This is a genomic window from Vibrio sp. Y58_MX_L22 (assembly GCF_024181865.1).
GTDB lineage: Bacteria > Pseudomonadota > Gammaproteobacteria > Enterobacterales > Vibrionaceae > Vibrio > Vibrio alginolyticus.
This window is the reverse complement of the sequence record NZ_JAMZAN010000002.1, coordinates 286634-344304: the sequence shown is the minus strand read 5'-3', so window position 1 is coordinate 344304 and position 57671 is coordinate 286634. Positions and strand designations below refer to the sequence as shown.

At 46.1% G+C, this 57671-nt stretch carries 52 protein-coding genes and 1 pseudogene (2 of these 53 running past the window's edge); 36 read left to right on the top strand and 17 right to left on the bottom strand.

Going from position 1 to position 57671, the window contains the following annotated elements; genetic code table 11:
• On the bottom strand, positions 1-483 hold the start of the coding sequence (locus NL626_RS06710) for a LacI family DNA-binding transcriptional regulator (protein ID WP_130545542.1). It extends 540 nt beyond the left edge of the window; 483 of the gene's 1023 nt are visible here — the first part of the coding sequence; it begins with the start codon at positions 481-483; its stop codon lies off the left edge, out of view.
• Positions 484-615: 132 nt separating this feature from the next.
• Positions 616-1908 (bottom strand): histidinol dehydrogenase, encoded by a 1293-nt coding sequence (gene hisD, locus NL626_RS06705; RefSeq protein WP_130545543.1) that lies wholly within the window; start codon positions 1906-1908, stop codon positions 616-618.
• A gap of 329 nt (positions 1909-2237) precedes the next feature.
• On the opposite strand from hisD, the gene dctP reads away from it, so the two are divergent.
• From dctP to NL626_RS06685, 5 genes are all read left to right on the top strand, one after another.
• Positions 2238-3215, top strand: a complete 978-nt coding sequence (gene dctP / locus NL626_RS06700; protein ID WP_253657143.1) for a TRAP transporter substrate-binding protein DctP — start codon at positions 2238-2240, stop codon at positions 3213-3215.
• 17 nt (positions 3216-3232) lie between these two features.
• Complete coding sequence (locus NL626_RS22980) at positions 3233-3700, top strand: TRAP transporter small permease (RefSeq protein WP_367618279.1); 468 nt, start codon at positions 3233-3235, stop codon at positions 3698-3700.
• Positions 3694-4968 carry a TRAP transporter large permease gene (locus NL626_RS06695; protein WP_130545546.1) on the top strand — a complete coding sequence of 425 codons (1275 nt, stop codon included), beginning with the start codon at positions 3694-3696 and terminating at the stop codon, positions 4966-4968. The genes NL626_RS22980 and NL626_RS06695 overlap by 7 nt, the downstream gene beginning before the upstream one ends.
• Positions 4969-5671: 703 nt before the next feature.
• Positions 5672-6985, top strand: coding sequence for a methyl-accepting chemotaxis protein (locus NL626_RS06690; RefSeq protein ID WP_161441105.1), 1314 nt, complete (start codon positions 5672-5674; stop codon positions 6983-6985).
• A gap of 391 nt (positions 6986-7376) precedes the next feature.
• Positions 7377-8255, top strand: a complete 879-nt coding sequence (locus NL626_RS06685) for a DMT family transporter (RefSeq protein ID WP_005375761.1) — start codon at positions 7377-7379, stop codon at positions 8253-8255.
• Between the two features lie 46 nt (positions 8256-8301).
• Here the strand turns inward: NL626_RS06685 and NL626_RS06680 are convergent.
• From NL626_RS06680 to NL626_RS06660, 5 genes and pseudogenes are all read right to left on the bottom strand, one after another.
• Positions 8302-9210 (bottom strand): annotated as a pseudogene (locus tag NL626_RS06680) (hydroxymethylglutaryl-CoA lyase).
• Positions 9210-10049: an enoyl-CoA hydratase-related protein gene (locus NL626_RS06675; protein WP_253657142.1), complete on the bottom strand. Its 840-nt coding sequence runs from the start codon at positions 10047-10049 to the stop codon at positions 9210-9212. Before NL626_RS06675 ends, NL626_RS06680 begins: the two are co-directional and overlap by 1 nt.
• Positions 10050-10078: 29 nt before the next feature.
• Complete coding sequence (locus tag NL626_RS06670; RefSeq protein WP_253657141.1) at positions 10079-11683, bottom strand: carboxyl transferase domain-containing protein; 1605 nt, start codon at positions 11681-11683, stop codon at positions 10079-10081.
• A 25-nt stretch (positions 11684-11708) separates the two neighbouring features.
• Complete coding sequence (locus tag NL626_RS06665) at positions 11709-12878, bottom strand: isovaleryl-CoA dehydrogenase (RefSeq protein ID WP_253657140.1); 1170 nt, start codon at positions 12876-12878, stop codon at positions 11709-11711.
• Positions 12879-12944: 66 nt separating this feature from the next.
• Positions 12945-13319 carry a MerR family DNA-binding transcriptional regulator gene (locus NL626_RS06660; protein ID WP_017821195.1) on the bottom strand — a complete coding sequence of 125 codons (375 nt, stop codon included), beginning with the start codon at positions 13317-13319 and terminating at the stop codon, positions 12945-12947.
• 275 nt (positions 13320-13594) lie between these two features.
• On the opposite strand from NL626_RS06660, the gene NL626_RS06655 reads away from it, so the two are divergent.
• From NL626_RS06655 to NL626_RS06595, 13 genes are all read left to right on the top strand, one after another.
• The gene (locus NL626_RS06655) at positions 13595-14806 is read left to right on the top strand and encodes an acetyl-CoA C-acyltransferase (protein ID WP_005375769.1); all 1212 of its coding nucleotides are present in this window, start codon (positions 13595-13597) and stop codon (positions 14804-14806) included.
• A 23-nt stretch (positions 14807-14829) separates the two neighbouring features.
• Positions 14830-16323 (top strand): CoA-acylating methylmalonate-semialdehyde dehydrogenase, encoded by a 1494-nt coding sequence (locus NL626_RS06650; protein WP_017634263.1) that lies wholly within the window; start codon positions 14830-14832, stop codon positions 16321-16323.
• 19 nt (positions 16324-16342) lie between these two features.
• On the top strand, positions 16343-17497 hold the full coding sequence (locus tag NL626_RS06645) for an acyl-CoA dehydrogenase family protein (RefSeq protein ID WP_253657139.1): 1155 nt from the start codon (positions 16343-16345) through the stop codon (positions 17495-17497).
• A 38-nt stretch (positions 17498-17535) separates the two neighbouring features.
• Positions 17536-18321, top strand: a complete 786-nt coding sequence (locus tag NL626_RS06640) for an enoyl-CoA hydratase (RefSeq protein ID WP_206952830.1) — start codon at positions 17536-17538, stop codon at positions 18319-18321.
• A gap of 8 nt (positions 18322-18329) precedes the next feature.
• Positions 18330-19469: an enoyl-CoA hydratase/isomerase family protein gene (locus tag NL626_RS06635; protein ID WP_213867786.1), complete on the top strand. Its 1140-nt coding sequence runs from the start codon at positions 18330-18332 to the stop codon at positions 19467-19469.
• An 11-nt stretch (positions 19470-19480) separates the two neighbouring features.
• On the top strand, positions 19481-20386 hold the full coding sequence (gene mmsB, locus NL626_RS06630; RefSeq protein WP_005375775.1) for a 3-hydroxyisobutyrate dehydrogenase: 906 nt from the start codon (positions 19481-19483) through the stop codon (positions 20384-20386).
• 110 nt (positions 20387-20496) lie between these two features.
• Positions 20497-21255: an SDR family oxidoreductase gene (locus tag NL626_RS06625; RefSeq protein WP_213962396.1), complete on the top strand. Its 759-nt coding sequence runs from the start codon at positions 20497-20499 to the stop codon at positions 21253-21255.
• 798 nt (positions 21256-22053) lie between these two features.
• Positions 22054-22935, top strand: a complete 882-nt coding sequence (gene cyoA, locus NL626_RS06620) for a ubiquinol oxidase subunit II (RefSeq protein WP_005388604.1) — start codon at positions 22054-22056, stop codon at positions 22933-22935.
• Positions 22936-22940: 5 nt separating this feature from the next.
• Positions 22941-24977 carry a cytochrome o ubiquinol oxidase subunit I gene (gene cyoB, locus NL626_RS06615; protein ID WP_005375781.1) on the top strand — a complete coding sequence of 679 codons (2037 nt, stop codon included), beginning with the start codon at positions 22941-22943 and terminating at the stop codon, positions 24975-24977.
• The gene (cyoC, locus tag NL626_RS06610) at positions 24967-25569 is read left to right on the top strand and encodes a cytochrome o ubiquinol oxidase subunit III (protein WP_005375782.1); all 603 of its coding nucleotides are present in this window, start codon (positions 24967-24969) and stop codon (positions 25567-25569) included. Before cyoB ends, cyoC begins: the two co-directional genes overlap by 11 nt.
• Positions 25569-25880 (top strand): cytochrome o ubiquinol oxidase subunit IV, encoded by a 312-nt coding sequence (cyoD, locus tag NL626_RS06605; RefSeq protein WP_005375783.1) that lies wholly within the window; start codon positions 25569-25571, stop codon positions 25878-25880. The genes cyoC and cyoD overlap by 1 nt, the downstream gene beginning before the upstream one ends.
• Positions 25841-26755 (top strand): heme o synthase, encoded by a 915-nt coding sequence (cyoE, locus tag NL626_RS06600; protein ID WP_033906955.1) that lies wholly within the window; start codon positions 25841-25843, stop codon positions 26753-26755. Before cyoD ends, cyoE begins: the two co-directional genes overlap by 40 nt.
• 661 nt (positions 26756-27416) lie before the next feature.
• On the top strand, positions 27417-28523 hold the full coding sequence (locus NL626_RS06595) for an NADH:flavin oxidoreductase (RefSeq protein WP_053303714.1): 1107 nt from the start codon (positions 27417-27419) through the stop codon (positions 28521-28523).
• 80 nt (positions 28524-28603) lie between these two features.
• Here the strand turns inward: NL626_RS06595 and NL626_RS06590 are convergent, their stop codons facing one another.
• Entirely contained in the window at positions 28604-29494 is an 891-nt protein-coding gene (locus NL626_RS06590; RefSeq protein ID WP_104970091.1) for a LysR family transcriptional regulator, read from the bottom strand.
• Between the two features lie 155 nt (positions 29495-29649).
• Here NL626_RS06590 and NL626_RS06585 point away from each other — a divergent pair, with 155 nt between their 5' ends.
• The 7 genes from NL626_RS06585 (at position 29650) to NL626_RS06555 (ending at position 37438) form a co-directional block, all read left to right on the top strand.
• Entirely contained in the window at positions 29650-30048 is a 399-nt protein-coding gene (locus NL626_RS06585; RefSeq protein ID WP_005375789.1) for a RidA family protein, read from the top strand.
• Positions 30049-30121: 73 nt separating this feature from the next.
• The gene (locus tag NL626_RS06580; RefSeq protein WP_137282552.1) at positions 30122-31582 is read left to right on the top strand and encodes an aldehyde dehydrogenase family protein; all 1461 of its coding nucleotides are present in this window, start codon (positions 30122-30124) and stop codon (positions 31580-31582) included.
• A 69-nt stretch (positions 31583-31651) separates the two neighbouring features.
• A complete protein-coding gene (locus NL626_RS06575) occupies positions 31652-32641 on the top strand; it encodes a membrane dipeptidase (protein ID WP_005388594.1) in 990 nt (329 codons plus the stop codon).
• A 109-nt stretch (positions 32642-32750) separates the two neighbouring features.
• Positions 32751-34352 carry a BCCT family transporter gene (locus NL626_RS06570; RefSeq protein WP_005388593.1) on the top strand — a complete coding sequence of 534 codons (1602 nt, stop codon included), beginning with the start codon at positions 32751-32753 and terminating at the stop codon, positions 34350-34352.
• A gap of 101 nt (positions 34353-34453) precedes the next feature.
• Positions 34454-36190: a hypothetical protein gene (locus NL626_RS06565; RefSeq protein WP_253657138.1), complete on the top strand. Its 1737-nt coding sequence runs from the start codon at positions 34454-34456 to the stop codon at positions 36188-36190.
• A complete protein-coding gene (locus tag NL626_RS06560; protein WP_213866273.1) occupies positions 36187-36918 on the top strand; it encodes a DUF3726 domain-containing protein in 732 nt (243 codons plus the stop codon). Before NL626_RS06565 ends, NL626_RS06560 begins: the two co-directional genes overlap by 4 nt.
• A 142-nt stretch (positions 36919-37060) precedes the next feature.
• A complete protein-coding gene (locus tag NL626_RS06555) occupies positions 37061-37438 on the top strand; it encodes a nuclear transport factor 2 family protein (protein ID WP_005390944.1) in 378 nt (125 codons plus the stop codon).
• An 82-nt stretch (positions 37439-37520) separates the two neighbouring features.
• Here the strand turns inward: NL626_RS06555 and NL626_RS06550 are convergent, their stop codons facing one another.
• Entirely contained in the window at positions 37521-38516 is a 996-nt protein-coding gene (locus NL626_RS06550; protein WP_005375798.1) for an ABC transporter substrate-binding protein, read from the bottom strand.
• 141 nt (positions 38517-38657) lie between these two features.
• Positions 38658-40892, bottom strand: a complete 2235-nt coding sequence (locus tag NL626_RS06545) for a hypothetical protein (RefSeq protein ID WP_253657137.1) — start codon at positions 40890-40892, stop codon at positions 38658-38660.
• 424 nt (positions 40893-41316) lie between these two features.
• On the opposite strand from NL626_RS06545, the gene artP reads away from it, so the two are divergent.
• From artP to NL626_RS06520, 5 genes are all read left to right on the top strand, one after another.
• Positions 41317-42045, top strand: coding sequence for an arginine ABC transporter ATP-binding protein ArtP (gene artP / locus NL626_RS06540; protein ID WP_017634245.1), 729 nt, complete (start codon positions 41317-41319; stop codon positions 42043-42045).
• Positions 42046-42133: 88 nt separating this feature from the next.
• On the top strand, positions 42134-42865 hold the full coding sequence (locus NL626_RS06535) for an arginine ABC transporter substrate-binding protein (protein WP_085568965.1): 732 nt from the start codon (positions 42134-42136) through the stop codon (positions 42863-42865).
• Between the two features lies 1 nt (position 42866).
• Positions 42867-43556 (top strand): arginine ABC transporter permease ArtQ, encoded by a 690-nt coding sequence (gene artQ / locus NL626_RS06530; protein ID WP_005388570.1) that lies wholly within the window; start codon positions 42867-42869, stop codon positions 43554-43556.
• On the top strand, positions 43553-44221 hold the full coding sequence (artM, locus tag NL626_RS06525) for an arginine ABC transporter permease ArtM (protein WP_005388569.1): 669 nt from the start codon (positions 43553-43555) through the stop codon (positions 44219-44221). Before artQ ends, artM begins: the two co-directional genes overlap by 4 nt.
• A gap of 138 nt (positions 44222-44359) precedes the next feature.
• Entirely contained in the window at positions 44360-44932 is a 573-nt protein-coding gene (locus tag NL626_RS06520; protein ID WP_253657136.1) for a protocatechuate 3,4-dioxygenase, read from the top strand.
• A 9-nt stretch (positions 44933-44941) separates the two neighbouring features.
• Here the strand turns inward: NL626_RS06520 and NL626_RS06515 are convergent, their stop codons facing one another.
• Positions 44942-45772 carry a LysR family transcriptional regulator gene (locus NL626_RS06515; protein ID WP_253657135.1) on the bottom strand — a complete coding sequence of 277 codons (831 nt, stop codon included), beginning with the start codon at positions 45770-45772 and terminating at the stop codon, positions 44942-44944.
• A gap of 118 nt (positions 45773-45890) precedes the next feature.
• On the opposite strand from NL626_RS06515, the gene NL626_RS06510 reads away from it, so the two are divergent.
• Positions 45891-46538: a glutathione S-transferase family protein gene (locus NL626_RS06510; protein ID WP_253657134.1), complete on the top strand. Its 648-nt coding sequence runs from the start codon at positions 45891-45893 to the stop codon at positions 46536-46538.
• Positions 46539-46622: 84 nt separating this feature from the next.
• On the opposite strand, the gene NL626_RS06505 is transcribed toward NL626_RS06510, so the two are convergent.
• Positions 46623-47294, bottom strand: a complete 672-nt coding sequence (locus NL626_RS06505; RefSeq protein WP_253657133.1) for a type 1 glutamine amidotransferase domain-containing protein — start codon at positions 47292-47294, stop codon at positions 46623-46625.
• Positions 47295-47411: 117 nt separating this feature from the next.
• Between NL626_RS06505 and NL626_RS06500 the strand changes: the two genes are divergently transcribed.
• The gene (locus tag NL626_RS06500) at positions 47412-48296 is read left to right on the top strand and encodes a LysR family transcriptional regulator (RefSeq protein ID WP_005388553.1); all 885 of its coding nucleotides are present in this window, start codon (positions 47412-47414) and stop codon (positions 48294-48296) included.
• Positions 48297-48355: 59 nt separating this feature from the next.
• Here the strand turns inward: NL626_RS06500 and NL626_RS06495 are convergent, their stop codons facing one another.
• Entirely contained in the window at positions 48356-50017 is a 1662-nt protein-coding gene (locus NL626_RS06495; RefSeq protein ID WP_253657132.1) for an electron transfer flavoprotein-ubiquinone oxidoreductase, read from the bottom strand.
• A 138-nt stretch (positions 50018-50155) separates the two neighbouring features.
• Here NL626_RS06495 and NL626_RS06490 point away from each other — a divergent pair, with 138 nt between their 5' ends.
• Complete coding sequence (locus NL626_RS06490; RefSeq protein ID WP_253657131.1) at positions 50156-51121, top strand: electron transfer flavoprotein subunit alpha/FixB family protein; 966 nt, start codon at positions 50156-50158, stop codon at positions 51119-51121.
• Positions 51122-51188: 67 nt separating this feature from the next.
• Here NL626_RS06490 and NL626_RS06485 read toward each other — a convergent pair whose 3' ends face one another.
• The 3 genes from NL626_RS06485 to pdhA are packed head-to-tail and all read right to left on the bottom strand — an operon-like array spanning position 51189 to position 54404.
• A complete protein-coding gene (locus tag NL626_RS06485) occupies positions 51189-52337 on the bottom strand; it encodes a dihydrolipoamide acetyltransferase family protein (protein ID WP_253657130.1) in 1149 nt (382 codons plus the stop codon).
• Positions 52334-53317 (bottom strand): alpha-ketoacid dehydrogenase subunit beta, encoded by a 984-nt coding sequence (locus NL626_RS06480; protein ID WP_017634235.1) that lies wholly within the window; start codon positions 53315-53317, stop codon positions 52334-52336. Before NL626_RS06480 ends, NL626_RS06485 begins: the two co-directional genes overlap by 4 nt.
• Positions 53310-54404: a pyruvate dehydrogenase (acetyl-transferring) E1 component subunit alpha gene (gene pdhA / locus NL626_RS06475; RefSeq protein WP_025998586.1), complete on the bottom strand. Its 1095-nt coding sequence runs from the start codon at positions 54402-54404 to the stop codon at positions 53310-53312. Before pdhA ends, NL626_RS06480 begins: the two co-directional genes overlap by 8 nt.
• A gap of 65 nt (positions 54405-54469) precedes the next feature.
• Between pdhA and NL626_RS06470 the strand changes: the two genes are divergently transcribed.
• From NL626_RS06470 to NL626_RS06460, 3 genes are all read left to right on the top strand, one after another.
• Positions 54470-54664 (top strand): hypothetical protein, encoded by a 195-nt coding sequence (locus NL626_RS06470; protein ID WP_127891143.1) that lies wholly within the window; start codon positions 54470-54472, stop codon positions 54662-54664.
• Positions 54665-55060: 396 nt separating this feature from the next.
• A complete protein-coding gene (locus tag NL626_RS06465) occupies positions 55061-55381 on the top strand; it encodes a DOPA 4,5-dioxygenase family protein (RefSeq protein WP_005375836.1) in 321 nt (106 codons plus the stop codon).
• A 326-nt stretch (positions 55382-55707) separates the two neighbouring features.
• On the top strand, positions 55708-56334 hold the full coding sequence (locus tag NL626_RS06460) for a hypothetical protein (RefSeq protein ID WP_017634234.1): 627 nt from the start codon (positions 55708-55710) through the stop codon (positions 56332-56334).
• A gap of 342 nt (positions 56335-56676) precedes the next feature.
• Here NL626_RS06460 and NL626_RS06455 read toward each other — a convergent pair whose 3' ends face one another.
• Positions 56677-57671, bottom strand: partial view of a transporter gene (locus NL626_RS06455; protein ID WP_031781211.1) — the 3' portion only. It continues 787 nt past the right edge of the window; the window shows 995 of its 1782 coding nt (coding positions 788-1782); its start codon lies beyond the right edge, outside the window — the gene reads right to left on this strand; it ends in the stop codon at positions 56677-56679.

Below are 57671 nucleotides of genomic sequence, written 5' to 3'. Positions count from 1 at the left end.
ATTAGGTACTGAACGATTAATGAAACTAAACTCGATGCCGCGATTAGCATATTGATTAATGAGTTTTGCATCTACCGTAGCACTGGCCATAATGACACCGTCTACTTGGTATTGATCTATCAGAGGTAGAATGTCGTCAACATTTTTATCGTCTTGGCTAAAAAGAACAACACGTTGGTTTTCTGCTTGCAAGAGTTCAAGCAACTTCTGTAGTACTTTGGCGTAAAAGTAAGGGTTCTTGGATACTGGCTGAACTATAGCAATGCAGTTTGAATGACTTGAAATTAACGCTCTGGCCATCGCATTTGGTACATAGTTAAGTTGTTTGGCAGCCTCGAGTATTTTTTCTTTATTAGCCTTTGATATTTGGCTCCCTGGTGTAAAAGCTCGGGATACCGATGCCTGAGAGACTCCTGCTAGCTTTGCGACATCCTTGGAGTTAGCTTTTCTGTTTCTTTCCATCATCGATTTTCTATTTTTCAATTAGCTCCACGATAGTATAAGCGTTGCGCATAGACGACAACAATGCGCAACGTTCTTATTTGGTAACTCAGTATTGAACTAAGTCTTCACTGTTTATACATGTCACTTAATGAAGGTGAACCTATGTGGAGCTTACACCTGCTCTTCAGTCGCTTTGTATCGGCGAACTCGAATGTCCGCTTGCTCTTTATGCCCCGCAAAACCTTCTAGAGCACAAAGGCGCGAGCAATACTCGCCAACTTTGAGTGAGGCTGCTTCACTTACACGTTGGTATGTGCACGTTTTGATGAACTTACCGACCCACAACCCGCCTGTATATCGAGCTGCCTTGTTTGTAGGCAGTGTGTGGTTAGTACCAATGACCTTATCACCGTATGACACGTTGGTTTCTTTGCCTAGGAATAGGGCACCAAAGTTCGTCATGTTATCGAGGAAATACTTTGGATCTTTCGTCATTACCTGAACATGCTCGAAAGCCAGTTCATCCGCAACTTGTACCATCTCTTCATATGTATCGCAGACTATAACCTGCCCATAATCAGCCCATGCCTTTGACGCAATTTCAGCTGTAGGAAGGACTTTGAGTTGCCTTTCGATTTCTTGGATGGTTTCTTCTGCAAACTCCTGCGAGTTTGTTAATAAAATTGACGGGGAATTGTAGCCGTGTTCTGCTTGGCCAAGTAAATCTGCAGCAGCGAGTTCAGGATCGCATCCAATCTCATCAGCAATGACTACTGTCTCTGTTGGACCGGCAAACAGATCAATTCCAACACGACCAAAGAGTTGTCTCTTGGCTTCTGCGACAAAAGCGTTGCCCGGACCTACAATAATATCAACTGGAGCAATGGTTTCCGTACCAATGGCCATTGCACCCACAGCTTGTACTCCGCCCATGCAATATATTTCATCTGCTCCCGCCATTGCCATTGCCGCTACGACGTACGTGTTCGGCTTCCCGTTAAAAGGAGGAGCACATGCGATTACACGTTGTACGCCAGCTACTTTAGCCGTCAGTACACTCATGTGTGCTGAAGCGACAAGTGGATATTTTCCACCTGGAATATAGCAACCGGCGCTGTTTACAGGAATGTGTTTGTGCCCAAGAAACACGCCAGGCAAGGTTTCTTCTTCTACGTCTTTAAGAGAGTTTCTTTGGATTTCGGCAAAACGACGAACTTGTGCCTGAGCAAACTCGATATCTTCTTTTTCTTGTTCTGTCAGGGCATCGACACACGCTTTGATTTGCTCATCAGTCAATCGAAATTGCTCTGGGCTCCAGTTATCAAACTTCTCTGAGAGCTCTTTTATGACAGTGTCACCCTCACTTTCTATTCGTGAAAGAATATTTTCCACCGTTGTGCGTACACTTTCGTCATTGTTTTTCGCTACTTCAACGTCAATACCGTTCTTTAAGTAATTGATCATACTGTTCTACCTATTCACCTTGTTATGTACCTAACCTGAGCGCAATATTTAAGATTAATGCGCTGTATACGTATTCAATAGATAACCGATTAAGGAGTAGAAAGGATACCGTTCACCCTCAGAAATGTGATCCATTCGTGCAAAATTGGTTGCTATAATGTTAATTAATTGTTGTTTGAAGGCGATCACAGTTGTTTTTCTTTTTATTTACTAACTTATCGACTCTTCTGAATAGGTATTCAGTAGAGTGATCTTTAGTTTCGTTGTCATGAGTGAAAAAGTTGTGATGCGAAGTTGGGGAGTAAAAGAAATATTACAAGGAGAAGGGTATGCGTCATTTCAAACGACTGAAATCAATAGGGTTAACGCTCTTGTTAGCTGTTCCATTCACAAGTACTGCTCAGACAGTTCTTAAGTTAGGTCATATCTATGATTCATCGCATCCATGGCATGACAGCGCGGTAGAGATAGCCGATAGAATTGCCAGTAAAACTGATGACCGTGTGAAAATTGAGATCTTCTCGAATGGTACGTTGGGTTCAGAGCAGGAATTGCTCGAGCAAGTAATTACTGGTGGTGTTGACATCGCTGAAATCAGCTCAGGTCAGTTGGGAAATGTATTTAAGCCCATGGTGATAACTGAAATGCCATATATCTTCAAAGATACCGATCACCTAATGCGCTTCTTCGCAAGTGATATTGCCCAACAGATGTTCGATGACTTTAAGGATCAGTTCAATGTTCACTTGCTAGGTTCGAGTTCATGGGGCGTACGACACGTAATTGGCAGCAAACCAGTGACGTATCCTGAAGACATGAACTCTTTTAAACTTCGAGTGCCAGAGCAATCTATCACTGTTGCTTATGCGAAAGCGATGGGGAGCAAACCAACACCGGTACCATACACAGAGGCGTATCTTGCTATGCGTCAAAACATGGTCGATGGCCTAGAAAACCCTCTAGGATCAATTCAGACAATGAAGTTCTATGAAGTGGGTAACGAGTTGAGTCTTACTGGACATGTTATTACTGCCGTGCACTTTGCAGTTAACGACGCGTCGCTAGCAGCGTTAAGCGCGGATGACCGTCAAGTTGTACTAGATGAATTCGAGCGCTCAGCACAAGACACAGCAAACAAAGTCGTTAAAGCAGATAACGAGGCTTTAACATTCATGAAGAGTAAGGGTGTCAAAGTTACGCAAACAGACCGTGAAGCGTTTCAGGCAAAGACAAAATCAATGTCTGATGACTACGCAGGATATTGGAAGAAGTACGGTGATTTGTACACGATAATCCAGCAACTTTAATTGGCCTGCGAGGGTAAATGATGCATTTGCTAAATAGATTTGATGAGTACTTTTGTGCGTTCTTGTTCCTGATCTTGTTTTTGGTTATGTCAGTGAATATTGTGGCAAGAGAGGTCTTTCAAGTTTCATTCGAGTGGGCAATTGAACTCTGTCGATACCTCCTTGTTTGGGTGACCTTCATAACAGGAGTATCACTCTTCCTTCGTGGGCAGCACATCGCCATCGATAACGTGTGGAGGAGGGTTCTAAGGGGAGGGAATCGCAGAGTCTATCTAGCGCTAAATGCAATCCGATACCTGTCGACTATCTGTGTCGGAGTCTTTCTCTCCTACTATGGTTATGAATTTGCTTACAAAATGAGATTTTTTTCAAGTCCATCACTGGAAGTAAGCCAATCATATCTCTATTCCGTAATTCCGATCACCGGTGCGCTCATTGTTGTTACTTCATTGATTAACTTATATAAGGAAAAAGACGCATGTTGATTGGGTTCATTACCTTATTGGTCTTAGTTGTTTTGGGGGTGCCGGTTGCGTTCAGTGTTACTTTCGCAAGTTTGGCCATTGTACTTACTGATCCAATGTTATCGGAAACCACCGCGCTGCAACGCATGGTTTCAGGGGTAAATTCATTTACATTTATCGCCATACCTTTTTTTATCTTAGCTGGAAATCTAATGAATACTGGCGGTATTACCGCACGGATCTTTGAGTTTGCCTCTGTTTGTGTGCGCCATATTAAAGGTGGTCTGGCTCATGTGAATGTATTCTCTAGCGTTATATTCTCTGGTATGTCTGGAGCCGCCGTTGCAGATGCGGGAGGTCTTGGCGCAACTACGATTAAGGCAATGCGGTCAAGCGGCTACGGTGAAAAGGTGAGTATTGGGGTCACTGCTGCTTCATCAATCATTGGTCCTATAATTCCTCCTAGCATGTCCATAATCATCTATGCGATCGTTGCGTCACAATCAATTGAGAAGTTATTTGCCGCAGGTGTTGTGCCTGGGCTTATGATGGCTTTGTCGTTGATGGTTATGATCTATGTATTTTCTGATAGCTTGAAGTGTCCGAATGAAAGGAAGGCAAGTAGGAGTGAAATTTGGCAAGCCTTAAGAAGGGCGTTCCCATCATTGATGACACCATTCATTATTCTCGGCGGGATATTTACCGGAGCCTTCAGTCCAACAGAGTCCGCTGCGATCGCTTGTCTGTATGCCTTGTGTTTAACAATTTTCTACGGCGAGTTTTCGTTTAAGTCCTTTGTTGAGTGCATTGTAGTTTCTACGAAAACATCAGGCCAGGTACTAATGATCATTGCGTCAGCTACCCTGTTTGCTTGGATACTGACCACTAAGCAGATACCTCAAACCATGTCAGAATTTGTATTGGGCGGTGTAGACTCTTTTTGGATGGTACTTCTCTTTTTAAACTTATTGTTATTGACGGTTGGCTTGTTCTTGGAAACCGTAGCAGCAATCAACCTGTTAGTACCAATTATCTATCCAATCATGGTGTTAGGCTTTGGTATGGATCCAGTGCAGTTAGGAATTATCATCGTTCTTAACCTGATTATAGGCACACTTACGCCACCATTTGGAACGGTGTTGTACGTACTCAGTGGTGTATCTAACACCAGCGTCACGGATGTGGCCAAGTACACGGCATTCTTCATTCCACCATTGCTGATTGTGTTGGTGCTGGTGAATGTTTTTCCATCTTTGACGTTAGCTCTGCCAAAATACCTATTTGGGTAGTTTGACTGACACCTAGCAACGGGTTGGAGGTTCAGAAGTAAAAGTAAGCAAACAAGGATTAAGCGCTGCGAAGCCAGCGCTTAATCCTATTGTTGAACAAACCCGGTGCCTCCATATAAGTAGATTGTGCGATCTTTTCTGGTGATGACCTTACCTCGATGGTTCTCCTTGGGTGATTCAAGATACTTTTTCTAATCTGACATAAGCGTTTTAGAGGGACTATGCTAACGCGTTTATGTCCAAAAGCTTGTTGGTCGGTGTGCTGTTATTGGTTGCTCCGTGCGCTATTAATAGAAATGCAAGCGAATAAGGAGTTGGTAATCGCTCAAAAGTCGGGTGGAAAAGCGATAAAACGGCAAAAACTATTGGAATTAAGTCAAGGTCCTTTTTTTAATGAAAAGGCTTATTGATCTGAACACAACACTTCTCCATATAAGTATATCCACAAATACAAACCTCAAACTGGCGATAAAGAGCTTTAATATTGATAAATATATAAACAGCTTGGGCGCTGAAGAAATTTCAGTATACTGCGCTAGGTTACACTGGAGAAAAAATCGCCGTATTCCCAGCGGGGTCCTTTGATGAGAAATAGAAATCGCGTTTGAATATGCAACCAAATGATTTTGCCGCTTGCAGTTTATTCGGTATACAAATAATAAACCTTTGACTAGTCCGAAGGTCGGTCAAATGAGAGAAAGTCATGTTTTTTAATAAGTCGCTTCAACAAGAAAATCAACGATTAAAGCAGGAGTTGCAAATCCTGCAGCAAATCCAAACCAGTTTAGATGAAGAGATGATCCGCTTAACATTGGATAGTAAAGGCCTCATTACTTCTGCAAATACCAAACTACAGCAAGAACTTTTCTTACATGATGATGAGATCTTAACGAAATCAATTACTGAATTGGTACCGTCAAATTCGCGCAATACAGACCACTTTCATCGAATGAAGAAAGCCGTCCAAGATAAAGTGTTCTGGAATGGGGCATTGCAAGTACAGAAAGGTAATGGTGAGGAAGCCTGGTTAAGAACGATTATCCAGCCTGTTTTAAATGAGCGCAGAGAAGTAGAAAGCTTTTTTGTTTTTGCTTCTGAACTTACGCGAACGATCAAATCATCCCGTGAGCAAGAGGACATGCTAAATGCATTAAGTCGTTCTATGGCGGTGATTGAGTTCACATTAGATGGCCATGTTTTAAAAGCCAACGATAATTTCCTAAACACAATGGGTTATACGCTTGATCAGATTCTAGGGAAGCATCATCGCATGTTTTGTGATCAGGAAGAGTCGAGCTCTCAAGCTTACCGTGAGTTTTGGCAACGTTTAGCAAAAGGGCAATTTTCATCAGAGCGATTCAAACGAGTTAACCGTTATGGTGAAGAGGTGTGGCTAGAGGCTTCATATAACCCTATCCATAACGACAGAGGAGAGCTCTACAAGGTCGTTAAGTTCGCGACAGATATTACCCAACAGGTGATGCAGGAACAGAAAATGGCCCAGGCTGCGCAATTGGCGAACGAAATCTCCCAAGAAACTGGAACACAAACCCTGCAAGGGCAAGAGGTTATAGGCTCAACGTTAGAAAAGATGCAGATACTTTCCGAGCAAATGCAGCAAGCGAACACCGCGATTGACGAGCTTAAAGCGCACTCATCGCGTATTAGCGAGTTGGTAAATAGCATCAGTGGTATCGCTGACCAAACTAACTTATTGGCGTTAAATGCGGCGATAGAAGCGGCTCGTGCGGGTGAGCATGGTAGAGGTTTTGCCGTTGTTGCTGATGAAGTCAGACAGCTTGCTACAAGAACCAATGCAACCACCGATGAAATTGTCACAATGGTAAGTGAAAACCTACAGCGAACAGATAACGCAGTTAAGCTGATCGCTAAATGCCAAAAAGAAGCACTAGATACGCTAGAGCTCTCTGAAAAAGCAGGCAATGTGATGAATGAAATACAAGATGGCGCTAGCCGTGTTGTAGAGGCCGTGGAGCAATTTAACCGCTCGTTGTAGTTAATCAATAAGTTTTCATTGTAGGGGCGATGGGTAAAAAGCAATTCGCCTTATTCAACCTGTATTGAGGAGCGCTGAAGTCGCAATACTACTCCTGCCTCAGTCAAGTTAAGCGTTTTGAAAGAGGGGTAGTTCGACACCCCGTACAGGTTTTAGCCAGTTTGCTTGCTGTATAGAATGCCAAAGTAATTTAGTATGCGAAAAGGCTTGCCTTAAGACTTTGCCTGCATTTAATGTATCTAGAAGCAGAACTTCAATCTGCGTGACAACAATACAGGAGAGGATCGGGCTTTCACTTTTTCGCTCGACACAAACCCCTTTCAAATTTACACAGTAGCACAGTAAAACTCTCTTGCTGCGCTATTGTGTGTTCCATATTTTGTGAGTACTTATGTTTAACTCAGAACGCAAAGCGACGGTTATTCTGGTTGCGACGACGATGATCGCTGCACTTGGCTGGATATTCTCTAAGGAAACAATACAGGGTTTACCACCTTTTGGCTTTATTGGGGCGCGATTTACTATCGCTTCGCTCTGCTTACTGCCTCTATGTTACCGACCTTTGCTGAAAGCAAACTTAAAAGATGTGCTTTCTGCTGGTGGTGTCGGGCTCCTGTTAGGCAGTGCCGTTATGACATGGATTTACGCTATTTCTATCAGTGATACTCTTGGGGAAGGCGCATTTATCATGAGCCTTTCCATGCTGTTTGTGCCGATTGTTGCATGGGTTATGTTTCGTCAACGACCACAACGAATTTTCTGGCTTTCTTTGCCTATCGCTGTATTAGGTCTTGCTTGTCTTTCTTTAGTTGGTGGCTGGAAACAATCGGCCAGTCAATTGTGGTTTCTTGGTGCAGCACTGGTTTTGGCGCTTCATTTTAATGTGAACAGCAAATACTCTCAAAAACTACCTGTGCTGCTGCTTACTTGCGTGCAACTTTTTTCAGCAGGTTGTTTAGGTTTGTTGGTTTCATTTTTTATGGAATCTTTCCCGGCAGAGGTGGACTCCTCTATTTGGTGGTGGTTTGCGTTGAGTACCTTATTAGCGACGAGCTTGCGTTACGTAATGCAAACCATGGGGCAAAAATTTGTTCAGGCAGGTAACGCTGCTCTAATTATGATATTAGAACCAGTTTGGACGGTTATTCTGAGCGTGCTGTGGTATGGCGAAGTGCTAACGGCAAATAAACTAGTAGGTTGTGTGCTTATCTTATTTTCTCTAATTATTTATCGTACTGGCGGGCGGTTTCGCTTCCCTACTCGAAAGTAGAGCAAATTAACTTGGGTTGGGAGAATTTGAGGTGCCAGATGGCCTTCTACGAAAGTGATAATACGCGGTTACGCAATGCTAATGACACTTTTGATGTAGGCTGCCGACCCAGCTCTTCGCTGATCATCCAGCCAGCTTTAGCCAGTAGCTCTAAGTCGATCCCCGTTTCTATTCCTAACCCTTGGCATAAATATAGTACATCCTCCGTTGCGACATTTCCTGATGCGCCATGAGCGTATGGGCATCCACCCAGCCCAGCTACACTACTGTCGATGGTATTGATGCCAATGCTCAGTGCCTGATAAATGTTGGTGAGAGCTTGTCCCCATGTGTCGTGGAAATGGACAGCAAGCCGGGGAAGAGGTGCAACCAACATGACGGCTTCTAGCATAGCAGCGATACGGTTTGGCGTGCCTGTACCGATTGTGTCGCCTAGAGACACCTCATAACACCCTAAATCGATGAGTGATTTGACCACGCTCGCCACTTGTTTAGGGGCTGTCGGGCCATCGTAAGGGCAGTCGGCAACGCAGGATAGATAGCCACGAACAGGGATGCCGTATTTGGTGGCTAATCGCATTACAGGTTCGAAGCGAGTTAAACTTTCGGCAATCGAGCAATTGATATTGTGTTGGCAGAATCCTTCTGAGGATGAAGTGAAAATCGCGACCTGATTGACACCAGCCTCCAACGCTTGTTCTAAGCCTTTTAGGTTTGGTGTCAGGGCAGAGTAGGTAACATGATTTCGCCGTGTTATTGCTTTCATGACCTCTGTTGAGTCCGCCATTTGTGGCACCTATTTGGGTGAGACAAAAGAGCCCGCCTCAATATGCGTTAGCCCAGTATCAGAGAGTAAGTTGATCAGCCGGATTTTAGTCTGGGTCGCAACAGGAGATTCATTTTGCAACCCATCTCGTGGACCTACTTCGACAATCTTTACTTTGGAAGGTAGCATTACTTGTCCTGTGACTTGGTGACCCAACTTGGGCTACGTTTTTCAAGAAACGCTTGCAGCCCATCTTGACCTTGGGGTGATACTCTAATGTCCGCAATGAGCTTGCTAGTATAGTGAATCAGTTGTTGATCGATGGGGTTTTGATGACATTGATGGCAGAGCGTTTTCGCTTTACGCATCGCATCTGGGCTATTAAGTAGCAACGTCTGGATTACGCTACCGACCGCACTTTCAAGCTGTTTGGCTTCTTTCACTTCGTGCACAATACCAAACCGTTCGGCATCTTCGGCTGAAATGACTTCACCACTTAAGATATAGCGTCTAGCTTGTCTATTCCCCATCGCGCGCATGACGTAAGGCGCAATGGTCGCTGGAACTAAACCAAGCTTAACTTCACTTAAGCAAAAGTTGGCACTTTGGCTTGCGATAGCGATATCACTACAACAAATCAACCCTAAAGCACCACCATAAGCGGAACCTTGAACAACTGCGATGGTGGGTTGAGGGAACGAATCTAATGTTTCCATGAGTCTTGCCAAGTTTTGGGCATCAACGAAGTTATCTTGCCTCGTGCTGTCGGCCATCGACTGCATCCAATTCAAATCGGCCCCGGATGAAAAGTGCTTGCCGTTACTTCTTAATACCAAGCACCGCACATCCGTTCGTAAAGCGAGATAATCTAGGCGGTGGATCAGCAAGTCGATCGTACAAGCGTCAAAAGCATTGTGTTTAGCTGTTCTGTTTAGGGTAATGGTCGCTACGCCATTATCATCGACATGCCAAAGAACATCATCTTGCCTTTGGGCGTTGGGAATAATGCTTGGTTGCATTTCCTGCATACTAACTTCCTTAATTCATCTTTGGATGTTTACATTCTGAAGACGCCAAACTCGCTATCAGGAATGGGGGCATTTAATGCTGCCATTAACGCTTGACTCAACACCTGACGCGTTTTTTTAGGGTCAATAATTCCGTCATCCCATAGCCGAGCACTCGCAAAATAGGGATGTCCTTGTGTTTCATACAAGTCTATGATCGATTCTCTAAAAATGTGCTCTTCTTGCTCTGACCACGCTTCCCCCTGACGTTCCTTCGCGTCTTTTCGAACTTGTGTTAAAACGCATGCTGCTTGTTCTCCGCCCATCACAGAAATACGCGCGTTCGGCCACATCCACATCATGGTTGGATCATACGCTCGGCCGCACATGCCGTAATTACCAGCGCCGTACGATCCACCGATGATCACGGTAAACTTCGGCACGTCAGCACAAGCGACGGCCATCACTAGCTTGGCGCCATGTTTTGCGATGCCTTCTTCTTCAACCTTTTTTCCGACCATAAAGCCGGTAATGTTTTGGAGAAAAAGAAGCGGTGTTTTCCGTTTGGCGCACAGCTCAATAAAGTGCGCGCCTTTTTGTGCCGATTCAGAAAACAAGATACCGTTGTTTGCCACAATACCAATCAAGTGTCCTTGAATACGAGCGAAGCCACACACTAGCGTTCTGCCGTACAAGGATTTGAATTCGTCGAAATCAGAATCATCGACGATGCGGGCAATAATTTCTCGAACGTCGAATGACAGTCGTAAGTTGGCATTCACGACTCCGTAGATTTCTTCTGCGTCGTAGCGGGGAGGAAGTACGGTGTTTTCTGGCTTAACAGGTCTTGTTCTATTGGCATTGGCAATGGCTTCTCTCGCAAGCATTAGGGCATGTTCATCATTTTCAGCGTAATAATCTGCGACACCAGATTTTCGACAATGCACGTCTGCACCGCCGAGCTCTTCACCCGTCACGACTTCGCCAGTGGCCGCTTTCACCAAAGGTGGCCCCGCCAAAAAAATGGTGCCTTGCTCTTTAACCATAATGGACACATCCGCCATGGCAGGAACGTACGCGCCCCCAGCAGTGCAAAGCCCCATCACAACAGCAACTTGGGGGATGCCTTTCGCCGACATTCTCGCTTGGTTAAAGAAAATGCGACCAAAGTGTTCTTTGTCGGGGAAGACGTCGGACTGATGAGGGAGATTTGCGCCACCGGAGTCCACCAAGTACACGCAGGGGAGTTGGCAACGTTGGGCAATCTCTTGCGCTCTAAGGTGTTTTTTTACCGTGAGTGGGTAGTAGGTTCCGCCTTTTACCGAAGCATCGTTGGCGATGACCATGCATTGAATCCCCTCTATGATACCAATGCCGGCGATAACACCAGCGCAGGGGATCGCTTCGTCATACACTTGCCAGGCGGCAAACTGGCTGATTTCAAGAAAGTCAGTGTTGTCATCAAGCAAGCGCGCGATGCGTTCTCGTGCGGGGAGTTTTCCTTTTTGCCTCTGGTGCTCAATGGCTTTTTCACCGCCGCCCTGTTTGATGGTCTCGATGTGTTGATTAAGTTGAGTGACCAACGTTTCCATCACGGCTTTATTGGAAAGAAATAACTCGTCAGTTGGCTTAGTTTTACTTTTGATAATGGCCATAATGACTTCCTTGTCGTATGTTCCGTTAGCGAGATTCTTCGAACAGCTCTCGGCCTATTAACATGCGGCGAATCTCAGAGGTACCCGCGCCGATTTCATAAAGCTTTGCATCACGTAGCAAACGACCAGCAGGGTATTCATTGATGTAGCCATTCCCACCGAGCAGTTGTATTGCATCGAGTGCCATTTGTGTGGCGAGTTCTGCACTGTACAAAATCGCGCCAGCGGCGTCTTTGCGTGTTGCGTTACCTCGATCACAAGCCGCTGCGACGGTATATACATACGCTTTTGCTGCACTCATTCGAGAGTACATATCGGCGAGCTTGCCCTGAACTAACTGAAACTCGCCAATGGATTTTCCAAACTGCTCTCGTTCATGTACGTACGGGACCACAATGTCCATGCAAGCTTGCATTATCCCGAGTGGTCCGGCAGCGAGGACGACGCGCTCGTAATCCAGCCCACTCATTAACACCTCGACGCCTTGATTCAACTCGCCAAGAATATTCTCTTTTGGCACTACGCAATGGTTAAATACAAGTTCGCAAGTATTCGAGCCTCTCATGCCTAGCTTGTCCAGCTTTTGAGCATGAGTGAAACCTGTGAAGTTACGTTCAATAATGAATGCGGTAATACCACGTGAACCTGCGCTGACATCCGTTTTAGCGTAAAGCACCACTACGTCAGCATCGGGCCCGTTTGTTATCCACATTTTGTTGCCATTCAGTACAAAATGGTCGCCCTTGTTCTCCGCTTTCAGTTGCATGCTTATCACGTCTGAACCAGCATTGGGCTCACTCATCGCTAGGGCGCCAACGTGCGTACCATCAATGAGTTTGGGAAGGTATTTTTCGCGTTGAGAAGGCGTGCCGTTACGAAAGATTTGGTTGACGCACAGGTTAGAATGAGCGCCGTAGCTTAAAGCGACAGACGCAGAGGCACGGCTGATTTCTTCCATGGCAACAACATGAGCGAGGTATCCCATGCCTGCACCACCAAGCTCTTCATCGACGGTCACACCAAGCAACCCCATTTCTCCCAACAAAGGCCATAAATGATTCGGGAACTGGTTATCGCGGTCTATCTCAGCGGCGATGGGCGCAATATGTTCCGTAGCAAAGGCATTAACGTGTTCTCGGAGCATATCGATGGTATCACCAAGTCCGAAATTGAGTGGGGTATAGGTGCTTTTCATAACGTCTCCCGGTATCAGAGGTAGGGTGGAAAAGCCTGTAGCGGTCTTGCTAATTGAGTATAGCGTTTATGTCTGCTTGCTTTTGAGTGTTTGAATACAACGCTCCTTAGCGGCATTCAACTCAGCCATAACGACGCTGATGTCGTTGAGTTGTTGTTGTAGGACAGCTTGTTTCTCTTCAATGATATTGAGCATTTTCAATAACTGTCCTTCGGTTTGTTGCATGTCGTAGAGCTCGAAAAGTTCACGAATTTCTGCTAACGAAAAACCGAGTCGTTTCCCTCTTAAAATCAGTTTGAGGCGAATTCTATCCCTGCGTTGATAAACGCGCATATTGCCTTTTCGCTCTGGTTCAATCAGACCCACGTCTTCATAAAACCGGATACTGCGAGTAGTAATATCAAACTCCTTGGCGAGGTCACTGATCTTGTATTTTTCCATAACATACTTACCTCGAATAAAAATCCAGTTTCTGGAAATCGAACCTTAAATGGGAAGGCCGAACATCAACTTTGAAATATAAACGTCTGCTTGGTGTGTTTTTTCATCTCATTGTAAAGGCTAGTGCTATGCTTACGTAAACGTCAAGAAATCGCGGAATGAAAGTTTGTTAGTGAAAAAGGCGATAAAGGCTGGTGTGGCGCTTGGTGAGTAATTCTATGTAGGGTGTCATCAGTCTGCCAAGTGTTCACATATACCTTAAGGGAATGCGAATCATGGGAAAAGACATCTGGATTGTCAGCGCGAAAAGAACGCCAATTGGGCGCTTTCAAGGCAAGTTGCAAACTTACTCTGCTCCTCAATTAGGCGCACTGGCGATCAAGGCGGCAATGCACGAAGTGAATGTGACTTCGGTGGATGAAGTGTTCATGGGATGTGTGCTTCCAGCAGGGTGTGGACAAGCTCCTGCGAGGCAAGCATCTATGGGGGCAGATCTTCCTTTGGGTGTAGGGTGCACCACCATTAACAAAGTGTGTGGCTCTGGCATGAAGAGCGTCATGTTAGCGCACGATCTCATTAAAGCTGGAACGATTCGCTCTGCCATTGCTGGTGGTATGGAAAGTATGACCAATGCGCCGTATCTGCTGAGGGAGGCGAGAAAGGGAATGCGTATGGGGCACCAGTCTGCGTATGACCACATGTTTCTCGATGGGCTACAAGATGCTTACGAAGGGCACTTAATGGGTGTTTATGCTCAGCAAGTCGCTGACAGGCTTAAGTTCACCAGAGAGCAAATGGATGAATGGGCCGTGATGTCGGCAAAACGTGCGTTGGAAGCTCAAGAGCGAGGCTTGTTTGCCGATGAACTTTCGCCGGTTTCACTCAATACCAAGTCAGAACAAGCGGTGCTGGACTACGATGAGCACCCACGCTCGATTGACCTTGGTAAAATTCCTCAACTCAAACCTGCATTCGATGAAAAAGGTACGGTGACCGCTGCTAATTCGAGTGCCATTTCAGATGGCGCAGCGGCTCTTGTGCTTATGGATGAAGACACTGCGCGTCATCAGGGGCTTAAACCACTTGCGATCATCAAGGCGCACTCTACACATGCCAGAAAACCTGCAGAATTTACTTTGGCACCCGTCTACGCAATTGAGCAACTGCTGTTCCAGCTAGATTGGTCAATTTATGAAGTGGACCTGTGGGAAATCAATGAAGCCTTTGCCGTCGTGACACAAATAGCGGTGGCGGAACTTGGACTAGATACGAGCAAAGTAAATATTAAAGGTGGAGCCTGTGCGCTTGGGCATCCGATAGGGGCTAGTGGCGCACGAATTCTGGTGACATTGATTCACAGTTTGCGTCAGCTACAAGCGTTAGGCACCAATGGTGATCTCGAAGCCAAAAAAGTGATGCGGGGTGTTGCGTCACTTTGTATCGGTGGTGGAGAAGCCACGGCGATAGGCATTGAAATACCGCTTTAATTGAAATCAGAAAGGAGTAAATGATGACTCGTTTGGTTCCCTTGTTTATTGGTGGCGAGTTTCGTGAATCTCAAACATCGGATTGGGTTGAGGTAACCAATCCCGCCACTAATGATGTCATTGCGTACGTTCCATGTTCCACAGAGCACGAGATGGAAGCCGCCATTGATAATGCGAAAGAGACATTCCAATCTTGGAAGGAAGTGGCAGTATCCGAGCGTGCCAGAGTCATGCTTCGCTATCAGCACTTGCTCAAAGAACATCATGATGAGCTTGCCACACTGCTTTCTCATGAGACGGGTAAGATTTTAGCGGATGCCAAAGGCGATGTGTGGCGTGGTATCGAGGTGGTTGAGCAGGCGGCAAACATTGCTAGCAACATGATGGGAGAAACCGTCGAAAACGTTGCCACGGATATTGATAGTTACTCAATGATTCAGCCCTTAGGTGTGTGTTGTGGGATCACGCCGTTTAACTTTCCTGCCATGATTCCGTTGTGGATGTTCCCAATCGCCATCGCTGCGGGCAATACGTTTGTGCTCAAACCCTCCGAACAAGTGCCATTGACCTCTATTCGTTTAGCCGAACTATTTGAGCAAGCCGGCGCGCCAAAAGGGGTGTTGCAGATCGTTCATGGCCGCAAAGAGCAAGTCGACTTTCTGCTGGCTCATCCTGATATTCGAGCGGTGTCATTTGTTGGCTCGGTTCCTGTTGCCCGTTATATCTACACTACGGGTACGAAACACTTTAAACGCGTTCAAGCTTTTGCTGGTGCTAAAAATCACATGGTGATCATGCCTGATGCGAACAAGGAACAAGTGGTGAATAACTTAGTGGGGTCCTCCGTTGGGGCGGCGGGGCAGCGTTGTATGGCAATTTCTGTTGCGGTATTTGTCGGCGATTCAAAACAATGGATTACAGACCTTAAACAGGCAATGGCGAAAGTACACCCAGGGCCTTGGGACGATGAGCAAGCTGCTTATGGCCCACTGATCAGTGAGCAAGCCAAACAACGCGTATTGGACCTAATCGAAGATGGCAAACAGCAAGGCGCAGTGTGTGAACTGGATGGCAGTCAGTGTGAAGTGGAAGGCTTTCCCGATGGAAACTGGATTGGCCCAACCTTGTTTAGCGGTGTAACAGCGAATATGTCGATTTACACGCAAGAGATATTTGGCCCTGTTTTAGTTTGTATGGAAGTCGAAACGTTGCAAGAGGCCATTGAGTTGGTGAATCGCAACCCATACGGGAACGGCACTTCCATTTTTACGGCTAATGGCGCTGCTGCGAGAAAATATCAGCATGACATTCAAGTCGGTCAGGTTGGGATCAATGTGCCTATTCCAGTCCCTTTACCATTTTTCTCCTTTACTGGTTGGAGAGGCAGTTTCTATGGTGATTTACATGCGTATGGTAAACAAGCGGTACGTTTTTATACCGAGACTAAAACGGTGACGGCACGTTGGTTTGATGACGATATTCCAACGGGGCCTAATTTGACCATCCAACTGCGCTGAGTGAATAGAAGGAGCTTTTATGGACTTTGAACTTAATGAAGATCAACGTGCATTTGCCGATACCGCTCAGCAATTTGCCGATGAGTGTTTAGCACCGATGGCGGCGGAGTGGGATGAAAAGCAGATCTTCCCCAAAGACGTATTGAGAGAGGCGGGGGAACTGGGGTTTCTCAGTCTCTACACTCCAGAAGCGCAAGGTGGCCTAGGGCTGAGTCGCTTGGATGCTTCAATTATCTTTGAACAACTGGCCATGGGATGTACGTCCACTACGGCGTTTATGACGATTCACAACATGGTCAGTTGGATGATAGCCAGTTTTGCTACCGATGAAGCCAAAACGCAGTTCTGTCCGAAATTAGTTACGGGGGAGTGGTTAGGCTCCTATTGCTTAACCGAGCCTAATGCGGGATCGGATGCCGCTTCGTTGACCACAACCGCGAGCAAAAAAGGTGATACTTACGTGTTGAATGGTGGCAAAACCTTTATCTCTGGCGCAGGAGAGACAGATGTTTTGGTCGTGATGGCGCGAACCGGAGAAGCGGGTGCCAAAGGCGTGTCTGCATTTGTTGTTCCTGCTCAAACAGGTGGTATCAGCTATGGGCGCAAAGAACCCAAAATGGGTTGGAACAGCCAACCAACACGAGCGGTTACTTTTGAAAATGTCGTTATTCCAGCTAGCCATTTACTGGGCGAAGAAGGGCAAGGTTTTGTCTTTGCGATGAAAGGGCTTGATGGAGGGCGTATAAATATTGCGACCTGCTCCGTCGGTACGGCTCAACAGGCCCTTAATCAGGCGGCACGGTACATTCAAGAACGTAAGCAGTTCGGCAAGCCGCTTGCGCAGTTTCAAGCCTTACAATTCAAATTGGCAGACATGGCGACAGAGCTAGTGGCTGCGCGGCAGTTGGTGCGCTATGCCGCCAGTAAACTCGACCGAAATGACCCGGATGCCACGGCTTATTGCGCGATGGCAAAACGGTTCGCAACCGATGTGGGCTTTCAGGTTTGCGACCAAGCGCTGCAGCTTTATGGCGGCTATGGTTACATCAAAGAGTATCCAATGGAGCGTCATTTCAGAGATGTGCGTGTGCATCAAATTCTGGAGGGAACGAACGAAATCATGCGCTTGATCATCGCGCGCCGTTTGCTCTCTGAGGAATCGACCTTGCTGTAGCGAAGTATTGGATTTGCTCATTGAGAAAGGATTCAGATATGCCATTAACCCAAGCAGCCATTCAACATACGATCACTAATCACGTTGCGGTGGTGACAATGAACAACCCGCCAGCCAATACGTGGACAGCAGAGAGCCTCAAGGCACTGAAGTCGCTGATACTCACACTTAACGATGATAAGCAGGTCTATTCATTGGTTTTAACTGGCAGTGGAGACAAGTTTTTCTCTGCTGGTGCTGATCTCAAGCTATTTTCTGATGGTGACAAAGCGGTTGCGTTAGACATGGCGCGATGCTTTGGTGAAGCGTTTGAAACACTCTCGGAATTCCGTGGTGTTTCCATTGCCGCCATTAATGGTTACGCCATGGGCGGAGGGTTAGAAGTGGCATTAGCTTGTGATATTCGAGTAGTTGAAGAGCAAGCGGTACTTGCTTTACCTGAAGCCAAAGTCGGACTTTTGCCCTGCGCTGGCGGTACCCAAAACCTCACAGCGTTAGTAGGAGAAGGCTGGGCAAAGCGCATCATTTTATGTGGAGAACAAGTCAGCGCTGACAAAGCAAAAGAACTAGGCTTGGCTGAGGAGTTGGTTCCCAAAGGTGAAGCTTTAAGTAAAGCGCTGGAGCTTGCTGAATCTGTTTCGAACCAGTCGCCATCTTCTGTCGCCGCATGTAAGGCGCTCATTCAAAATATGCGCTCTGCGCCACTTCAACACGGCTTAATGAAAGAGCGAGAGTTGTTTCTGAATCTTTTTGATACGGAAGATCAAGTTGAGGGTGTTCGCGCCTTTTTAGAAAAACGCCCACCGCAATGGAAAAACCGATAGGAGGCCACATGGCAGGGATGGTAACCATCAGTGAAATAGAGTGCTTAGATGGCGTGCACCGCATTGGTATCGCAACGTTAGACAACACCGCTTCATTGAATGCATTGACGTATGACATGTTAGTCCAACTTAACGATCAGCTTGTCAAGTGGCAAGACGATCCGCATGTGACTTGTGTGGTACTCACTGGCGCTGGAGAAAAAGCATTCTGTGCTGGTGGTGATGTTCGAGCTATGTATCATGTCATGCATAACGAGAGCAAAGAAAAAATCGTAGAGTTCTGTACGGACTATTTCTCGTTGGAGTATGAGTGTGACTATCTCATTCACACTTACAACAAGCCTATTATCGGTTGGGGAGAAGGTATTGTAATGGGCGGTGGGATGGGGCTTTTTATGGGAACCAGCCATAAAGTTGTGACAACAACATCACGCCTTGCTATGCCAGAAATCAATATCGGACTGTATCCTGATGTGGGAGGTACGTGGTTTTTAAGCCAGATAGATCCGCAAGTGGGTTTATTCCTCGGATTGACAGGTTCAATGGTAAATTCAAGTGACGCTGTCACTATTGGTTTGGCCGATTGGTTACTGTTGGAAGAGCAGTATCCCACCTTACTGGATGAGCTAAAGCGGCTCCAGTGGGGCAAAGAAGACGCGAAAGAGTTGGTAACTGCACTACTACAGTTAATGGAAGAACAAGTTATTGATAGCAAACCAACCACGCAAATTTGTCCATACTTAGATCAGATAGAGGAAGCGTGCAAAGGCTTTGATCTTAATGCGATAGCACAGCGAATCATGACTATCGAAGGGAATAGCCAGTGGATAGAAAACGCGAAACAAACGTTCGCATCGGGCAGTCCGATCACCGCGCATATTTGCTTTAGACAAGTGAAAGAGTACCACAGCTTACCGCTTGCAGATTGCTTCCGTTTAGAGTTGAGTTTGTCGGTTCGCAGTGCCTTATTAGGTGAGTTTAAAGAGGGCGTCCGTTCTCGGCTCATTGACCGGGATGGCGAGCCGAGCTGGATATTTAACAGTGTCAGTGAAGTCGATGAAGATGTTATCGATACTTTGTTTACCTCGCTTTGGTCGGATAATGAGCATCCGCTTGCTAATTTGGGTGAACAAACACTAGGTCAATAAGGAGAATGATCATGAGTACCATCGCATTTATCGGTTTAGGAAGAATGGGGCATCCTATGGCGCAAAACTTACTCGCGTCTGGATTTAACGTGCAAGTATTCGATGTCGATAGCGAAGCCGCAAAGCAACTAGTACCTTTTGGTGCGGTGGTGGCGAGCTCTATTGAGGAAGTCGTGGATGGTGCTAGCACAGTCATCACGATGCTACCAGCAGGGTCTCACGTTCGTTCCGTGTATCTTGGTGACTTACATGGTGGCGTAGGTGTCCTCAATCTTGTCTCGCCAAGTACCTTGATGATTGATTGTTCAACCATTGATCCGGACTCTGCGCGATTAGTCGCCAATGAAGCGGCAAATAAACGCGTGTTGTTTGTCGACGCACCCGTTTCGGGGGGCGTTGCTGGCGCTAAAGCGGCGACATTAACCTTTATTGTTGGTGGTTCGGATCAAGCGTTTTCTAAAGCCAATGCGATTTTGCAGTATATGGGAAAAAATGTTTTCCATGCTGGCAAAGCAGGTGATGGTCAAATGGCGAAAATCTGTAACAACCTTATGCTCGGCATTTTAATGTCTGGTACGTGCGAGGCATTAAACCTAGGTATCGATCATGGACTCGATCCAAAAGTGCTATCAAACATCATGCTGCAAAGCTCTGGCCGAAATTGGGCATTGGAGCTTTACAATCCTTGCCCAGGCGTGATGGACAGTGCGCCAGCCAGTCACGATTACCAACCGGGCTTTATGAGCAAACTCATGCTAAAAGATCTCGGCTTGGGGTTAGATGCGGCGTTACAAACACATTCTTCGGTTCCGATGGGGTCGTTAGCGCGCAACTTATATTCTTTCCACAACGCGAGCGGCCACGGCGAACTCGATTTCTCAAGCTTATTTGAGTTATACAAGAGTAAGAAAGGCTAGACCGAGTTTTGTGACAAACCAGCCCGAGATGGTGACGTAAAATGCGCATCATTTCGGTCAACTTAGACTGGTTGAGATAGAGAACATTACGAGCTATGGAGTGCACCAATATGGACATAAAAAGTAGTGTTATTGCCATTACAGGAGCAGGGCAGGGGCTTGGGCAAATGATGGCCATTACCCTTGCTCAAGCTGGCGCTGATTTAGCGTTATTGGATGTAAACGCCAGTGGCTTAATGGAAACACAAGAGCAGTGTCGAATGCTGAGTGCGAAAGCGTTGACATATCAAGTGGATGTCACCAACGAAATCGATGTTGAAACCACGTTTGAAGCGATTATCCAAGATTTTGGTCAACTCAATGGGTTAGTCAATAACGCTGGCGTGTTAAGAGATGGGTTACTTGTAAAAGCAAAAGATGGCGTGATCAGTAAGATGTCTTTTGATCAATTCAATTTGGTCATGAACGTTAACGTGACAGGAACATTTTTGTGTGGGCGTGAAGCTGCCGTCAAGATGATTGAGAGTGGATCCCAAGGCGTTATCATCAATATTTCTAGTGTTGCGAGAGCAGGGAATATCGGACAAACCAATTATTCTGCATCTAAAGCGGCGGTCGCGACCATGGCGACAACATGGGCCCGTGAGCTCGCAAGATACGGTATTCGCGCGGCGGCGGTTGCACCAGGTGTAGTACACACCGCGATGGCAGAGCAAATGAAACCAGAAGCCATAGAGCGATTAGAAAAGATGATCCCAGTTGGCAGGATGGGCGAAACAAGCGAAATCGCGCATGCAGTAAAATACATTATTGAGAGTGATTACTTTACTGGCAGGGTTTTAGAAGTGGATGGCGGTATTCGTATGTAAGTGACCACTGAAATAAGGCTCTGATAGACCTGAATAATAAGTTTCTTTCCATTTCAACATTTTCTATGTTGTGGAGTGCTAATTCTGCGCAACCCAAATGTATTTACAACTTATGTTTGGATTTACCTTGAGAATGATTTCTCGCAATCCAATAAAGAGATGTAAATACCACTCAAATATTAAGTGAAATCATTAATTTGATGCTGATCACACTTTTGGTTTTTTAGTTTCCGCTTCTCATTAAGGCTATCTGCGTAAATGAAGTTGATAGTCAGTCTCATCAATTTTTAGTTTCAACTTTTTGTTTTTAAATAATTAATTGTTGAAGCACGAGAAATCCGTGTTGAGGTTAATATTCTATTTAAAGTGTGTAACTTCCATTAATGGAAGTTTAGTTTCCAGTTGTGGCTAATGAGCTTTAACTTTTTACTCCTCATAATGCGCCAAATGTAACATAGTGTTTCAAAGTGTAACAATAAACTCACACTAAGAGTGTGGTTTTGATCTCCACTCAATTCCGTTTTGTTTCGCTCTGAACCCGACGTTACTCATGCTCAACACATAAACATTCTAATGACTATAACAACTGGTTCTTGGCTTGATACCAATCGTATCGTAGCAAATAACGGTTCATTCTAGCTGGTTAAATGCTTGATGACGAAGTTGAAAAATTGTAAGTAGAATAACTACTTATCGAGGTTTTTTCTTGTTCTCATACATTACCTCTGCGCTATTTGTGAGCTCTTATTTACTTTGATTGGCATCTGCTTTGAAACCAGACAACCATCGAGAAAGTTAATGGAAGCCTCAAGATATAAACGCATCTTGTCGAGGGGAAGTTTGGCGTCCGTCATACTTATGCTCTCAGGATGTAATTCAGCTTTACTTGACCCCAAAGGTGCCATTGGTGTGCAAGAAAAAGAGTTAATTATTACTGCTCTTTTGCTGATGTTGATCGTTGTAATCCCTGTGATTTTAATGACGATTTACTTCGCTTACCGATACCGCGCCTCTAACACTGAAGAAGAGTACGCACCCGAGTGGTCACACTCGACCAAAATCGAAGTGGTGGTATGGACAATTCCAATCATCATCATTGCGATTCTTGCGACGATCACATGGCGTTCGACTCATGAACTAGAGCCATCCAAACCTTTGGAAAGTGATGTTAAACCAATGACCATCGAAGTGGTGTCACTCGATTGGAAATGGTTGTTCATCTATCCAGAAGAAAACATTGCGACGGTGAACTATGTGGCGTTCCCGAAAGACGTGCCAGTGCAGTTCAAACTGACTTCGGACAACATCATGAACGCGTTTTTCATCCCTCGCTTAGGTACACAGATCTACGCGATGCCAGGAATGGTAACCAAGCTCAACCTGATAGCGAACCACGAAGGTGACTACAAGGGTTTTGCATCGAACTACAGCGGCGAAGGCTTTTCGCAAATGAAGTTCACAGCTTCAGCAATGTCTGATCGTGCTGCGTTCCTAAATTGGGTGCAGAAAGTGAAGGCGAGCCCTGATCGTATTGAAGATTGGGAGCAATACAGCTCACTGGCAGCGCCAAGTATCGCAGAGCCAGTCACTTTGTTCTCTAGCGTTCCTCCGTTCTTGTTCACCGACGTTGTGACTCAGCATCCTGGTTCAATGAACTGTTTGCCTGAAAACCAAGGATAATCGTAATGTTTGGAAGATTAACTCTTGATTCAGTTCCATTCCACGAACCTATTATCGTCATCACCCTAGCGGTTGTGGCGCTGGTTGGTTTAGCCGTAGTTTACGCGGTGACCAAAGCTGGAAAGTGGCAATATTTGTGGAATGAATGGTTTACTTCAGTAGACCATAAAAAACTTGGCTTCATGTACATCGCAGTAGCGATGGTGATGCTTGTTCGTGGTTTTGCTGACGCAGTCATGATGCGTAGTCAGCAACTCCTTTCTTCTGCGGGTGAAGCAGGTTACTTGCCACCGCATCACTACGATCAAATTTTTACTGCCCACGGCGTGATCATGATCTTCTTTGTAGCGATGCCATTGGTGATTGGTTTGATGAACATCATCGTGCCATTGCAGATTGGTGCACGTGACGTAGCTTTCCCGTATCTGAATAACTTGAGCTTCTGGCTGTTTGTTGTTGGTGTCATCCTAACAAACATGTCTCTCGGCTTAGGTGAATTTGGTCGTACAGGTTGGCTAGCGTATCCGCCGCTTTCAGGTATTGAGGCAAGCCCAGGAGTCGGGGTCGACTATTGGATTTGGGCGCTGCAGATATCAGGTGTTGGTACGACGTTAACAGGCGTGAACTTCTTCGCGACCATTTTGCGTATGCGTACACCGTCTATGCCAATGATGAAGATGCCAGTTTTCACTTGGGCGTCTCTGTGTGCAAACATTTTGATCATCATTTCATTCCCAATCCTAACGGTGACTATCGCTCTGCTAACGCTGGATAGATACCTAGGCATGCACTTCTTTACCAATGATCTTGGCGGCAACGTAATGATGTACGTCAACCTGATTTGGGCTTGGGGTCACCCAGAAGTGTACATCTTGATTTTGCCAATTTTTGGTGTGTTCTCAGAAGTCACCGCAACCTTCTCACGTAAAAAGTTGTTCGGTTACACATCGCTAGTTTGGGCTACCGTAGTTATCACGATTCTTGCGTTTGTCGTTTGGCTACACCACTTCTTTACGATGGGGTCTGGCGCGAACGTAAATGCCTTCTTCGGTATTGCCACGATGATCATTTCTATCCCAACAGGGGTGAAGATCTTCAACTGGCTATTCACCATGTACAAAGGCCGCATCCGCTTTACGACGCCAATGATGTGGACGGTGGGCTTCCTTATCACCTTTACTGTTGGTGGTATGACGGGCGTACTAATGGCTGTTCCGGGCGCAGATTTCGTTCTGCATAACTCAGTATTCCTTATCGCTCACTTCCACAACGTTATCATCGGTGGTGTGGTGTTTGGATGTTTCGCTGCGATTACTTACTGGTTCCCGAAAGCGACCGGTTTCACCATGAATGAAACTTGGGGCAAACGCGCGTTCTATCTTTGGATTATTGGCTTCCTAATGGCGTTCCTACCGCTTTACGCGCTGGGCTTTATGGGGATGACTCGTCGTTTAAGCCAAGACATCAACCCAGAATACTTCCCACTGTTGTCGATTGCCGCAGCAGGTACGGTTGTGATTGCGCTGGGCGTATTGTCTCAGTTCATCCAAATTTACGTGAGTATCCGTGACCGCGAGCAAAACCGTGATTTAACTGGTGACCCGTGGGGTGGTCGTACTCTTGAGTGGGCAACATCGTCTCCACCGCCGTTCTACAACTTTGCGCACCTACCAAAAGGTGATGTGCTGGATGCCTTCTGGTACCAGAAACAAAGTGGCGAGTTCGATCCAACTAAAGAAGTGGAATACGAACGTATTCATATGCCAAAAAACACGGCAACAGGTATCTACGTGTCGGCTTGGTCGCTCCTATTTGGCTTCGGCATGATTTGGTACATCTGGTGGCTAGCGGCGGCAAGTTTGGTCGGTATTATCGTGACGTGTATTCAGCATAGCTATAACGATGATGTGGATTACTACGTGGAAGTTGAAGAGATCAAAGCAATTGAGGCTGAACGTCGAGCTCAGCTTGAAGAAGCGAAGAAAAACTCAGTGAAAGACAGCGAAAGTAAAGATGATCTGGAGGTGACGTATGCAAACTAATATCGCAGCACATCACGACCATGATCACCACCATGACACGAATGGCAACAAGCTATTTGGCTTCTGGGTTTACCTGATGAGTGACTGTGTACTGTTTGCAACCTTGTTCGCGACATACGCTGTGCTGTCGAGCAATTCAATTGCGGGCCCAACAGGTAAAGACATTTTCGAACTCCCATTCGTGTTTGTCGAAACCATGCTGCTGCTGTTTAGCAGTATCACATTTGGTTTTGGCATCATCGCGATGAAGCGCAACAACGTTGCTGGTCTCAAACGTTGGATGTTAGTCACGTTCGCACTTGGTCTTGGTTTTATCTGTATGGAGGTCTATGAGTTCCATCACCTGATTGAAGAAGGCTATGGCCCACAAACAAGTGCATTTCTATCGGCATTCTTTACGTTGGTTGGTACGCACGGCCTGCACGTAACCTTTGGTCTGATTTGGTTAGCGGTAGCGTATCATCAACTGTCGACGAAAGGTCTGAACGACAATATGGCAATGCGCTTTAACTGCTTAAGCCTATTCTGGCACTTTCTAGATATCGTTTGGATTTGTGTCTTTACCATCGTTTACTTACTGGGGGTAATGTAATGGATCAACATGTAGAAACCAGTTCGTCAGATTACGTGAAAGGTTTTATTGCCTCACTGATTCTGACGGTAATTCCGTTCTACTTTGTTTGGACGAAATCATTACCAGATACAACGACCTATGCGATTCTATTTGGATGTGCATTAGTGCAGATATTTGTTCACTTTAAATACTTCTTGCACATGGAAACAAAAACATCCGACGGACGTTGGAACCTTGTATCACTGATGTTTACCGCCATTGTTGTACTTATCCTTATCGCTGGCTCGGTATGGATCATCTACAACATGAACGTCAACATGAAGTTGTAGGCCAAGGTATGCTGAAAAGTTATTTGTCTATCACTAAACCGGGCATTATTTTCGGCAACCTGATTTCTGTTGCGGCGGGGTTCTTCCTCGCCGCAAAAACAGAACCAGCCAGTCTAATGTTGTTCGTTACGACGTTAGTTGGTGTTGGGTTAGTCATCGCTTCAGGTTGTGTGGTGAATAATATTTTCGATCGTGATATCGACCAAAAGATGGCACGTACACGAAATCGTGAAACAGTGAAAGGCAACATCAATATCGATATTGCGTTTGTTTATGCACTTGCTTTATTGCTGGTAGGAACCGCACTCTTATTTATCCGAGTGAATCCACTATCCGCTGTCGTCGTGTTGCTTGGCTACGTGTATTACGTGTTCTTTTACACGATGTGGTACAAACGTAACTCGGTGTATGGAACCTTAGTGGGAAGTATCTCAGGCGCAGTTCCGCCATTGGTGGGTTACTTAGCGGTAACAAACTTCATTAGCTTGGAAGCGATTTTACTCTTTACCATGTTCTGTCTCTGGCAAATGCCGCACTCTTATGCCATTGCCATGTTCCGCATGCAAGACTACCGAGAAGCCGGGATTCCCGTATTGCCAGTTAAAGAAGGTATTCATAAAGCGCATCGACACATGAAAGCGTATGTCGTGGCTTTTGGGGCAGCATCATTGGGGTTATTTTTACTAGGTGAAGCCGGGTATGAATACTTAGCGGTTGCAGCGGTTGTTTGCTTTATGTGGACGAAAGTGACCTTTCGCAGCATTGATGACAACAACTACATCGCTTGGTCAAAGTCGGTGTTTAAAGTCTCACTGCTAGTGGTGATGGGGATCAGTGGTGTGCTTGGTGTCGAGTTGATTCCTCTAGCTCTGTAACAACCAGACCTAAGCGTTTGCTACGCGCCAATATCTTTTGCTGCTGAATGCATGAATGACCTTACCTAGAAGTAAGGTCATTTAACTTTCTATTGTCCTTTATTTTCCCTGTTCCTCCTCTAGCTTCACTATCACGTATTCATATCTAAAAGCAAAAACAACCAGTGTGTAAAACATAGTAGATCGCGCGTTTCCGCTGACGCGTAATAATGCCAAGAGATAGCGACGATTAAGCTAAAAGTATAAACAGCGCAATAACTCTACTTACCATATGAGAATTCAATATCGATAGTTTGTAATGTAAACATTTGGGGTAGTGCTAGTTCCCATAGCAGCATACAAACTAACAATGTGAATGTTTAAGTTGAATCACCAGCTAGCGAAATACAAAAGTTTTACGACTGAAAGTAGGTGAGGAAGCATCTTAGCTCCAGTGAAATGAACACGATTAAGAATCATCCTTTTACATAATCTAAAAACTCACTAAACATTAACCCAGATTAAAGTTTTGTCGTCTCCGAGGCATTAAGGTGCGCCTGTAGTTTGCAGGTCTCAAGGATTCAGAGAAGGAACAGCCATACATCGTGTATCGCTGTTCCTTTTTCGTTCTTGTTTACTTGCGAAAAGATAAAACATAAAGACAACTTTAAGAGGACTGGTTTTGAGCATTTTGTTTTCCGAAGCCCGCATTGGCAACATGACCCTAAAGAACCGTTTTGTGAGAAGCGCAACGTGGGAGAACATGGCGACCGAAGATGGTCACATGACGGCAAAGCTTTACGATATTTACGAAACGCTTGCGAAAGGGGAGGTTGGGCTTATTGTCACGGGTTATGCCAATATCGTTGAAGAAGAGAAACCCAACGCAGGTATGATGGGGATCTACAACGACTCTTTTATTGAAGAATACAAAAAGCTAACAGAGCTAGTACATCAACAAGATTCTAAAATCGTGATGCAAATTGCTTACGGTGGCACCAAAACCACCCATAACGTCGGTGAGCGTGTCATCTTCGCTCCGAGTGACGTGCCTGAGCGTGGTACAAATACGCAAGGCAAAGCGATGACAAAGGACGAAATCGACTACATCGTAAAGGCATTCGCATTGGCGAGCAAACGTGCTCAAGACGCTGGTTTTGACGGCGTAGAGATTCATGCGGCGCACACTTATTTAATTAACCAGTTTTTAAGCCCGTACTATAATCGTCGCGAAGACGAATATGGTGGTGACTTAGAAAATCGCATGCGCTTTCTTTTAGAAATTTATTCTGAAACCAGAAAGCTGGTTGGAAGCGAATTTCCCATCCTCGTTAAACTGACGGCAACAGAGTTCTTTGACGGCGGTTTAACGTTCAATGAAACTCGCGTCGTCTGCAAGAAACTTGAAGAAATAGGCGTTGATGCGATCATCGTATCTGGCAATGTTCACGGCAAAGCAAACGAACTTGTTGGTCAAACGTTCGATGGTTACACACTACAAGAAGAAGGTTACTTTCACGAATATGGTCACGTGATCAGCCAGGACGTTAGCATACCGGTGATTACTGTCGGCGGGCTGAGCGACATTGATGCGATTGAGAAAATTGCAGAAAACACAGATATCCAATTTTTTGCTGTGTCACGCCCTTTATTGGCTGAGCCACAGTTGATCAAACGTTGGAAAGAAGGCAATCGCGCACCAGTAGATTGTGAACGTTGCTCAAAGTGTCGTACCAAGCGTGGTAACTTTTGCGTGGTGTATAAGAACCGAAATCGTCGCAAAAAATAGAACGAAGCGAATACACAAATACAAATTAGCCTCCACTCTGAATATGGAGGCTTTTAATTATCCGCATGTTAATCGAACCATTATTTATCTTCTTTTTGATAGTTTAAATAATGCACACAAAGATCGTGAAATGCTTTAGCTTGAGGCGAGATCGTGCGATCGGTTAACGTAAATATACCAATTTGCCTTTCAAGTGGTGGATCGATAAGCGGAATCCAAACCAAGCGTGTTTCATTGGTTGGGAAAGCAAGCTTAGGTAGGGTCGTGACACCAATCCCAAGTTCTAAGACAGAAAACAGCGAAGTAATATTTTCGACCGAATAGAGCGCTTGCTGACTCAGAGCTCTTGCTGGGGTTGGATCGAGAAGTGTACAAGTGCCGTTACGGATAAAGGGTTGTTCCAACAAAGTTTGCCACTCGATTCCTTCTGGATGACTCGCAATAGGGTTGTCCTTTAAACACACCACGCCTATTGGATCGGCTAACAGCGGCGTAAAGTCAATGCCGCCCTCATCGAGGTGAGAGGGGTTACCGAGCGCTAAGTCGACCTCACCGGAGAGTAGGCGAGCCTCGACGCCAGCGGCATTATCGTCTATCAAGCTTACTTCTACATTTGGATACTGTTCGCAAAAGGCGCCCAACACGCTAGGAATGAGCTTCGCTGCAACAGAAGGAACGCTCGCAATTCGCACTCTCCCTTGCTGTCCGGCAGCGGCTGCTTTGAGATCGTTGTCTAGTGCACTGTAGATATTGAGAAACTGAACCACTTTGGGAAGACAAATTTCACCAAACGGGGTCAATTTGGTTTTGTTTCCGGGTTCAAACAGCGTTTGCCCTAGAATTCTTTCAAGCTCTTTTATCGATGTTGACAGTGCCGCCTGAGAACGATTTGCACGATGTGAAGCGGCTCGAAAGCCTCCTTCCTCGACTACCATCACAAAATGCATTAATTGTTGAAGCTTAATACTCATCCCTAATGCCTCTTAATCCCTTTATTTACGTTATTTTAAATAGAGCGATAAGTTTAACTTATCAAATGTCAAAAATTTACCGTTAGATTTATCGCCTGTCAATGTGCATCATTTAACCATATTGAAACAAAGTTGTTACAAAGGTTGAAAGGCACGTGAATACTCCTACTAAAAAACACCCAGTTAAAACCAGTCTATTTGCTTCTAAAGCGCCGCTTGAATGGGCGATAGTCAACAACGGAACCCTGTATACGGCTCAAATTCCTATTGATGACACAGGCGCGGTTGTGGAAGGCGGTATCGAAGCACAAACACGTCAAACCTTTAACAATCTCATTCACACCCTGGAGTGTGCAGGGGAGTCTTTGGACTCGGTGTTGCAGGTCCTGATTTATGTGACCGACAGAGAATACTTAAAGACCGTTAACCAAGTGTACGCGGAATATTTTGAAGCGCCGTACCCAAATCGCGCCGCCATGGTGGTTGCAGGGTTAGCGCGAGAAGAGATGTTGGTGGAGTTTGTTGTCTACGCGTCGGCAAGCCAACCAGAATAAATCCAATAAGAACAATTAGAGATCAGTGAGTGGGTGGCTTGCCATCACAAATCGGAAGAACAAGGAAAGAACCATGACTTTTATTAACAATGTTCAAGCAGAAAAATCCCTCTATATAGCAGGTGAATGGCAATCGGGCATGGACACCATCGCCAATATTAACCCTTCTGATATCAGCGAAAACATTGGCGATTTCGCACAAGCGAGTGTGTCGCAAGTAGAGCAAGCGATTCAAGCGGCTAAATCAGCGCAGCCAGAGTGGGAAAAAACACCAATCGAGCGCAAGCAAGCAGTGCTACAAGCGATTGGTGATGAGCTCATTGCACGATGTGATGAATTGGGCACCTTGCTTTCGCGTGAAGAAGGCAAGCCATTTGCTGAAGGTCGAGGTGAGATATACCGTTCTGGCCAATTCTTCCAATACTTTGCTGCTGAGGTTCTGCGTCAAATTGGCGATAACGCTGCTTCCGTCCGTCCAGGTGTCTCCGTTGAAGTTACTCGCGAAGCCGTCGGCGTTATCGCCATTATCTCTCCTTGGAACTTCCCAACAGCAACAGCGGCTTGGAAAATCGCGCCAGCACTTGCGTTTGGCAACAGCGTCGTCTGGAAGCCTGCCAACCTCACCCCAGCAAGTGCCGTTGCGCTGACAGAGATTATCCATCGCCAAGGTTTACCTGCTGGCACGTTTAACCTCGTTTTGGGTAGCGGTTCGCAAGTCGGTAATACCCTTATCAATTCGAAGGATGTGAACGGCGTTAGCTTCACTGGTTCTGTGGACACTGGCCGCAAAGTTGCAGCGGCAACAGCACCAAATTTTGTGCGTTGTCAGCTAGAGATGGGTAGCAAAAATGCGCTCGTAGTGGCAGATGATGCAGACATTCAAATTGCTGTCGAAGCGACAATCGCAGGCTCATTCTCGGGTGCAGGTCAAAAATGTACCGCGTCTTCTCGTCTTGTGGTTATGGACGGAATTCACGACGCGTATGTTGAAGCGCTAATCAAACGCATGAGCGAACTTAAAGTGGGTCACGCTCTAGAAGAGGGCGTATTCATGGGTCCTGTTGTTGATGGTAACCAGCTGAATGCGAACTTTGAGTGGATCGAAAACGCTCGCCAAGCGGGCGCAGAGCTGGCTTTTGGTGGCGAGCGTCTGAGCCTAGAGCATGACGGGTACTACATGTCACCAACCCTGTTCTTGAACACACAAAACAGCTGGGAAGTGAACCAAGAAGAAGTCTTTGCGCCAATGGCGAGCGTGATTCGCGTTTCTGATCTGGATGAGGCAATTGCAGTCGCGAACGATACGCGCTTTGGCCTGACAGGCGGCATTATCACGCAAAGCTTGCGCAATAGCGCGATCTTCAAACAGCAAGTCCAAACGGGCTGCGTCATGGTTAACTTGCCAACTGCGGGTACAGATTATCACGTTCCATTTGGTGGCCGTAAAGAATCTAGCTTTGGTCCTCGTGAGCAAGGTCAGTACGCCAAAGAGTTCTACACCGTAGTGAAAACCGCTTATCAGCGTCCTTACTAAGATCGGCAGGGTAACTGATGGTGTCAGTTGCCCGCACGAAAAGGCTAAGAAATTGTTTAAGGAGTGGTTATGTACCAACAACGGATTGTGATTGACGGATTGCAGTACTGCAATTGGGATCGAGAGTATTTCCAAACGCTTAAGGCGAGTGGCATTACTGCCGTTCATGCCACCATCGTCTACCACGAAACTGCGCGCGAAACCTTAACGCGTTTTGCTGAGTGGAACTTGCGCTTCGAGCAAAATGCGGACCTCATCATGCCTATTTATTCAATGGCAGATGTAGAAAAAGCCAAAGCAGAAGGCAAAGTCGGCATCTTCTTCGGCGCGCAAAATTGCTCACCAATCGATGATGAAATTGGTCTGATTGAAGTGATGCGCCGCCAAGGTCTGCTGATCATGCAACTGACCTACAACAACCAAAGCTTACTGGCGACAGGTTGTTACGAACAAAACGATTCCGGCGTAACTCGCTTTGGTAAGCAAGCTATTGAAGAGATGAACCGAGTCGGGATGATCATTGATATGTCCCACAGTGCGGAGCGTTCTACGTTGGAAGCCATCGATCTTTCTTCGCGTCCAATTTGTATCAGCCATGCTAACCCGACGTTTGCGCATGACGCACTGCGCAACAAATCCAACACCGTGATCAAAGCACTGACGGAGCGCGGTGGTTTGATTGGATTCAGTTTATATCCATTCCATTTGCCAAATGGCAGCCAGTGCACGCTGGATGATTTCTGCCAGATGGTAGCGAAAACCGCAGACATGTTTGGCGTCGACCATTTAGGCATCGGTAGTGATCTGTGCTTAAACCAACCGCAACAAGTATTGGAATGGATGCGCAACGGGCGTTGGTCAAAAGCGATGGATTACGGCGAAGGTTCAGCAAGTAACTCGGGATGGCCAGATGCGCTGCCATGGTTCTGCGGCAGCGCAGGGATGGAGAACATCTACAACGGATTAATGGGTCACGGATTCAGTGAATCTGAGGCTGGAAAAATATTGGGTGAAAACTGGTTCAACTTCCTTAAAGAAGGATTAGAGCCTATTTCATAGCATTCCCCAAAGTAGGAACCGCCTGCCCACATAATAACAATACGGCAGGCGTAAAACTCACATTTGTAGCCAGTCTTTGGCTGCTGCAAAGAACCTCTGGAGCCAGAGTATGTCTGATTTAACCAATAGCATGAAAGCTTCCACGATGAGCGTGTCATCGGGCAAGTCAAAAGCAAAACACAACACATCAACAACAGAAAACACGACGGACAAATTAGGACTGAATAACCCGGCCTTTTGGTATAGCGGTGGTTTCATCGCGTTGTTCGTTGCTATTGCACTTTATGACGGCGAGCTGTTATCTACGATCGTTAACGCTGGCTTTGGCTGGGCAGTTCAGGTATTTGGTCCATACTGGCAGTTACTGCTGCTTCTCACTTTTCTTATTGGTCTTGGCTTGGCTGCAGGGCGAACAGGCAAGGTGATGTTGGGCGGGATTGCAAAACCAGAAATGGATTCTTTCCGCTGGATGGCGATTATTTTCTGTACCTTATTGGCTGGTGGTGGCGTTTTCTGGGCCGCGGCTGAGCCTATCGCGCATTATGTTAGCCCACCTCCTTTGTACGGCGCGCAAGATAACCCGCAGCAAGGTGCGGTGAATGCGTTGTCGCAATCCTTTATGCACTGGGGCTTTCTAGCTTGGGCGATTGTAGGTAGCTTAACTTCCATCGTGGTGATGCACCTACATTACGACAAAGGTTTACCACTAAAACCCCGTATTTTGCTTTACCCAGTCTTGGGCGAACGAGCACTTAAAGGCCAACTCGGTGCATTGATTGACGCATGCTGCATTATCGCGGTAGCCGCGGGCACCATTGGTCCAATTGGGTTTCTGGGCTTGCAGGTTAGCTACGCGTTAAATGCGTTGTTTGATATCCCTGATGGCTTTACCACTCAGCTTATTATCATTTTGTTTGCGATTGCGCTTTACACCTTGTCAGCACTCAGTGGATTAAGTCGAGGCATGCAACTGCTTAGTCGTTACAACGTGATTCTGGCAATGGCATTGATGGTTTACATCCTGTTTTTTGGCCCTACGAATTTTATCTTTAACGGATACATTCAAGGTGTAGGGAGCATGCTAGATAACTTTATCCCAATGGCGACTTATCGCGGTGACGAAGGTTGGCTAAGTTGGTGGACAGTATTTTTCTGGGGCTGGTTCCTGGGTTATGGTCCGATGATGGCAATCTTTATTGCGCGTATTTCCCGTGGTCGAACTATTCGCCAAGTTATTTCCACCATCAGTATTGTGGCTCCGTTAACCACCTGTTTTTGGTTCACGATTGTGGGCGGCTCAGGCCTTGCGTTTGAAATTGCTGAACCGGGTAGCGTGAGTGCGGCGTTTGAGGGCTTTAACTTGCCAGGTGCTTTGCTTGCAGTGACTCAGCAACTACCAATGCCAATGCTGACTTCAATTCTATTTCTGATTTTAACCACGATCTTCATCGTCACGACGGGCGACTCAATGACCTACACAATCAGTGTCGTGATCAGTGGTGAAACGGAGCCGAATGCGATCATCCGTACCTTCTGGGGAGTAATGATGGGTGTGACGGCATTGATCCTAATTTCCCTTGGCTCTGGCGGCATCTCTGCTCTGCAATCTTTCATTGTTATTACCGCGGTTCCGGTTTCGTTGATTCTGTTACCGTCACTTTGGAATGCGCCACAAATTGCAATCAAAATGGCGAAAGAGCAAGGGCTATAACAATTATCCAATTCAAACAACGTGGAGCTTGTGCGGGTGTTTTCCTCCTGCATCCGCACAAACCCTAGTATTCTTACAATAACAAATAGGTGGTGAGCAAAATGGATGCACATCGTTCTACTTATACGGAAGCAACTATGCGCGATGCAGCGATTGTCATGGCAGCCGAAAGGCTTGGCGCAATGCACCAAAACCGAATCAGCTTTGTTCGCAGTCTGATTCGTAATATGGCAAGCCAAAACTGGCAAGTAACCAAGCATGAGTGGCAGCTTTGTCCTCGTGGTTATGGTCATGTGATTTACAAATTGACCACGCCAGAGCACGTTTATCATTTGGTGGTATTCTGTGATGAAATTGCCGACGACGAGCGTAATGATCGCGTAATTGCTGAAAAGTGGGACGTCACATTTGCACTGGTTCAAGGCGATGTTGATGTTACTTTGTTGGAAAGATTGCGAGAAAATGTACCGCTGCAAGAAGCGGGACGTAATCCAAACAACGTACTTGTTCTTGCTCGCGCAAACAAAAGTGTGCGCGTGTTTGAGCACATTGTTAGCGCGCTTTCTCAAGGCGAGCAGCCTGAGCCGAAAGAGTTAGCGGAAGTGGGTTATATCCTGCGTACCACAGCTGTTTATGGTAACGGAAAGTTTGGTATCGCCGATTTCAAACTGTTAGAGAACAACTCAGATTTCAGCCAGTCTTTTAGTGCGCAAATGTGTGCCGTATATATGTTGCGTGAATTCAGCCTAGATTGGGTGCACTATCTGGCACTTCAACAAGGTGGCGACAAGGCGGTGGCTTTGCATCGTGGCTTGCAGCGCTACCTTGGTGTCGGCAATGCTACTGGCTTAGGCATGGCTCCATACTTGATTAATCACCCGTGCATCGTTGACCAATGGATGACCTCTCGCGAACGTGCGGTAGCGCGAGTCTTTGCCATGCCATGTGAAGCGTCGTTCCATGCTCCTTTGCAAGGATTGCTGCAAAAAGCACAGCGTCATTTAGAGCAAGTCATCACCATCAATGAACATCAAGACAGGCTCAATCATCAAGCGATAGCAGACATCAAACAACTGCTATCGAAGCTAACAACGTTAATGGAATTACATCCGAACTGGGCGAGTTTGGTCGAGTATAAGAAAACAATGAGTGTGGAAGCCCAAGAAATCCTCACCTCTTGCTTGATCGAACTCTACCCATCTTTAGTGGATGAATTTGCTAGCCAAATGAATACGGATGAAACGTTATCTATTCCGGGCGGGAAAAAGATCCAAGATTTACTGGAAGTGTTGCAAAGCAAGTACCGCTGGGCGATTGATGCGGATTACTCACTAGCCGAGAACAACTACTGGTTCTGGTATCGCTCACAAGATAAAGAAGAGCCAAGGCTTGGTGTTCGCGGGGAAGAGGCTGGAGAAGAAAAAGAACTGCCGCTTGATATCGGCAGACAAGTGAATCGCTTGTACCAGGCCTTGCTTGACTGTGATGTAGAAATGTCCGTAGCAGAGTTTCTATTGCAAAAACCGGCTTATCGTTCGATCACACGTCGCGTATGGACGCTAGGCAACCGTGCGATGGGGGATATTCAAATGAATGTGCTGCGTAAAGATGCGTTACCAATGCACTTACTGCGCTGTAAATTGGCGATCTTTGGCGCGACTAAGTTTGATCCGCGCTCGGATCGTTGGGTTAGAGTAACTTTTTTCCAAGGCGCGCCGCTGTTGGATGAAATTCACGACCCTAAATTGGCAGACACATGGATTTTCCCTAGCATGCCGCCACGTGACGAAATTGCGCAAAGTGATAATCAAAAAATCAATGGAGGATTTGAATTATGATCGTCTCTCACAACGAATTGGTGGCCGCCGTTAATAAGGCATTTCTTGGCATGCGCCGTCACTGTGGTGAGGCGGATGTCATTGCGAACATGGTGGCGGACTTGCAAATGGTTGGCTTACATGGAGTTCGCCATTTTAATAACGCCAGTCTGTTTCTTGGGTTAGATTCAGACTGCGCCGTATCGGTGACCAACAGCACGCCGTCAAGCATAGAGGTAGAACTGCACAACGGGAGTGTAGCGTGTCATTTACCCGCGGTGTTGGATTTCGCGCTCGAGAAAATGATCAACCGTAAGTCGATTACCATTACGTTGAAACAGTGTCATAACCGTTGGTTGGGTTTCAGTGAGTTGTTGAAGCTCTCTGCGAAAGGCATCGCGTGTCGAGCACAGTGGATCAATGGCTCAAGTCCCAAGCGAACGCTTTATGTGTTAAACCGTGGACGAATCGCACCAGAAGTCTTTTTCTCGGATCGGTTTGATGGGCATGATACGGATTTGCATAGTATGGTTATCGAGCTCTCCGTGAACGATTTCGATATCGAGAAAAGTGCACAAGGGTATACCACCCACATTGAAGGTGATGAGTTAAGCCGCACGCAACAAGCTTCTTGGCAAAATGGTATCTTTGTCGAAGACCAAGAATGGGAAACACTGAAACAAACCGCAACCGCGTTGCTGGTGGAGAACAGTGAGCGTTCTATGCTCGGTGCTGGCGGTGTGGTTTAAGCGATGAAAGGCGATGATTCCAAGTAGAAGTGATGAAGGCTGCTCTTTAGCGGCCTTTTTTGTGCGCGAAGTTTGGTCACTTCTGAAGTTCAAAGACTATGATTACCGTTATCCGCAAGATGGAGCAACACAGGTAAGAAAAATGGATCTGCAAGAGAATAAAAGAAATGCCATTGCGTTTTACGAAACCGCCTATCGAGGTAATCCAAGAAAAGCGGTTGAAGACTATGTTGGCGATGAGTACATCCAGCACAATCCATTAGTTGGAAATGGCCCCGAGGCTTTTATCGAGTATTTTGAGCGGATGCAAAATGAGTATCCCAATAAAGACATTACGTTTGTACGAGCTATTGCTGAAGGGAACTTAGTGGCACTACACACTCACCAAACATGGCCTAATGATATTGAATACGTGACGATGGATTTCTTTCGTTTTGATCATAATGGGAAGATTGTTGAACATTGGGACGCTCTGCAAGAGATTCCTAAAGAAACATTGAATGGTCACACCATGTATTAACGAGTCGTTGACGAGTCTCCCATGCCGTTTATTCAAACGGTATGGGAGGTTAAATGATTTGTGGCACTTTAAGTATTAATCATCAAAGCGCTTTTTCGATTCTCACCGCGACGTCTTCAGATACCCAGCCTTTCCACAAGTCAGGGTAGGTATTAAAGAAGTAAAACATCGCTTCTTCACCGTCCGCGTAGTTATCTTCCATCCAGGCCAGCATTTCACTCATTTGCTCGTTGGTAAATCCGCGTTTCTGCAAGTACGCGAATGCTTGGGGTTCTTTGCTCGCAAACGCCTCAGTTGTTACTGTGCGAACTGGAGAAGGTGGGTACATTGTTACTTTTGGTGAAGCGCAATCAGGCTGAGTGGTACAGTTGCGATACTCTTCTAAATCTGTTCCGCTACCAAAATCCACTTTGACCATATCATACTTGCCCAATACGGGGGTCGGTGACCAGTAGTAACCAAACCAAGGCATTTTGCGATCATAGGCTTTGGCGATGGTGCCAGCTAATGCTGCGCCAGATCCTGGGTCAACCATCTCAAAGCCGTGCTCACTTAACCCTAATGCATTAAACAAGTGACCGGAGGTGATTTGGCATGTCCAACCAGCAGGGCAGCTATAAAACGCGAACTTGTCATCATCCTCTGGGTGTTCAAATAGTTTGGCGTGCTTGATGACGCCTTCTATCGTCGCGAGTTCTGGATACTGTTTTACCAGATAGGCGGGAACCCAAAACCCTTCTTCACCACCATTGACAAGCGATTCACTAGCGATGCGCAAGCGTTTATCCGCAATCCCTTTATCAAGTGCTTCTTTAATACCGTTTGTCCATAACTCTGGCGCAACGTCAGGCTGTCCCTTTTCAATCATAGAGGTGCCTGTAGGAACGCTATCACCAGGGATCAATTCCGCATCGCACTGGTAGCCTTCATTTAAGACAAATTGGTCGATGTGCGCCATTAAGCTTGCCGAATTCCAATTCATGTCTGCGATGGTTATTTTTCCGCATTCGTCCGCATTTGCATGAGTAGATAATGCTGATAGCAGCAGAACAGAGAGCATTGAAGGTGTCGTCTTCATGTGACTGAATTTCCTTGTCGTTGTCATTTACTTCAGTATATACATCGGTTTATAAAGATTCAGTGAACAAGTTTTTTTCAGTGACGTTAAGCATAAAAACGGCGATTTATGAAGCGTTTGATGAGACGGGTTGAAAGGGAATTAATACAGCAAGAACACCCCTTCGTAGCCGCCAATCTCAATATGAGAAACATAGTCGCCGATGTTACCGTCTTGATCTACAGGTCGCATAGGCTCTGGAAGTGCGATAGTTATCTTCGGTGAGGTGAAATAATCGATATTCTTGCCAAAGAAATCAGTTCGATACAGCACTCGGCCTTTAGTGAATTCGCGGGCTAACACCATCTCCGTAGGACCATGCATCACCACCGTATCGTCTGAGCGATACGCAAAGTACGTATGGGTTGGTAACAAATCGATAGAGCCATTGGGCAAGTCAGGATGAGCCACTTTGCTCATAGAAGCATCTCCAATGACTGTGTAATCGGCAGGATAGGGCGTACTGGTGGACATCATTACCGGAGTCGCCTGATATCCCTCTGGTATTTGATTGGCAGGCTCTCCCAAATCAACGGCAAGCAAGGTGCTAGGTTGATAAGCAATATTCATTGGTACGCCTGCCTTCCAGAAGTTGTCACTTGTTGTGTTATTACTTCCATATAAGTAGCCATTGTTCCACTGATTAAAGTAACTGCGCTCAGGGTGATAGTTTAAGTAGAACACTGCTAGTGCAGAGTATTGGTCCTGTTTCCAATTGTCTTCTGTGTTCCCAAAGTATTGAACGCGACCATAACGCGTTGTCGCTTGATAAATCACTTTCTGGCCAGCTTTGGCGAGTGCAGCGTTATCCCAAAACTTAGCTAACCCAGCATAGCCACTAAAGCCGGTAGAAGGGAAAAGGTAGTGCTCGCGCAAGTACAAGGAGCCAGCGTTAACCAAGTGGTTTTGCCCATTACGACCGAATAAGTTTGCCGTACCTATGTTGAGGCCAATTAACGCATCTTCATCCAGCGTTGCCAGTTTATTCAAGAACGCCGAGAATTGCGCTTTGTACGCATCGTCAGCAGCTTGGCTACCCGCCACCAAACCAAGCTCATCCACTGTGCCTCCGGAATATATGTAGAACTGATTTGCACCGAGTAACTTATTCGTATCGTCGTTGTACGCACCATTTAAACCTTGTTTCGCCCATTCAGCTTGGTAATAGTGGCGCATTGTATTGGTAAAAACGGGATTACCGAGATTGGTCAATGCCCATGAAGAGGTTTGATTCCACATACGACCAAATGGAATAACCCGTGACTCCCAACGAAATCGTGCCGTTGCATTCTTATTCGAACGGTTTTTGTATTCATTCCAAGAAAGATAATTGTCTTGGTTTCGATCTGCAGATTTGTCGAAGCCACGAATTTTACGCCAGCGTTGAATGGTTTGACCTTCAGGTGTCTCCGTTGGTGCTCCTGAGATATTGACGGCAGGGAAGCTATCTTTGAGTTGAATGTTTTCGAGACGTGGGCGGTTTTCTATGTTGTCGTCATGCCAAGTAATTTTCGCAACGTAAAGGCGGCCGCCGTCGCGTAAAAAGGTGGAGCCAAAGTACTGACCGCCACCATAAGTTTTTCCGCTACCATCATGCGTTGTAGCGCGAACCCAATCCAAAGGAACAGACCAGCTTACTGTTTGGTTTTTAGTCATGTTCTCAGTTTTGTCTTTTTTAATCGCGAAGATTTTCCATTCAGTTACCCGACCAAACGAGTCGATAGCAGAAGGGTATTCAATCGTGAAGCTGCCGCCTTGAGCAAACTGAGAAAACGTAAAGGCTAAGCGGTCGAACTTCTCTGAGTGATAGACATAGAGGGCTCCACCATTATTCGCCTGACCGAATACATCAGCATCCCATGGCGGTGGTTGATATAGCCAAAAACCGGCGTGGTCAGCGCTGGCGGTATAGCCAACGATCATCGGTTTTCGATTGAGTAGAGTATTCTCGCCATGGCTTGAGTTGACTTCAGCTAGGATAGTGTCTTCAGAAAAGTGGAGAAAGAAATCTTCGTAGTCAATTCCACTCAGTTCTGCGTGATTACGGATGTCGTTTTCAAGCCAGCTTGAGTTCATGTCGAGTTTTTGGTTGTACATGTAACCAAGTGCTTGTACACGCTCATTATGACTTTTACTTTCGTAAGCGCCGAATACGATATCAGCATGATCCAGTTCCCATTCACGTGTAGCCACAGCAGAGATAGGCTTATCATGAAGATCAATACCCTGTTCATGCAATCCAGGTAACACGATTGCTGTTCTACTCCAAACGCTGGGTATAGAAAGTAAGCTCAGAGAAGCAAGTGCAATGAGAGAAAAACAATGCGACTTCAACATGGGGTTATCTCACTCATACTTAGATGACTCGAATTAAGGGCCAGAATACAAAGAGAAATTATAGTCCATTCACAAAGTCCTAATCAGGAACCCGCCGATAGAAGGCTTTACCGGAAATCGAGGGGGGAAGCCCGGCAAAATGAGAAGGTCTGCGTCGGGTGTAGTACGTTCAAAGACTCAAAATTCCGTCTACACAAGCACAAAAGTAACCAGAATTTTAACCTTGTTTCGATTGCCATCATATTGTTGGATTTTCATCAACAACTTCAGTTAAAACCAACTGATTAAACCAGTCATATTCTCTGTTGTATTGATTGCTTATCATACAAAAATTTAACAAAATTAATTTTTATACATTTTTATTGCATAAAAAATCCTTTTGAGTAATATAAATGCCAAGTGACAATTAATGCGGTATGTCAGCATGACTATTCAGGTAAGCGGAATCAATAAATCCTACGGTGAGACACAAGTGCTTCACGATGTCAGCTTTAAGTGTGAAAGCGGCGAAACACTGGTGTTACTTGGTCCAAGTGGTGCAGGGAAGAGCTCTCTACTACGTGTTCTTAACCTTCTTGAAGGAGCGGATAACGGCCAGTTAAACATCGCTAATGACGCATTCGACTTTTCAACTGAAATCAAAGAGAAGCAAGGTTTAGCGCTTCGTCGTAAAGTGGGCATGGTGTTCCAACAGTACAACCTATGGCCGCATATGACAGTGATGGAGAACCTGATTGAGGCTCCGGTAAAAGTCGCTGGCATGGATAAAGAAGAAGCGAAGAAGCAGGCAATGCAAATTCTTGCGACGCTGCATTTGGCAGACAAAGCGGATGCATGGCCGATGCAACTTTCTGGTGGTCAGCAACAACGTGTGGCGATTGCTCGTGCATTGATGATGAAACCGGAAGTCTTGCTTTTTGATGAACCGACCGCTGCGCTTGATCCGGAAATTACTAACCAAGTCGTTAAGATTATTAAAGATTTAAGCGAAACCGGAATTACACAAGTAGTTGTGACGCACGAAGTGGATTTCGCCAAGAAAATCGCTAGCCACGTACTGTATTTAGAAAAAGGACACATCGTTGAGCACGGCACAAATGATTCGTTTTCTAACCCGCAAACCGCCCAGTTTGCTGACTACTTAAATCACTAAATCACGTTTTTAAAGTTCAGTCTATTTAACAGATAAGCTCGGCTGTCATTGCGAGTGTCAGCCCACTAAGTACACACGGAGTATTGCAATGAAAAAGATTCTACTAGCTTCACTAATCGGACTTGTCTCAGCGAATGCAGCAGCACAAGAAGAGATCAAATTTGCGATGGAAGCGACGTACGCCCCATTCGAATACATGGATGAAAACAACCAAATCCAAGGTTTTGATGTGGATCTGGCGAATGCACTATGTAAAGAAATCGAAGCAAAATGCACCTTCCACAACCAATCTTTTGACAGCCTGATCCCAGCATTAAAATTCAAGCGCTACGATGCGGCAATCTCTGCAATGGACATTACTGAGGCGCGTTTGGAGCAAGTGAATTTCACGAATGCATACTATGACAACTCAGCAGCGTTTGTTTCTATCAAAGAAAAAGTGGCTGATCAAAAAGCACTAGAAGGTAAGCGTGTTGGTGTTCAAAACGGTTCAACACACCAAAGCTACCTGATTGAGCAAATGCCGGGCGTAACCGCGGTTCCTTACTCAAGCTACCAAGACGCGTTCATCGATATGAAAAATGGCCGTATTGATTCTGTATTCGGTGACACAGCAGTCGTAGCAGAATGGTTCAAGAAAGAAGACAACCTAGCTTACGTGGGTGAGCACGTCACTAACCCTAAATACTTCGGTAACGGTTTCGGTATCGCAGTAAATAAAGGTAACGACGAGCTAGTGAACAAGCTGAACACAGCACTGAAAACAGTGAAAGCAAACGGCGAATACGACGTAATCTACAACAAATACTTCGGTAAGTAATATGGCACTAACGGGTTACTCTTTATCGCTTGTTCAAGCTAGTTGGATGACTGTCCAGCTAGCCTTCACAAGCCTCTTAGTCGGTTTGATTCTGGCAGTGGTATTCGCCAGTGGTGAAATGTCTCGCCGCGTTTTCGTTAAATGGCCAATGACGGCGTTTGTGACGATTGTACGCGGTTTGCCAGAAATCCTTGTCGTGTTGTTTATCTATTTTGGTTCGACGCAGGTTCTGTTTTTAATCACCGGCGACTTTATAGAGGTTAGCCCGTTCTTGTCTGGCGTGGTGGCGTTGTCATTGATCTTCGCTTCCTATGCTTCTCAAACTCTACGTGGCGCATTGAAAGCCGTTGGAAGAGGGCAGAGAGAAGCAGCAAGTGCACTCGGCATCAGTCAAGCACACGCTTTTGTTCGCATTGTTTTGCCACAAGCAGTAAGACACGCACTACCAGGTTTAACTAACCAATGGTTGGTTTTGCTGAAAGATACCGCACTTGTATCACTGATTGGCGTAACGGATTTGTTGAAGCAAGCGCAGCTAACATCTGCAGCGACGCATGAAGCGTTTACATGGTACGCGACCGCTGCGGCGATTTACTTAGGCATTACTTTGATTACACAACGTGCCGTCAAACTGATTGATAAGAAGTTCTCAATTCAAGGTATGAGCATGGGACAGGAGGCAACCGCATGAACGAACAACACGTTTGGCAAATGCTGGATGGCTTAGGCACTAGCCTCCAATTGACCGCTGCTTCCTTGGTTGTGGGCTGCCTCTTAGCTTTGATGATGACGCTGACTCTGATCCTACGTACTCCGGGTTTGCATTGGGTAAGTCGTGGCATCATCACCTTGTTTACTGGTACACCTTTGTTGGTACAGATCTTTTTGGTGTACTACGGTCCTGGTCAGTTTGACGCAGTAAGAGAAAGTGTATTCTGGACATGGTTAAGCCAACCTTGGTTCTGTGCGATGTTGGCGTTAGCGTTGAATACCGCTGCATACAGCACTCAGTTGTTCAAAGGAGCGTTTAACGCGATTCCTTCCGGTCAATGGCAAGCGTGTCGTGCTCTGGGTATGAACAAAACCGCAACGCTAAAAGTGCTGCTACCATACGCTATTCGTCGTGCTGTTCCTGCTTACTCGAACGAAGTGATTTTGGTCTTCAAAGGCACGTCACTAGCAAGCACGATTACGATCATGGATCTGATGGGTTACGCGCAGCGCATTAACGCACAAACTTACGATACGTTGACTGTATTTGGTATTGCGGGCGCATTTTATTTAACGGTAAATGGTGTGCTAACTCTTATTTTCCGTCAGGTAGAGAAGAAAGCATTGGCGTTCGAAGCCGCATAAACCTTCAATCAACACTCATCATCTCGTTCCACAGTGCCTTTGCAAATGACTCTCTTGCAGGGGCATTTTTTATATTCGTTATGGCAAATCCCTCAAGTTCCACCAAACTTAATTCAATGCAATTGTATTGGTGGCACCATGGAAAGAAGACACTTTTTAGCGCTGTGGACATTGTTGTTCGCCCCCTCTTTAAAAGCGACGACACCAATGCGGCCGACGCCAGCACAAACAGAAGGGCCATTTTATCCAGCAGTGGATATTCCTCTTCGTCAAAACTTGATTCTGCAATCAGAAGGCTTGGTCGGTGAACCTATCGTGTTGCAAGGTAAAGTCGTAGATACATCGGGAAACCCTGTCTCGGGTATCAAAGTAGAAATCTGGCAATGCGATGGGCAGGGGATTTACGATCATCCTAAGCAGCCAAATAATGATAAGTTTGATGCTCACTTTGCAGGTTTTGGCGCGGTAGAAACTCAATCGGATGGTCGCTACTTATTCCAGACTTTGTACCCCGTGCCTTATGCCTCTCGTCCACCGCACATTCACGTTAAGTTGTGGCGGGATAACCAAGAGCTTCTGACCACTCAGTTGTACTTAAAAGGCAATACTGGTGATGAATGGTGGGGTGGCAAAGCCCGAGATTATCTACAGTTTGAAACCATACGAACCGACGGGCGATTAACTGGCCAATTTAACTTTGTGATTGGCTAGCTAATCCGGTTAAGCCATTAACTCAACCAATTGCGCCAAGCATTCTTTATCCAGTATCGGATGAGGCTCGACGCCCGTGACCAAAACGATATCCACGGAAGGTAGCGATGGCATATCGTCTAAGATCTTAAGATCCTCGCTAACGCTAATACTGCCCATCGCACCGATAGCCATGCCTGAACGTACAATTGCTCGTTGTGCAGAAGCCGTATTGCAACATGCCAGTAGTTGATAAGGAGCGCCACGTTTGGTTAATCCGTCTACTGCTGCCGCATGGTATTTACAGTCGGTTTGGAATAGGGCGAGAGGGAGAGGTTGGGCGTTCTCAATGTCAAAATCAGGATGAGCAATCCACACGCCTTTGTCGCTCGCTAGCCAATAACCTTCTTCACTATCCGGTGCTCTTGTCACAATAGCGGCGTCTAGCTTTCCTTCATCGAGTTTCTCTCTCAAGGTGATGCTTGGCTCACTGAAGACTTGAATTGAACATGTGGGCTCAGATTGCTGTAATACGCGGATGACTTTAGGCAAGATATTGTCGTTGTAATCCTCTGGGCAACCTAAGCGAAGAGGGCGCTTGTTTTCATAGCGCCTCACTTGTTTCAGTGCTTGATTGTGCAAGCTAACCAATTGCTCTGCGTGAGAGCGTAGTGCTAATCCCGCTTCACTTAAGACAAGATTGCGACCTTCTTTTTCAAACAAACTGACGCTGAGTTCGTCTTCTAGCTTACGCATTTGCGCACTGAACGCGGATTGGGTGCGATTGATCTGCTTGGCTGCACGAGTGAAACTTCCCGTTTCGACAAAAGCCAGAAAGCTGCGTAACGCATCGATATCCATATCTAAAACTCATCCATCGTTTTTGTTGAAGTGTTCCATCAAAACTATCCGTTAGTCCCCTTAAATACAATCAGATATTGTGAATGGGTACTCAAAACACGAACCGCATGGAGGCGTCATGAAACTGTTTATTGCTAATCAAAACTACTCAAGCTGGTCACTTCGCGCATGGCTGATCTTTTCTCAATTCAAACTAGATGTCGAAGTCACCAAGCTCAAATTATTCACAGAAGATTTTTATAAGACCTTGGAAGGTATTACACCAACCGCGAAAGTACCTACCTTGGTGGATGGTGACGCAACCGTGTGGGATTCATTAGCGATTTTGGAATACGTTAACGAGCAATATTTACAAGGTAAAGCTTGGCCAAGCAACTCCGCAGAACGAGCTAAAGCACGCGCCATTGCATCAGAAATGCATTCGGGTTTCTTTGATTTAAGAAACGAACTCCCAATGAACATCCGCGCACGCAGAAAAGTCGATCTAACGGATGGTGCGCGTAAGGATATTGCGCGTATTGATGCCATTTGGGCTGAGCAAGCCAAACTGTATCCCAACGGTTGGCTATTTGGAGAATGGTCGATAGCTGATGCTATGTATGCACCTGTGGCATTGCGTTTCCAAACTTACGGTATCGAGTTATCGGAAGGTGCCAAAGCTTACCAACAGAAGGTGCTAGCAAGTGAATCTTTACAGCAATGGTTGGAAGAGGCGAGCCAAGAAACGGATATCGTAGAAGAGGACGAGGCAGGGGAAGAAGTATAAGCGCATCTTGCGATCGCCTGTAGCAAGGGAAAGCATGACAAAGCACGCTTTCCTCTTCTAGGATGGTTGTCGTTTCCGGCGCGTTTAAGCTAGGTGTTCAACAATCGCTTTGCCTACGCCGTGTGCGCTCGTTGGGTTTTGACCTGTGATGACACGATCATCCACAATTACAAACTCTTGCCATGGTTGCACTTTAGAGTAGCGCGCTGCGCTGCGTGCAAGAGATTCTTCCAATAGGAATGGGATATCGTTGATGGTGCCGAAGTCGATCTCTTCTTCACGAGTGAAGCCTGTTACTGATTTAGACGAAAGTAGCTTTTCGCCATTGCTAAGCGTGATAGGGAGAAGAGCGCCCGGACCGTGACAAACTGCTGCAACAATACCGCCATCTTCATAGTGTTTTGCAGAAATCTTGGCAAAATCTTCGTTGCTCGCTAGGTCTGAAAGAAGACCAAAACCACCCGGATAGAAGATCGCATCATAGTTGTCACCGTTGATTTGTGACACTGGAATCGTGTTGTTGATGCGGTTCTGGAAATCATCATCCGCTAAGATTTTCTCGTTGACTGCGTCGCCTTCGATGTCGGTTCCGTACAGTGGTGCTTGCCCGCCTTTGATAGAGGCAATGTCGTAATCGAAGCCTGCATCTATTAGTTCGCTAAGCGCATGAGTGAGCTCTGGCGCGTAAGTTCCGTTTGCTTGGTCAGTTTCACCAAGGGTCGCATGGTTCGTCACAATGATGAGTACTTTCTTCATGATGGTTTCCTTTTTGGCTTACGTGTATTTGTTGAACACCTTCATACTAATTGCTAAACAAATAAGTGATAATACGATTAATTGGCAAAACATTATTGCTATATAGCAAAGGTAAGTATGGACAGTTTTGAAGGCATCAATGAGTTTGTTACGGTTGCTGAGAGCTTAGGGTTTTCTGCAGCGGCAAAACAGTTAGGTTGCAGTACCAGTCATGTCAGTCGCCAAGTCACAAGATTAGAAGAGCGATTAGGTGTCGCTTTGTTAGCCCGTTCGACAAGAATGGTGAGTCTAACGGAAGCGGGGCAAGCGTATTATCAGCAGTGTAAAGAATTGGTGATTGGGCTTCAGCAAGCCAATGAACAGCTCACCACGCAGCAAACTCAGTTGAGTGGTACGTTACGCGTGAGTGCCGCTGGTGCGTTTTCTGAGAACCATGTAGCGCCTGCCTTGATGGCGTTTGCCAAGCAACATCCTAATCTCACGGTTGAAATTAACTTCAACACCAGCATGGTCAACTTTATTGAAGATGGTTTCGATTTTGCCATTCGTTACGGCAGGTTGAGTGATTCAGGCTTGGTTGCGAGAAAGCTGGTGGATCGTCCCATGGCAGCGGCAGCCAGTCAGCGTTATCTCGATGAACATGGTTTACCAACGCACCCAGAGCAACTCAAGCGTCATAGCTGCATTATTGCCAATAAGGACGTTTGGTTGTTTGAAAAAGACGGCAAGCCTTTAGATGGCGTAAAAGTGCAGGGCAGATGGAAGAGCAATAACGCACACACGGTCTTGCAAGCCTGTGCAGAAGGATTAGGTGTGGCGTACTTACCGAAGAGCAGTTTCAACGATGCTATTTCGTCTGGTCGTTTGGTGCCAATCCTAGAGCCCTATTGGGGAAGTGGTAACAGCAGCTGGATTGTTTATCAGAATCGTCACTTTCTGCCACTACGAGCGCGATTGGCTATCGACTTCTTGCTTGATCATTTTGCCGATTGGCAGGAGTAATGAGGCTCTGCCAATCGGTTTGTTTATCCATTTGTTAGATCGTCAACATACTAACGTATCTACATGTTTTGATAGCTCGGTCCACCGCCGCCTTCTGGTGCTTTCCATGTGATGTTTTGCGAAGGATCTTTGATGTCACAGGTTTTGCAATGAACGCAGTTGGCGGCATTTATCTGAAACTTCAACTTATTGTCCACTTCCACCACTTCGTAAACCCCAGCGGGGCAATAGCGCTGACTCGGTTCGTCATACATACCTAAATTCACATCAATTGGAATGTGAGGGTAAGTCAGAACAAGGTGACAAGGTTGATTCTCTTCGTGCTGTGTTCCCGACAAAAATACCGACGAAGGCTTATCAAAACTGATTTCACCATCTGGTTTTGGGTATGCAATTGGGTGGCACTCTTGTTTAGGTTTTAACTGCTCATGATCGTGCGAATAGTCCTTGATAGACCAAGGTAACGGCTTCTTAACCAGTGGTTGCCACAGGTTGTGTTCAAAAGTCGAAAGAGCACCGCCCAGTATGCTGCCAAACTTATGAATGTTCGCACCAAAGTTACGCGTTTCAGCGAGTTCGTCATACAACCATGATGATTCAAACAATGACTGGTAGTCTGGCTCAGAAGCTCCAGTTTGTCGGGCCGTATGTACCGCTTCTGCTGCAATGATTCCGGATTTCATTGCTGTGTGGCTGCCTTTAATTTTAGCAACGTTCAAAGTCCCCGCATCACAACCAATCAATAAACCGCCAGGGAATTGCTGTCTCGGCAGAGAGGAAAGCCCACCTTTCGCAATGGCTCTTGCGCCGTAAGCGATGCGCTGAGCACCTTTCAAATGTGGTTCAATAGCAGGATGGTTCTTAAAGCGTTGAAATTCGTCAAACGGACTCAAGTAAGGATTGCTGTAATTCAAGTCGACAATAAGCCCGACGGCGATTTGGTTGTTCTCCATGTGATAGAGAAAACCGCCGCCTGTGGTATTTGTTTCACTCAAGGGCCAGCCAGCGGAGTGGATAACACTGCCAGATACATCCTTGCTGTCAGTGGGTAACTCCCATATCTCTTTTAGGCCAAGCGCGTAGTGCTGTGGTTGCTTTCCTGCGTCTAGGTCGAACCTTTGAATAAGTTCTTTACCCAGATGTCCGCGACAACCTTCAGCAAAAAGGGTGTATTTTGCCCTTAGCTCGATACCTGGTTCAAAGTTAGGTTTGGCCTGGCCGTTCTTGTCTAGTCCCATATCGCTCGTGTTAATGCCTGTCACGGCGCCAGTCTGATCATAATTGATGCTTGCAGCGGCAAAGCTCGGAAAAACTTCCACCCCAAGATTTTCTGCTTGGTTAGCGAGCCAACGGCAAAGGTTGGCAAGGCTAATTACGTAATTATTCTCGCCATTTATCATTGGACGCGGTGTAAGGATGTGAGGAACTCGAATATGGTTTTGTTCAGTAGTAAGATAAAGGAAATCATCTCGTTGAACCGAGGCTGCTAGCGGGGCCTCCATTTCTTTCCAATCGGGGAAAAGCTCATCTAAGGCACTAGTTTCAAAAACAGCGCCAGATAAAATATGCGCGCCCACTTCTGAGCCTTTTTCTACAACGCAAATTGAAAGTGCGTCATCTTCACTGTCTTGGTTGAGTTGAGCTAGCCGACAAGCTGCACTTAAGCCCGCAGGTCCGGCCCCCACGATCACGACATCAAACTCCATGCATTCTCGTTCCATCTCTATGCTTCCTTTCTATTATCGTCATCTGCGTGACAGGTTTTTGGTTTCTATACGGAAAACTATAGCTCAGTTGACGTTAACGTGAAGTGGACTAAGCTCAAGTAATGGATCTGACGTGTTATATGAGGCATGACCATGGAAGACCGACCATTAGCAACACTTGTGCTCGCAGAGCATGACAACCAATCGTTGGCTGTAGGGACGCTGTGTGCAATTAAAGCGGCATTTGAGATTAAGGATGATGATAAATCGCTTCCTGTTTCTGTGTTGCTTATTGGTTATCAGTGCCAATCAGTTTTGGATGAGTTGAATTGTGTTCAGGGTGTTGCAGAAATTATCTGGGTTGATGCGAAGGGATATGAACATGGATTAGCGGAAAATATCGCACCTTTGATCTCACAAGTAGCCAAAAACTACTCACACATTCTTTCTCCTGCCAGTACATTTGGTAAGAATGTGATGCCTCGTGTGGCTGCGTTGCTTAATGTTGGTCAACTTTCTGACGTGATGACAATCGAGTCTATCGATACGGTGATTCGTCCAATTTATGCTGGAAATGCATTGGCGAGAGTCACGTCGAATGACCCCTATAAAGTGATGACCATAAGAAGTACGGCTTTTGATGCCGCAGAGCTATCTGACACACCAGTTGTCCCTAAGCTTACTCAAGTCGACACGGTGATTATCAATAAACTTAGTGAGTTTGTTTCGCAACAAACGCCAGAAAGTGAGCGACCAGAATTGTCAGCGGCTAGAGTAGTAGTGTCGGGTGGTCGTGCATTCGGGAGTAAAGAGAAGTTTGTTTTAGTAGAACAATTGGCTGACAAGCTAGGTGGAGCGGTAGGGGCGTCACGAGCGGCGGTCGATGCGGGCTATGTGTCTAATGACCATCAAGTCGGGCAAACCGGCAAAATTGTTGCACCGGAGTTATACATTGCCGTCGGAATTTCTGGCGCGATCCAGCATTTGGCGGGAATGAAAGATTCCAAGGTGATTGTTGCAATTAATAGCGATCCTGATGCGCCTATTTTTGACATTGCAGATTATGGATTGGTCGACGATTTGTTTGTGGTAATGCCTGAGCTGTTAGAGAAGCTGTAGATATAGTCTTGCTTCCTAAAACAAAAGGCTTCCGGACTGGAAGCCTTTATCATTTGATTTTTATAAGTTACTTTTCGCTCGGACGTTGCAGGTGCTCTGCAAGTACTTTCGTAAACCTTGCAGCTTCACCACCAGTACAAGCGCGATGATCAAACGTTACGGATAGCGGCATTGCTTTCACCGAAATTGCCTGACCATTTCTTATCACAACTCGGTCGAGTATTCGGCCCGCGCCGACAATAGCGACTTGTGGCGGTGTGACGACAGGTGTCGCGTAAATACCGGCAATCGCGCCGAAGTTGGAAAGCGTAATCGTCGCGTGTTGCAATTGCTCACGACCGATTTTTCTCTCTCTGATCCCTTCAACGGTTTGATCGAGCCAACGACGAACATCTTGTGGCTCGTATTCATCTGCGTGGCGCAAAACTGGTACGTACAATCCATGACGGCTATCTACTGCAATTCCTACATTGACCGTTGTGTGTACACAGCGTGTCATGGTTTCGGCATCAAACCAAGCGTTTAAAGCAGGCTCTTCTTTACACGCATGAACAATAGCTTGAACAAGGCGGATACTGATATCTTCGTTTGGCAGCCAATCTTCCAACAACGCTTCTTCCGTAATGGTTACGGCTGCAACATGTTCGTGCGATTCGGTCATAGACGATACCATGGTACGTCGAGCGCCTTTCAAAACTTCGGTGCCTGGACGCTGTTTTCCGGCTTCGTCGTAAATATCGGCATCAACGATAAGTCCGTTCGGGCCACTACCTGACACGAGGTTAAGATCTACCCCAAGTTTTTGTGCCAACAAGCGAGCCGAAGGCAGGGCGGTAACGAGGTTACTTTCTGTCGTGTTGTGGTTGCCACCTATCCAGAAATCATCAACGTTTACATGATGCGCTTGGTGAGAAACGCTGCCGACGACGGTTGCGGCGTCAGCAGTGGCTTTTTTCTCTGTCGTTACTTCTCTCCCGGCACCTGTTTCATCAATCTCTAGCAGTAATGCACCAATATTGACGATTTCACCTTCCTCACCATGACGGCTGACCACACGGCCCGAGTAGGGGGCAGGGACGTCGACCGTCGCTTTTGCTGTCTCTACGGTTAAGATCACTTGATCTAATTTAACCATGTCTCCGACATTAACGTGCCATTTGACAATTTCTGACTCAGCGAGACCTTCACCGAGATCGGGTAAATTAAACGTCTTCATTTCCAATCCTCCACGAGTTCGCGCGCCGCGGTCACAATGTCTTCTTCCTGAACCATGAAATAATCTTCGTTACGGTAATAAGGCATAATGGTGTCCATTCCAGTTACTCGTTTAGGTGGGGCTTTAAGTAAGCACATGGCGTGTTCAGCTGTTCGAGCTAATAGCTCAGATCCCACACCACAAGTTTTACTCGCTTCATGAACAACGAGTAAACGTCCAGTTTTTTCTAATGAGCTGAAAATCGTCGCGGTATCAATTGGCTTAATACTCGCCAAATCAATCACCTCGACTTCAATCCCCTGACTAGACAAGGTTTGCGCGGCCTGAAGTGACTCTACGACGCATGCGCCCCAAGTAACGAGCGTGATATCTCGCCCTTTACGTAAGGTGAAGCAGGTGTCGAGTGGGAGTGCTTCGCCGTTATCAACGACTTCAGATTTAACGGTGCGATATATGCGCTTCGGTTCGAAGAACATGACGGGATCATTGCTTCTAATTGCAGCGAGAAGTAAGCCGTATGCGCGTTGTGGAGAAGAAGGAATCACCACTTTAAATCCAGCAGTGTGAGCAAATAGCGCTTCCACGCTTTCTGAGTGGTGTTCCGGAGCGTGGATACCGCCGCCAAATGGCGCACGAAAAACCGCGGGACAAGTGAGCCGACCGCGAGTTCTGTTACGCATTCGAGCTGCGTGGCACATTAAGTGCTCCATCGCAGGAAAAACGAAACCTTGAAACTGAAATTCGGCGACAGGTCGTAATCCTTGCGTTGCCATACCGACCGCAACCCCGCCGATTAAGGCTTCAGCGAGTGGCGTATCGATGACTCGTTTAAGACCAAACTCTTGCTTGAGTCCAACAGTGGCACGAAATACACCACCATTATCGCCCACGTCTTCACCTAGTACGACAACATTGGGGTCTTGTTGCATTTCGTGGTGCAGGGCAAGGTTTACTGCTTCAACCAACGTTAGCTCAGCCATGTCTGCCTCCCTGCATTCTCATTGCCTTGTTGATGAGTTCATCTCTTTGTGCATGAAGCTCTTGAGGTAGCGATTCATACAAATAATCGAAACCGGTTTCTGGTGCTTGTGGCGGTAAGCTCAGATAGCGTTCAACAGCTAACTCTACTTGCTCTTTACAGTAATCTAGCCATTGCTGTTCTTGTTCGTCGCTCCAAGCGCCTTGATTAAGGAGGTACGTTTTAAGACGTGCGATAGGTTCGTATTGCCATGCAGTTTGAACATCATCTTCTTTACGATAACGAGTCGCATCATCGGCCGTAGTGTGGTCACTCAGTCGGTAACTCACCGCTTCGATGAGTGTTGCACCTTTCCCTTTTCTTGCTCTCTCAAGGGCGGTTTTAGTTGCATCATAAACGGCGACGACATCGTTACCATCGACAGTAATACCCGGTATACCTGCACCTTGCGCTTTTTCTGATAAGAAATCGGCGGCACATTGGAGACTACGCGGCACTGAAATTGCCCACTGGTTATTGTTTACGACGAAAACAAGTGGAATATTCCAAGTACCTGCGCAGTTTATTGACTCAAGAAAGTCCCCTTTGGATGTACCACCATCGCCGCACATCACTAGCGCAGCTTCATGGTTACCTTGAATTTTTAGCGCGGAAGCCACCCCGACAGCATGCGTACATTGCGTCGCTATGGGTACACAGTAGGGAAGGTCTCGGCTAGGAACCGGACTGCCTTCAGGAGCAAAATCACTCCCGCGCTCATCGCCACCCCAGTATTGAAGGTTCTTTTCCATGCCAATGCCACGACACCACATCGCAGGCATATCGCGGTAGTAAGGAACAAACACATCATCGGCTTTAAGTGCTCTGCCGACCGCAATGCCTATGGCTTCCGCGCCTAAGTGTGAGGGATAGGTCCCTAGCTTACCGGTGCGTTGCAAGGCAACTGCTTTGTTGTCGTAAGTGCGAGTTAATACCATGTCTCGGTAAAACCCGACCAATGTTTCAGTGTCAGCCCAGTTGGGTAGTTGGCCGACTAGGTCCCCACGATGGTCGATAAACCGATGCATGGGTAATGCCTGAACGTTCATCTCAAGCTCCTTTTGACGCTGCGGGTCTTTTGGACTGCAGCTGTTCATACAAAACCAGAGTTTGTATGGGTACTCAAACTCTGATATCAGCGCAAAGGCCATACCTAAGGTTGCGTGTGCTTTCGATAGCGGTAGGCATCTGTTCGTCCCTTAAACTATTTGTCGATAACATCGCTGCGACTATTTCACCGCAAGATACAGAGAAAGGCTTTTCTGTATCTAACCCTCTAACTAAATCGTGGTATAGCCAGATACAATAAGTGTAAACAAATTGTTAAATTATGCTTCATTTTGACTTTCGATCAGTAGTAAAGTTTTACTTACACCCTGATTTTGCAGAGTAATATGCTGATATTTTGTTGGTGGTATTTTTAAACTCGAATTTAATTACTGGTTAATGAAACATATTTGCAACAAAATTTGGCTGTAAAATTTGACAAAGTGAGTCATTATTAATGAATCAACTCAAACAGTTGCTATATGATGAATTGCAAATTTTTGTTGTGCTCGAAGCCTCGACCTTATGAGAATGCATAACTTCTTCCCAACTGAGTGGAATCAAGGTAGGGTGACGGCATTACAAATGTATACCCTCGGCAGTCCTTGAGCTTATCCAAAGTAGGTGGTGCTCAAGCGGAAGTGATTATGGAGAAGTTATGTACCACGCTCATGTTTATTTTCCCCTAAGAGAACAAGATAAAGCGCAAGCCTTGAACGAGATCATCCGTCAAGAGCGTCAAGATGTGCTGCGTGTGTTTCCATTAGTTGGAAGGTTAGTTGGCCCACACAAAATGCCGATGTTTGAAATTCACCTAGAATCATTGAGTGAAGAGTTCTTGGCGTGGCTTGATACGATTCGAGGCGATTTTTCTGTGCTTATTCACCCAGTAAGCGAAGAAGAGTTGCTCGATCACACAGAACGCGCGATTTGGTTGGGCAGAGAGATTGGTGTATTTGAAGAAAAGTTAGAGAAATAGTTGCTCCTCCCGCCCATGCATGACCGCTTTGAATCCTTCTCTTCTCATTGCGGTCGCAGCTTCTGCTTAACGCCTCATCTTCATTGATGGGTGCGGAATCCCTCTCTTACGCTTTGCTGTAGCTATTTTTGTGCTAAACCTAAAAGTAGGCTTTCGAACTTCACGCACAAAGCGTGAAAATATCGCTGTTTAGCATGCCATTAAATGAATTTTGGTGGTAATAAAACAATAAGTCTTTGATAAATCAAATAGGTATAGCAGGGAAGTGCAGTTTACGGCCCCAACGCCATTGGCAGTGGCGCCGATAATTTCTGAGGGGGAAGGGTATGTTTTCAATACTCTTGGTTATACTTGCACTCTATATATTTTGGCTGTTGTTTCGCAACGGGCCTGAGTTTGCCGGGCGTACCGCCCAAAAAAAACGTGACTGGGTAGGGCCTACCGCCAACAAAGAAGAATGGCGAGGATTTTGTAGGGATGTATTTCAGCCGTTCAGTTCTCAAACGACTTTCTACGCTATTGCTTATTTTGCCAATTACGTAGCAGCAGCGAACGCAATATCTTGGTCAACGATATACGAAGGCGATTATCCGGTCATCATAAGCCGATTTGGTAGCTACTTCATTTTAAGCACGCATGATGCACTGGTCGTAGCTGGGTTTATTGCGCTTGCTTTCTTTATCATTAATTGGCAACTTGCCATGCGCTGCTCCGGTATTCTTAGCCAGTATCTAGTGCGGATTCTTATTATTAATCAAAAGCGCTTTGTCGCGATTAGCTTGGTGTTTTGCAGCTACTTTTCGTACCTACTGACGCTTGGTATATTCTGGCTGTTCCATGATGGGTATTCAATCTGGCATGGATTAATGCTTAGCCCTGTGTTCCTGCTGTTAGCTTTATTGGTAGCGGTTGTTGTGCCATCTGCAAAAAGAGAAAATAGTGTACCTAAGTAATCCCGAGATGGTTTGTTCAGCGGGAATAGTTTGGCTTGTAGACTAGGTAGTGATGTAAAGGACTAGCGAGTCTAAATCACGAAGTGGCAACAAAGTATACGAGCCGAGATCTTTACTTCATCAGGTATTTTTGGGGCGTTTACTTAAGCAAGGTAGGCTGCACTTTTAACTCGATCAGATTATCACGTTCTGGTTTAGCCTTATCGAATGACAAAATAAAGCTGCAATTCGATAACCCTAGACAAGATGATATGTCTTCGTAAAAGGGTGAAGTGTTCGTACTGGGAACTTAGAATTAAAAAACGCGGCCAAAGAATAGCCGCGTTTATTAGAATAAGAGATTTAACTTTCTGTCACAGGTTCAGAGGCTTGTTCAGCGCTTGAATCCACAGCTTTTACAAGTAGTAGACCAACACCTCCGACGATGGCACCACATAGAATAAACACTAAGCGCCCCCATACTGGGTTAGGTAACAGAGCCATAAACATGACACCTATACCTGCGACCGCGATAAGTTTACCCAGCATTTGACGTTGCTTGTTATCGAGTTTTCTCTGTGCCACTGATTCTGCTACAAGAGGCGTTGATAGGTTTTCAAAGAACTTATCGACATCTGCTTGGCGTTTGTCAGTTAGAGGCTTGTAGAATAGAGTCGACAACATGAAGAAGCCACCAGTTAGCGTCATGTGTCCGATTAGACCTATTGCTACTTTCACATCAGACCATTCTCGGCTAGTCAACTCCTCAAGGCCAAACGCCGATGACACCATATCAGCTGTGATAACAAACCCAACAAGGTAGGAAACGATGCCACCCACGACTAGAGTTCCCCAACCGGCCCAGTCTGGAGTTTTCTTGATAAAGAAGCCTAAAAACGCTGGAATTGTCATTGGGAACCCGATGAGCGCACCAACGTACATCATAGTGTCGAATAGACTCAGACCTTTTAGAGAGTTTATAAACTGCGCGATTAGAATAATTGCAACGCCAAATACCGCCGATGTTGCTTTAGAAACTGCGACTAGCTCTTTCTCTGATGCTTGGCCTTTACGAACGATCGGTTCATAAAAGTTCTTTACGAAAATACCTGAATTGCGGTTAAGACCAGAGTCCATAGAGGACATCGTAGCAGCAAACATTGCAGCGACCAGAAGTCCAACCATACCTGCTGGCATGTATTCTTGAACGAAGTATAGGTACGCGAAGTCGCCTGCTTTGTTACCAGCATCTGGATAAGCTGCCGCTAAATCAACACCTTGGCCTGCAATATACCAAGAAGGCATGAACCAAATGAAAACTCCACCCAGCATCAATACACATGCTAGCAAAGCTGCTT

What these genes read in the sequence shown, in the direction of transcription:
- hisD (WP_130545543.1), bottom strand. Translation starts at nt 1,908, where the DNA reads ATGATCAATTACTTAAAGAACGGTATTGACGTTGAAGTAGCGAAAAAC.
- dctP (WP_253657143.1), top strand. Translation starts at nt 2,238, where the DNA reads ATGCGTCATTTCAAACGACTGAAATCAATAGGGTTAACGCTCTTGTTA.
- NL626_RS22980 (WP_367618279.1), top strand. Translation starts at nt 3,233, where the DNA reads ATGATGCATTTGCTAAATAGATTTGATGAGTACTTTTGTGCGTTCTTG.
- NL626_RS06695 (WP_130545546.1), top strand. Translation starts at nt 3,694, where the DNA reads ATGTTGATTGGGTTCATTACCTTATTGGTCTTAGTTGTTTTGGGGGTG.
- NL626_RS06690 (WP_161441105.1), top strand. Translation starts at nt 5,672, where the DNA reads ATGTTTTTTAATAAGTCGCTTCAACAAGAAAATCAACGATTAAAGCAG.
- NL626_RS06685 (WP_005375761.1), top strand. Translation starts at nt 7,377, where the DNA reads ATGTTTAACTCAGAACGCAAAGCGACGGTTATTCTGGTTGCGACGACG.
- NL626_RS06675 (WP_253657142.1), bottom strand. Translation starts at nt 10,049, where the DNA reads ATGCAGGAAATGCAACCAAGCATTATTCCCAACGCCCAAAGGCAAGAT.
- NL626_RS06670 (WP_253657141.1), bottom strand. Translation starts at nt 11,683, where the DNA reads ATGGCCATTATCAAAAGTAAAACTAAGCCAACTGACGAGTTATTTCTT.
- NL626_RS06665 (WP_253657140.1), bottom strand. Translation starts at nt 12,878, where the DNA reads ATGAAAAGCACCTATACCCCACTCAATTTCGGACTTGGTGATACCATC.
- NL626_RS06660 (WP_017821195.1), bottom strand. Translation starts at nt 13,319, where the DNA reads ATGGAAAAATACAAGATCAGTGACCTCGCCAAGGAGTTTGATATTACT.
- NL626_RS06655 (WP_005375769.1), top strand. Translation starts at nt 13,595, where the DNA reads ATGGGAAAAGACATCTGGATTGTCAGCGCGAAAAGAACGCCAATTGGG.
- NL626_RS06650 (WP_017634263.1), top strand. Translation starts at nt 14,830, where the DNA reads ATGACTCGTTTGGTTCCCTTGTTTATTGGTGGCGAGTTTCGTGAATCT.
- NL626_RS06645 (WP_253657139.1), top strand. Translation starts at nt 16,343, where the DNA reads ATGGACTTTGAACTTAATGAAGATCAACGTGCATTTGCCGATACCGCT.
- NL626_RS06640 (WP_206952830.1), top strand. Translation starts at nt 17,536, where the DNA reads ATGCCATTAACCCAAGCAGCCATTCAACATACGATCACTAATCACGTT.
- NL626_RS06635 (WP_213867786.1), top strand. Translation starts at nt 18,330, where the DNA reads ATGGCAGGGATGGTAACCATCAGTGAAATAGAGTGCTTAGATGGCGTG.
- mmsB (WP_005375775.1), top strand. Translation starts at nt 19,481, where the DNA reads ATGAGTACCATCGCATTTATCGGTTTAGGAAGAATGGGGCATCCTATG.
- NL626_RS06625 (WP_213962396.1), top strand. Translation starts at nt 20,497, where the DNA reads ATGGACATAAAAAGTAGTGTTATTGCCATTACAGGAGCAGGGCAGGGG.
- cyoA (WP_005388604.1), top strand. Translation starts at nt 22,054, where the DNA reads ATGGAAGCCTCAAGATATAAACGCATCTTGTCGAGGGGAAGTTTGGCG.
- cyoB (WP_005375781.1), top strand. Translation starts at nt 22,941, where the DNA reads ATGTTTGGAAGATTAACTCTTGATTCAGTTCCATTCCACGAACCTATT.
- cyoC (WP_005375782.1), top strand. Translation starts at nt 24,967, where the DNA reads ATGCAAACTAATATCGCAGCACATCACGACCATGATCACCACCATGAC.
- cyoD (WP_005375783.1), top strand. Translation starts at nt 25,569, where the DNA reads ATGGATCAACATGTAGAAACCAGTTCGTCAGATTACGTGAAAGGTTTT.
- cyoE (WP_033906955.1), top strand. Translation starts at nt 25,841, where the DNA reads ATGGATCATCTACAACATGAACGTCAACATGAAGTTGTAGGCCAAGGT.
- NL626_RS06590 (WP_104970091.1), bottom strand. Translation starts at nt 29,494, where the DNA reads ATGAGTATTAAGCTTCAACAATTAATGCATTTTGTGATGGTAGTCGAG.
- NL626_RS06580 (WP_137282552.1), top strand. Translation starts at nt 30,122, where the DNA reads ATGACTTTTATTAACAATGTTCAAGCAGAAAAATCCCTCTATATAGCA.
- NL626_RS06575 (WP_005388594.1), top strand. Translation starts at nt 31,652, where the DNA reads ATGTACCAACAACGGATTGTGATTGACGGATTGCAGTACTGCAATTGG.
- NL626_RS06570 (WP_005388593.1), top strand. Translation starts at nt 32,751, where the DNA reads ATGTCTGATTTAACCAATAGCATGAAAGCTTCCACGATGAGCGTGTCA.
- NL626_RS06565 (WP_253657138.1), top strand. Translation starts at nt 34,454, where the DNA reads ATGGATGCACATCGTTCTACTTATACGGAAGCAACTATGCGCGATGCA.
- NL626_RS06560 (WP_213866273.1), top strand. Translation starts at nt 36,187, where the DNA reads ATGATCGTCTCTCACAACGAATTGGTGGCCGCCGTTAATAAGGCATTT.
- NL626_RS06555 (WP_005390944.1), top strand. Translation starts at nt 37,061, where the DNA reads ATGGATCTGCAAGAGAATAAAAGAAATGCCATTGCGTTTTACGAAACC.
- NL626_RS06550 (WP_005375798.1), bottom strand. Translation starts at nt 38,516, where the DNA reads ATGAAGACGACACCTTCAATGCTCTCTGTTCTGCTGCTATCAGCATTA.
- NL626_RS06545 (WP_253657137.1), bottom strand. Translation starts at nt 40,892, where the DNA reads ATGTTGAAGTCGCATTGTTTTTCTCTCATTGCACTTGCTTCTCTGAGC.
- artP (WP_017634245.1), top strand. Translation starts at nt 41,317, where the DNA reads ATGACTATTCAGGTAAGCGGAATCAATAAATCCTACGGTGAGACACAA.
- NL626_RS06535 (WP_085568965.1), top strand. Translation starts at nt 42,134, where the DNA reads ATGAAAAAGATTCTACTAGCTTCACTAATCGGACTTGTCTCAGCGAAT.
- artQ (WP_005388570.1), top strand. Translation starts at nt 42,867, where the DNA reads ATGGCACTAACGGGTTACTCTTTATCGCTTGTTCAAGCTAGTTGGATG.
- artM (WP_005388569.1), top strand. Translation starts at nt 43,553, where the DNA reads ATGAACGAACAACACGTTTGGCAAATGCTGGATGGCTTAGGCACTAGC.
- NL626_RS06520 (WP_253657136.1), top strand. Translation starts at nt 44,360, where the DNA reads ATGGAAAGAAGACACTTTTTAGCGCTGTGGACATTGTTGTTCGCCCCC.
- NL626_RS06515 (WP_253657135.1), bottom strand. Translation starts at nt 45,772, where the DNA reads ATGGATATCGATGCGTTACGCAGCTTTCTGGCTTTTGTCGAAACGGGA.
- NL626_RS06510 (WP_253657134.1), top strand. Translation starts at nt 45,891, where the DNA reads ATGAAACTGTTTATTGCTAATCAAAACTACTCAAGCTGGTCACTTCGC.
- NL626_RS06505 (WP_253657133.1), bottom strand. Translation starts at nt 47,294, where the DNA reads ATGAAGAAAGTACTCATCATTGTGACGAACCATGCGACCCTTGGTGAA.
- NL626_RS06500 (WP_005388553.1), top strand. Translation starts at nt 47,412, where the DNA reads ATGGACAGTTTTGAAGGCATCAATGAGTTTGTTACGGTTGCTGAGAGC.
- NL626_RS06495 (WP_253657132.1), bottom strand. Translation starts at nt 50,017, where the DNA reads ATGGAACGAGAATGCATGGAGTTTGATGTCGTGATCGTGGGGGCCGGA.
- NL626_RS06490 (WP_253657131.1), top strand. Translation starts at nt 50,156, where the DNA reads ATGGAAGACCGACCATTAGCAACACTTGTGCTCGCAGAGCATGACAAC.
- NL626_RS06485 (WP_253657130.1), bottom strand. Translation starts at nt 52,337, where the DNA reads ATGAAGACGTTTAATTTACCCGATCTCGGTGAAGGTCTCGCTGAGTCA.
- NL626_RS06480 (WP_017634235.1), bottom strand. Translation starts at nt 53,317, where the DNA reads ATGGCTGAGCTAACGTTGGTTGAAGCAGTAAACCTTGCCCTGCACCAC.
- pdhA (WP_025998586.1), bottom strand. Translation starts at nt 54,404, where the DNA reads ATGAACGTTCAGGCATTACCCATGCATCGGTTTATCGACCATCGTGGG.
- NL626_RS06470 (WP_127891143.1), top strand. Translation starts at nt 54,470, where the DNA reads ATGGGTACTCAAACTCTGATATCAGCGCAAAGGCCATACCTAAGGTTG.
- NL626_RS06465 (WP_005375836.1), top strand. Translation starts at nt 55,061, where the DNA reads ATGTACCACGCTCATGTTTATTTTCCCCTAAGAGAACAAGATAAAGCG.
- NL626_RS06460 (WP_017634234.1), top strand. Translation starts at nt 55,708, where the DNA reads ATGTTTTCAATACTCTTGGTTATACTTGCACTCTATATATTTTGGCTG.